This window comes from Cryobacterium sp. SO1, assembly GCF_004210215.2.
Lineage (GTDB): Bacteria > Actinomycetota > Actinomycetes > Actinomycetales > Microbacteriaceae > Cryobacterium.
The window spans coordinates 1,646,798-1,702,507 of record NZ_CP067394.1 but is presented as its reverse complement, the minus strand read 5'-3'; the positions used below and the strand labels follow the sequence as shown (position 1 = coordinate 1,702,507).

Here is a 55,710-nt window from a genome sequence, read left to right as displayed (position 1 = left end):
TGGCGTAGAGGATCAAACCGAGCACGAACGCGATCACGGAGCCGGCTACGATCAAGCCCACCTGCAGGATGCCGGCGTTCCGGGCGGACTCTTCGGCAGCGGCGGCCTCAGCCAACGCTGCGGCCGCGGCGTCGGCGCCGGCGGCATTGAAGCTGACGACCTCCACGGTGACTGCGTCGCCCCTGGCCACGTCGATGCCGGCAGCAGAGGACACCAGGCTCGTGACGTTGGCCACGTTGAGGTTCTCGGCAACGGCCGCGTTCACCGCCACCGAAACCGTCTGCCGGTTGATCTCCCCCGCGGGCACCGTGCGGGTTTCGGTCACCTTGTTGATGGCGTTGTTCCGGGTGGTGTCTTCGGAGGTGAAGGTACCGTCGCCGGTGGCCTCGGCCGGAACGGCGATGTTGTCGGGGCCGAGCACTCCGGCCGCGGCTCCCCCGCCGCCCGTGTAGGACTCCGTCGTGACGGCCTCGTTCAGTGCCGGGGCGTTCTCGGGAACCGTGAACGACTCCTCGACGACCTGGGCGCTCTGGTAGCTCATGTCGGCGGCCACCACGACGGTGGCGTTGCCCGGTCCGACAACCTTGTCGAGCATCGCCTGCACGGAGCCGCGCACCCGCTCCTCGTAGTCGCTGGCCTGCTGACCGGCCGACCCCGTGGCGCCGACGCCCACCGCGGAGAGCACCACACCGGCGGCGTCGATGACCGCGACATCCGTGGGCTTCATCCCGTCGATCGACGCACTGGTGAGGTGCACGATGGCCTGCACCTGGTCGGCGTTCAGCGTGATGCCGTTTCGGGTGCCGACGAAGACGGATGCCGTGGGGTCGTTGGTCTCCTCCGTGAACACCGTGGCCTCGGGGATCGCCAGGCGAACCGAGGCGGTCTGCACACCCTTCATGGCTTCGATGGTGGCGGCGAGTTCGCCCTCCAGGGCGCGCTTGTAGGTGACCGACTGCTGGAATTCGGAGGCGGTGACCCCCATGGTGTCCAGCAGCGAGTACCCGCCGGTGCTGGACGACGGCAGGCCGGCGGCGGCGGACTTGAGCCGTTGGTCGTAGACATCGGCCTCCGGAACCAGGATGGTCGCGCCGCCGTCGCTCAGCTCGTAGGAGACCCCGTCGGTGCGCAGCTGCTCCACGATGGTGTTGGCGTCTGAACCGCTCAGGCCCGAGTACAGCGGTGTGTACGCCGGCTGGGTGGCCCACATCGTGAGCGCGGCCGTGCCGAGGGCCAGCACGGCCACGCCGATGATGGCCATGGTGCGCTGGGCGACGGTGAATTCCCGGATGGCGTTTCCCAGGCGACGGAACACCGAGGTGATCTGGGCGGGCATCAGGCCTGCATCCTCATGATGTCGTTGAACGCTTCGACGCCCTTGTTACGCACGGCGGCAACGAGTTCGAGGGTGACCTGCGCCCGCGACGACGCGATGGTGGCGGTGTGGATGTCGTCAAGGTCGCCGGTGACGGCCTGGATGGCGTAGCTGTTCGAGGTGGACTGCAGTTGCTGCAGATTGTCCACCGCCCCGGTGAGGGCGCTCGCAAAGCCGGAACCTGAATCGGAGGCATCGGCGGCGGTACTGGCGGGCAAATAGGACGTGGCACTGACGGCCGGCGCCGATCCGATGGCGGGGATGGTCATCAGTTGCGTCCGATCTGCAGTGCGGCTTCGTAGGAGGTCTTGGCCCGGTCGATGACGGCGGCGTTGGCCTGGTAGCCACGCTGAGCCATGATCAGCTCACCCATCTGTTCGGCCATGTCGATGTCGGGGCGCCGCACGTAGCCGTCGGCATCCGCGATCGGGTTGTCGGGTTCGTAGACCAGCAGGCCCTCCGCGTCGCCCTGCGCGATGCCGGTGACGTAGGCGCCGGAGACGCCGGCACCCTCCTGCGCAACGACGTACCGGGCCTGGAAGGCGACCCCCGACGTGGGTGTGGCGGTGTTCGCGTTCGCGATGTTGTCGGCGACGGCGTCGAGCCATTTGCGGTGCAGGGTGAGGCCGGTACCGGCGATCCCGAGAGCGTCGAGGCCCATCAGCTGGTCCTCAGGGCGGCGCGCATGCTGGAGTCGGCGCCGGCGACGGCCTGCGACGCGAACTGGTAGCGCAGCACGGTGTCGATGTTGGCGACGGTTTCGGTGTCGAGGTTCACGTTGTTGCCGTCGAGCCGGGTCGGTTCAAGCGACCGGGCCATGCTGGCCGCTATGTGGCCGTCGCCGGCCTGCACCGACCTCGCCAGGGCATCCTCGAAAGACACCCGCTGGGCCGTGTAGCCGGGGGTGTTCACGTTCGCGATGTTGTTGGCGATGGTGCGCTGGCGCAGGGCCAGGCCATCCAGGGCGCTGGACAGCGCCGCGGTGGTCACGGATTCGATCACGGCAAGCCCGTTTCGTCGTCAAATAATCAGACGGCCGATCCGTGGCCTGGGGTGAGCAATCCGTGCTCATTCTCAGCTATCGGCCGTCGGAGACGATGCGTTAGCGCTCTCGGAGGGAATGTCGCAAAAAAGTATCGGCGGGGTCAGCCTGCGATGTCGAGGTAGACCGGCTGGTCGGACCGGTGGGTCGAAAGAATTGTGCGCACGGCCGCCAGGTGGGCGCCGGCCGACCGGCGCGCATCCTCGATCTCCCGGATCAGCTCGAGCTGGCCGGATATCAGCATCCTGGCCCGCTCCTCGAGCTCCTGCGGCAGCTGGCCCAGGTGTTCGGGGGCCCGCCACTGCACGCCGGTGACGAGCGCTCCGCCCTGAGCGGAGAGCACGGCGTCCCTGGCGCCACTGCCGAGGCTAGCCTCGAGGTCGTCGAGAACCAGCAGCCAATCGGCGTTGCTGGTGCGGTACCCCGCCAGCGCGGCGCTGTCCGGCCGGCTGCTGTGCGGCCGGGCGCTGCTGGAGTGAATGTCAGGCGACTCCACGGTAGCCCTCCGCACTCGGAGCAGTCTGCGGGGCGGGCAGGGCGCCGGCGGCTTCGTGCCAGGCCTGGCGCAGCGGCTCGAGCAGGGCGATGCTCTCGCGGGTGCGCGCCACGTCCCGGTGGATGTTCGCACCGATCAGTGCGTTCGACACGTAAGTGTAGATCGCCAGCAGGCCGTCGGCGCCGTCCCAGGCCGTGACGTTCAGGGAAGTGGTGAGTTCGTCGACGATCGCCTGGGCGTGCAGCAGGTTCTCGGATGCGACCGGCCAGTCCTCGCCGACCTGGGCGTCCTCGGCGCGGGTCAGGTCGAGCATCAGCCTGTCGTAGAGCATGGTGAGCAGGCGCACGGGTGTGGCCGAGAGCACAGCCTCACGGCCCAGCTGGGCACGCTTGGCTTGCGCGCCGGCGAGCTGGGCTGCCGATGGCTGCGCTGACTGCTGTGCCGGCAGCTGCTGTGCCGGCAACCGCTGCGCCGGCAACTGGTGGGACGGGAACTGGTGGGACGGGAACAGTGTGGTTGTCATCAGCTTGAGGTCCCTGTGTAGGTGTCGGGTAGTGAATTGATCTGCGAGGTGAGCCAGGAGGACTGCGCCTTGAGCTCCCCCAGCCTGGATTCCATGGCCGTGTACACCCGTTCGAGCGAGCTGCGTTTGGCGGTGAGCCTGAGGTCCCAGTCGCTGATCTCCAGGCCCATCGTGCGCACCTGGGACTGTTGGCTGGTGACGGTGGTGGTGAGGGTGCCGTCGTACTTGTCGGATGCCGTCGCCGCTGCCGTCGCGACCCGGCCGGAGATCTCCTGCACGGTCTTCATCACACCGGCCGGGTCCTTGGCCAGGGCGGCGGCGAATTTCTCGGCGTCGAATTCCAGGGTGCCGCTCTTGGTGATGCTGATGCCGATCTCCGACGGCGAGCGACCGTCGACGGGCATCGACGCGGCGGAGAGCAGGTTCTGCTTGACGGTGCGGATGGTGCTGTCGCCGGCGAAGAGCCCGGCCGTGGTGACGCTCTTGCCCGAGGCGTCGGTCGTGGTGGAGACGGCCGACCGGTTGGTGATGACGGCGAAGATATCATTCAACCCGCTGACCAAGCCACCGGCCATCTTGCTGATGGCGGCGTCGTCCCTGGTCACGGTGAGGGTTACCGGCGTGGTGGAGACCGCTTGGACGGTGACGTCCAGACCGGGCAGCAGGTTGGTGAAGGTGTTGCTGCCCGATGTGATGGTCTGTTCGGCGGAGCTGCCGGCCCAGAGCGTGACCTGGGCATCCTGGGCGCCCTTGACCTGAGTGGTCGGAACCGTGCCGCCGGTGACGGTGAAGGCCGCGGCGGAGCCGGTGGTGCTGCTGCTGAACTGCACCCGGAAGCCGTCGGCGCCCACGGCGACCTTGGTGGCGGTGATGGCGAGCCCGGCGGCGTTGACGGCGGTCACGACGTCGTCGAGCGATGTGGATGCCGGCGTGAGCACGGTGGCTTTTCCGGCGGCGTCGGTGAGCGTGAGGGTGGCATCCGGCCAGGCGGTGAGGGGTCCGGTGACGGTGACCTGGTTCTGGGCGAGCCTGCCGACCGTGACATCGAGCACACCGGCGGCGGCGCCGGGGCTGGTGGTCGCGGTGACTTGGCCGGAACTGCTGGTGGCTGTGTGGAGGTCGTAGCTGGCGGGCTTGCTCGCTTTGGTGGCGGCGTCGGAGAGGGCGGCCACCTGGGCGTTCAGCCCCTGCACGGCGGTGGTGTAGGCCTGGGCCGCTGTGACCTTGCCCTTGAGCAGCGTCTGCGGGATCGCCTCGACCGCGATCAGGTTGTTGATCAGGGTCGTGGTGTCCTGGCCACTGATCAGGCCATCGATGGAGAGTCCCATGGGCGCCGTGTCCGTTCCGTTGTCTGCGGGTGTGCGAGTGGCCGGCGGCCCGCGCGTTCTGAGGTCCAGGTCAGAGTGAGCGTGCCGCCGGCCGATTCTCGGTCAGTCGACGTTCCCGCCTTTCAGCCGGTCGGTCGGTCGGTCCGTGATTTAGCGCAGCAGCGTCAGGACGCCCTGGTTGGACTGGTTCGCCTGCGCGAGCATGGCGGTGCCGGCCTGCGACAGGATGCTGGAGCGGGTGTACTTGACCATTTCCTCGGCCATGTCGGTGTCGCGGATACGCGAACCGGCAGCGGTGAGGTTCTCCTTGGAGACGGCCAGGTTGCGGATGACGCTCTCGAACCGGTTCTGGTCGGCACCGAGCGAGGCACGCGAGGTGGACACATCCTTGATGTGGCCGTCGATCGTGTTGATCGTCGCAAGTGCCGCCGTGGAGTCGGCGAAGCCGGTGGCCGCGAGTCCGGAGACAGCGGTGCCGATGGCCGCGACGTCGGTCAGCGTGACCGAGATTTGGTCTTCGACTGCCACTCCGCCGGCGCCGACCTGGAAGGTCAGCGGCGTGGTGCCCGCTGCCGCGTCGAGAAGCTTGGTGCCATTGAAGTTGGTCGACGCACTGATACGAGTCAGTTCTTCGCCCAGCGCCGTGACCTCGGTGGCGATGGCGGCACGCGAATCGGCGTTGTTCGAGCCGTTACCGGCCTGAACGGCGAGGTCACGAACGCGCTGCAGGATGGTCTGGACCTCGCTCAAGGAACCTTCAGCGGTCTGGATGACCGAGACGGCGTCCTGGGCGTTGCGGCTGGCGACCGTGAGGCCACCGACCTGCGACTTCAGTCCCTCGGAGATGGCCAGGCCGGCTGCGTCATCCGCTGCGCGGTTGATGCGGAGGCCGCTGGAGAGGCGCTCGAGCGACTTGGCCATGTCGGTCTGGGTCGAAGCCAGGTTGCGGTAGGTGTTGTTTGCCGCGAGGTTGGTGTTGATCTGCATACCCATGATGTGTTCCTCCGTGATTGGGTGGTGATCGCCTGCCCATCCATGGGCTGACACTGAGACCTATCGGCTCCGCCGGGCGGCGCGTTAGCCGTTGCTGGAGAAAAGTTCGCGGGTGTCCCGAATGCTCGGCTGCACCGCGGTGATGTCACTGACGCCGGCCAACCTGTCGGTCGCACGAGCCGAGGAGCCGGCAGTTCCGGAGTCCGTCGTGGGGGCGATGGACAAGACCGGAACGGCATCCGGCACCCTGTCATGCGCCATGATCGCCATGCCGAGCATCGCCTGGTCGGCCATCCTGGACAGGTAGGCACTGCGCCGGGCCGGTGCCACGGTGGACTCCGGCAGGTACCCGATCTCGGCGTCGTCGGCGTAGTGGGTGCCCAAGCCGTCGCGGAGAAGACGGATGGCCTCCGAACGCTGCTGGGACACGGCGGAGTGGGTGATGCCCAGGTCTGCGGCGATCTCCTTGACCGAGCGGTCCTCGAAATACACCTGCTCCACGATCAGACGCATCCGCTCCGGGAGTGCGACGACGGCGGCCCTCAGGTAGGCGAGACGTTCGGCAGACAGCAGGGACTCCTCGGGAAGCACGGTGTCGGCGACGAGGAATTCCGCGGTGTTGTCGTCGAGGGCAGTGAGGGTGCGTTCGGAATCGGCCAGTCCGGCCAGCGCGGTCTCCCGGTCGACGCCGAGGGCCGCGGCGACCTCGTCGACGGTGGCGCTGCGGCCCAGGGCCACGGCGAGGGTCTCCTGCACCTGGCGGGTGTCCTTGATCCGGCGGCGGGCCATCCGCGTAGCCCAGTCGTTTGAGCGCATCTCGTCGGCGAAGGCGCCGATGATGCGGCGGCGGGCGAAGGCACCGAACGGCACGCCGAGGGCCGGGTCGAACGCATCGGCGGAGGTGATCAGGGCCAGCGAGCCGGCGGAGGCCAGGTCGTCGCGGGAGAGGTGGCGGGCCTTCGCCCAGACGTCGGACACAAGGTAGCCAACGAGGGGTAGGTTGTCTACGACAAGCCGGTTACGTTCCGAACGGTTCAACGGTTGCCCTCCTGGTTGGTGCCGGCGTTGTTCTCGCGGACGGTGATCGCATGAGTGATCGTGCGTTTCACTGCCGGGTAAGCGCGCGTGAGGGGTGACGTCGTATCAAGAGCGCAGTGCCCACCGGAACCGGGGTTCGGGTCCCGTTTCGGTGCGTGTGCGCCTAGGTATTACGGTAACAACTGCGCTGGTTCATTCTGGCGCCGAAATGCCCCCAGAACGGGGCATTCGCTGTCCTCTCTTTGAAGGACAGGGTTTATTGGAGGACGCAGCCTCCGGAAATCGGGTCCGGGGAGTGTCCCGGGACCAGAAGGCCGCTAACCAACCGGGAGAACCGACCGACAGTGCCCCCGAACGAGCATCGGCTCGTACGATGGAGAGACGTGTTTCAACAGCGGAAGGGCAGTGACGACGTGGGCGCCAACGAATTGTCTGCCGTGCTGTGGCGTGAGCGTGAGCTGCTCGAACTGCTCGTCTTCAAGCTCGACGAGGAACAGCTGCTCCTCAGCGCCGGCCGCACCCGGTGGGTGCAGCACGCCACTCGCGAGGTGGAGCAGGTTCTCGAACTGGTCCGCGAGGCTGGCCTGGGCCGTTCGGTCGAGGTCGCGGCGCTCGCCACCCAGTGGGGTACCTCCCAGGACGCCACGCTGAGCGAACTGGTCCAGCAGGCGCCCGCCGGCCCGTGGAGCGACATCTTCACCGCCCACCTGACGGCCATGACCGAGTTGATCGCGCAGATCCGCAGCCTGCGCGACGTGAACGAACAGTTCCTGCGTTCCGCCGCCCGCTACACCCAGGAATCCCTGGCCGGCGTCGACGCGCAAGCCACCACCTACGATGCCCGCGGAACCTCCGGCGCTCACGCGACCGGCGCCCGACTCTTCGACCAGAGCCTGTGAGAACCCGACCTGTGACCCACGCATGAGCACCTTCGGCGGACTCAATACCGCATACACCGGACTGATCGCGGCGCGCGCCGGTCTCGACGTCGTCGGGCAGAACATCGCCAACGTCAACACCGAGGGGTACACCCGCCAGCGGGTGACGACCTCCTCCACCAGCGCTGCGGCGCGGGCCGGTCTCGTCTCCTGGGGTGCCACCCCCGGCACCGGAGTATCCGTCGACGGCATCTCGCGCCTGGGCAGTGCCACCCTGGACGCCAAGGTGCGGGCGACCGCGGCCACCGCCGGCTACACCGCCGTGCGGGCGAATGCCCTCGGTTCGGTCGAGAACTCACTGAAGGAACCCGGCGTGAACGGCCTGTCCCACCAGCTGCAGGAGTTCTGGGCCGCCTGGGGGGAACTCAGTAACGGGACCGACGCCGGGGCGGGCGCCGGACTGCTGCTCGGCGAGGCCGGTCAGCTCACCGCCCAGATCGCCACCGGGTACCGCGCCGTCACCGACGAGTGGGCGGCCGTGCGGGGCAGCGCCGACTCGCTGGTCACCGAGGTCAACGGCGCTGCGCTCCAGGTTGCCGAGCTCAACGGCATCATCCGGCAGACCCTGGCCAGCGGCGGGTCGGCCAACGAAGCCATCGACAAGCGCGACGCGCTCACCGCCACCATCGCCGCCATCACCGGCGCGAGTGTGCGGCCCCAGGCCAACGGCACCGTGGATGTGCTGATCGGCGGCAACACCCTGGTGTCCGGCACCGATGTGCAGACCCTCAAGGTGAGCGGCCCGACAACGATGCCCACCGGCACCGACGCGGCCGACCCTGCGAACGCGGTGCGGGTGGTCTGGACCCACCGGCCCGAAACCGTCGGCATCGACGGCGGCGAACTCGCCGGCGCCCTGTCTCTGCTGGGCCCGGCGGATACTGCCGGCACCGGCGGCGCCCTCGCCCAGGCAGCGGCGTCGTACAACGACTTCGCCACCCGCCTGGCCGATTCCGTGAACAGCATCCACCTCGGTGGAGTCACCAGCGATGGCAACCCCGGCGGGAAGTTCTTCGACTACGTAGCGGGCAACGCCGCCGCAACGCTGAGCGTCGTACCAAGTGACGGCACCGAGATCGCGGCCGGCGCCGTCGGCGCCGGCGCGAGCAACGGTGCCAACGCGGACAAGATCGCGCAGCTCGGCGCCGGACGCGCCGTGGATGCCACCGGGCAACCGGTCACCTCCCCCAACGTCATCTGGTCGGCCTTCGTCACCAGGCTGGGCGTCGACACCGGCATCGAACTCACCCAGGCCTCCTCTGCGAACCTGTCGGCCAGCGCCGCGGTCACCATGCAGCTATCCAACTCCTCGGTTGACATCGACGAGGAGAACGTCAACCTGCTCACCTTCCAGCACGCCTACCAGGGTGCCGCCCGGGTGATGACGGCCGTGGACGAGATGCTCGACACCCTGATCAATCGCACCGGACTGGTGGGAAGGTAACCCATGATCCCCCGCGTAACCAGCCAGACCCAGATGCGCTCCGCGCAGGCCAATCTGCAGGCCAGCGCCCAGCGTCTCGCCCAGTTGCAGGAGCAGTCCTCGACGCTGAAGACCATCAGTCGGGCCTCCGACGACCCCGCCCGCGCCGCGAACGCCATCGCCGTGCGGGCCGAGCAGCGGGCCACCGCCCAGTACACCCGCAACGCCGACAACGGCGACGGCTGGCTGACCACGCTCGATACCGCGCTCGGTGCGAGCACCACCATCCTGAACAAGGTGCGCGACCTCACGGTGCAGGGCTCCAACGCCGGCACCATGACGCCGGCGGCCCGGGAAGCCATCGCCGTGCAGATCGACGGCCTCAAGAAGGACCTGCTCACCCAGGCCAACGCGACCTACCTCGGTCGTACTGTTTTCGCAGGCAACTCCGATGCCGGAGCGGCCTTTTCGCCAGAGGGCGTTCACAGCGGCGGCTCCGCGGCTGGTGTCGAGCGGCGCGTGGGCGCCGACAGCACGGTGCGGGTGGATGCCGACGGTGCCGCCATCTTCGGCAACGGCACCACCTCGGTCTTCGCCCTGCTCGACACGATCACGCTCGCCCTGCGCAGCACCAACCCGACCGTGAAGGTGTCCGACCACCTGGCCGCCGTCGAAGTCGCACTGAATACAGTGATCGCCGCCAGCTCCGACGTCGGCGCCCGGCAGGCCCGCATCGAGAGCGCCTCCGCCGGCCTGGTCACCCAGAAGGGCAGCCTCGAGGCGCAGCGCGTGCAGCTCGAGGACGCCGATCTGGCGACCGTGATCCTCGACCTCAAACTGCAGGAAGTCGCCTACCAATCCGCCCTCGCGGTGACCGCCCGCGTGATCCAACCGACCCTGATGGACTTCCTTTCATGACCGCCACCCTGAGTTTCCTCTCCCCGCCGCCCGGCCTCGCGCCGCTCACCGACTTCCAGTTGCGCGAAATCACCGGTGCCGCCGGACTGTTCGCCCTGCAGTCCGCCGTGGACCTGCACACCAGGCTGTTCGTGCTCGACGCGTCGGTGTACCTGCCGGACTACGCGCCCGTCATCTCCGACGAGCACGCCCGGGCGCTGGACCTCGCCGGCCCGGACCAGGCGATGGTCCTCGTGGTCACCAACCCGGGTAAGACCGGTACCACCGTCAACCTGATGGCTCCCATCGTGGTGAACGCCGACACCGGCCGGTGCGCCCAGATCATCCTGGACGGCCAGGATTGGCCGCTGCGCGCCGAGCTGACTCCGCGCGCCGAGGCGCCGCGGGACAGCGCCGCCCAACACACCGCCGAGCACGCCGCCGAGCACACGGCCCAGGAATAGTCCCGGCAGAGGTTCGCACGCTGGGGGGCGCGCGTGCAATCTGAGATCGGGGCACCACCGCCCGGCGCATCGCTGACCCCGCCGGCAGGTCAGACGCCCGCCCGTCCCGGCCAGTCCCGGCAGGGCGCCTCGCGTCCCAATGCCATCCGCACAGTCACGATCCGCACGACCACACCGCCGGATGCCGGCGCGCCGGCACGAGCCACGCCACCCGGCCCCACGACGCCCGGCTCCACGCCGCGCGGCTCCACACCGCCGGGCCCCAAACTGCCGGGTCTGGCGGCAGTTCGCCGACGCACTCTCGGCTCCGTCGGCGACCGGTGACCACTTCATCAGCTCCCTGCCGTTCAGCTGCGTCGACGGCATCTGCCCGACCTTCGCCGGAACGCTGCCGACCAAGTACGACACCGTACACATGACCCCGGCGTACGCCGAGCACGTGGCGCCAGCCATCCGCTACGCCCTCGGCGCGCTCGGACTCCTGTGAATCGGCGGCAATCCCCACGTGCGGCGGGGCTCCCCGCGCCGGTATAGTCGGAGCTGGCGCCAGCGTTGGCGCCGGCGACCTCGCCCCGCGGCAGCCGCGGGCTCCGACAGCCCCGGCTGAGGACGCACCCCAGCCCCCTCGACCCTGTCGAGGTTGCCGCTGCGCCCTGCGCGCCGCGCAAAGAAGCTCCAGAGGTGTTCCATGGGTGACAAATCCCTCCCCCGCCCGGCCGAGCGATCGGCCGAGCGGTCGATCGAACGGGCCTTCGTCGCGGCAGCCCCCGTCCGTTCGCTGCTGCGCCTGATGCGGCCCTACCGGGGCCGGTTCTCGCTGGCCACCCTGGCGTTCCTGATCAAGGACAGCCCGGCCTGGCTGCTGCCGCCCATGACGGCCGCCGTGATCGACATCGTGGTGGACCGCGGTCCGCTGCCGCAGCTGTGGTTCTGGGCGGCCTGCGCGCTCGCACTGCTCAGCCTGAACTATCCCTTCCACATGATCTTCGTGCGGCACTCCAGCCGGTCCATCCGGTCGATGGCCGTGGATGTGCGCAACGCCCTCGCCGAGCGGTTGCAGCGGCTGTCGATCGGTTTCCACAACCGGCAGAGCGCCTCCATCGTGCACACCAAGGTGGTGCGTGACGTCGAGAGCATCGAACTGATGATGCAGCAGGCGCTGCCCACCTTCCTTTCCGCCCTGTTCACCCTCACCGGCGCCGTTGTGCTCACTGCCATCACGGTGCCCGCCTTCGTCGGCGTTTTCGCCGTCACGGTTCCGCTGGCCGTGCTCCTGGTCGGCTACATCCGCTCGCGCGCGGCCGATCGCAACGAGAACTTCCGGCACGAGGTTGAACGGTTCTCCGCCGGTGTCGGCGAGATGGCCGCACTGATCTCGATCACCCGCGGGCACGGCCTCGAACGGGTCGCCACCCGCCGCGTCGCCGGAGCTGCCGATAACGTGCGCACGGCCGGTCAGGAGCTTGACACCCTGAACGGCCGGTTCGGCGCCCTGTCCTGGATCTCCTACCAGGCGCTCGGCGTGATCTGCCTGATCGGCGCATCCGCCGCCTCGATCACCCGGATCGTGCCGATCAGCCCGGGCGAGGTCGTGTTGCTGAGCACCTACTTCACGGTGCTCACCGGCGGTATCGTGGCCCTGCTCAACGTCACGCCGATCTTCGCACGCGGCATCGACTCGATCCGGTCGATCGCCGAGGTGATGGAAGACCCGGACCTCGAGGTCAACGAGGGGAAACAGCTGGTGACCGCGATCGACGGCCGGATCGACCTCGAGAATGTGGGCTTCAGCTACGAGGATGACCGGCCGGCGCTCCGGGACATCTCCCTCTCGATCCGGCCCGGCGAGACCATCGCCCTGGTCGGCCCGTCAGGGTCGGGCAAGTCCACCCTGCTCAACCTCGTGCTCGGCTTCGTGCGGCCCGGCACGGGACGGGTCCTGCTGGACGGGGTCGACGCCGCCACCCTCGACCTCCGCAGCGCCCGCTCCTTCGTCTCGGTGGTACCCCAGGAATCGGTGCTCTTCGAGGGCACCATCCGCGACAATGTCGCCTACGGCCTCACCGGAGTCAGCGACGAGAGTGTGCTCGCCGCCCTGGCCGGCGCCAACGCGCTGGACATCCTGGCGGGCCAGGACACCGGCCTTGACGCCGTGGTCGGCGACCGGGGTGCCCGGCTCTCCGGCGGGCAGCGCCAACGCCTGGCCATCGCCAGAGCCCTGGTGCGGGACCCTCGCATCCTGGTGCTCGACGAACCCACCAGCGCCCTCGACGCGGTCTCGGAGGCCAAGGTCAAGGATGCGCTCAGCACACTGTTCCGCGATCGCACCACGATCATCGCGGCGCATCGGCTTTCCACCATTCGCGAGGCCGACCGGATCGCCTACATCGAGGCCGGCCGTATCGTGGAGCTCGGCAGCCACGACGACCTGATGGCGCTCGGTGGCCGGTACTCGGCCATCGTTGCGCATCAGAACCCCTGACCACGCCCCCACCACTCGCATTCGCACTGAAGAAAGGCAACCTGTGCCCCGCTTAGACATGTCCCTGCCCGAGCTGCAGTCGTACCGCCCCGAGATCGCCGAACCGGCCGACTTCGACGACTTCTGGCAGCGCACCCTGGCTGAGGCCAGGCAGCATCCGGCCGAGCCACGGCTTACCAGGGTGGACTCGCCGTTGACCGAGGTGGAGGTCTACGACGTCACCTTCAACGGCTTCGCCGGCGACCCGGTCAAGGCCTGGTTCCTGGTGCCGGCGGAGAGAACCGGCCGGCTGCCCGACCGGCTGCCCACCGTGGTCGAATACAACGGCTACGGCGGCGGCCGCGGCTTTCCGCACGAGCGCCTCGGCTGGGTCGCCAGCGGCTACGCCTACCTGTTCATGGATACCCGTGGCCAGGGAAGCGGCTGGGGCTCCGGCGGCGACACCGCAGACCCGCACGGCAGCGGACCGTCCGCGCCCGGCTTCATGACCCGCGGCATCCAGTCGCCGGATGACTACTACTACCGCCGGGTGTTCACCGACGCGGTCCGGGCGATTGACGCGGTGCGCACCCTCGTCAGGGTCGACCCGGAACGGGTCGCGGTCTGCGGCGGCAGCCAGGGCGGCGGTATCGCCCTGGCGGCAGCCGGACTGGCCGAGGGACTGGTCGGCGCGATGCCGGAGGTGCCGTTCCTCTGCCACTTCGAACGTGCCGTGGGCATGACCGACAACGACCCGTACCACGAGATCGTGCGCTACCTCTCGGTGCACCGAGATCAGGTCGAGCAGACCTTCGCCACCCTCGCCTATTTCGACGGCGTCAACCTCGCCAAACGGGCCACAGCCCCGGCGATCTTCTCGGTGGGGCTACTCGATCCGGTCTGTCCGCCGTCCACGGTCTTCGCCGCCCGCAACCACTACGCCGGCGACGCCGAGATCGAGGTCTACCCGTTCAACGAACACGAGGGCGGCCAGGGCCACCACTTCGTGCGCCAGGCCGCCTGGCTCGCCCGCCAGCTGGCCCCGGAGCCCGCCCGCCGCTAACTGTGGCCGCTGCGGACAACTGGTCCCGGCGTACCGGGACCACTTGTCCGCACGGGGAACAGTTGCACGCCGGGCGGGCCGGGCGGGCGGGGCAGGCCGACCGGGTCAGCGCTCGGGCTGCGGGGGGATCTCGCCGGAGCCGCGGTGGATCAGCCGGGTCGGCAGCTCGACCTGCTTGGTGAACGAGTCCGGGTCGGCCAGGTGTTCGAGAGCGAGCCGGGCCGCGGTGCGCCCGAGTTCCATCGGGTCGTAGGACACGACCGAGATGTCCAGGGCATCCGCCAGCTCGAAGTCGTCGAAACCGATGAACGCCACCGGCGGCTCGAGGTTGCGCAGCACCCGCACGGCGCCGGCGCTGCCGCGGTTGTTGCCGGCCACGATGGCCGTCGGCGGGTCCGGCAGGTCCAACAGGCTCTGTACGGCCAGCTCCGGGGAGATGTCGGGGTCGTCGTCCAGGCGTTCCCACTGGGCGGTCTCGCTGACACCCACCTCGCGCAAGGCTTCCCGGTACCCGGCCAGGCGTTCGCGTTGGGTGTACATGGCCGAGGGGTTGCTGATGAAGCCGATCTTGCGGTGCCCGATGGCGGTCAGCGATCGCACCGCCTCCGCCATGCCGAGCCGGTTCTGCAGCACCACGGAGTCGGCCAGGAGGTTGCGGGCCGGCCGGTCGACGCTGACCACCGGGGTGCCCAGTTGCCGCTCGCCCTCCAGGTAGGACTGGTCGTCGGCGATCGGGATGAGCAGCAGCGCGCGCACCCGCTGAGAGATCAGGGCGTCCACCACCCGTTCCTCGCTGTCGGGCGAGTCATCCGTCGTGGCGAGCACCATGGTCAGGCCGCTGAGCGCGAGCTCCCGTTCGATGCCCGCGGCGACGTGGAAGTAGAACGGGTTCTTCAGGTCGCCGATCACGAAGGCCACGGTGTTCGTCACCCCGCCGCGGCGCAGGTTGCGGGCCAGATTGTTGGGCCGGAAACGCAACCTCTTGGCCGCGCCGAGCACCAGTTCCCTCGTCTCGGCGGAGACGTTGCCGGCCGAAGCGAAGACCCTCGAGACCGTCTTCGAGCTCACTCCGGCCAGCCTGGCCACATCGGCCAGCGTCGCGCGTGATTGTGTCGTCATGGGATCCCCTCGTGAATCGTGCCGCCGGATGCCGCACGGCCGCATGCCCGTACCGCGGTCGAATCGCAGCAATGTCAACGTAAGACATTTCGCAGACATTTGCAATGAGAATCTGTGCACTGTGCGGCCCAGTTCGCCGCTATTACAGGGATGTCGAGCAACAAAGCAGACAGAGGACAACATCGGACAACGTTGACATTTGCGTTTGACGCGCCGTCGAATCCGGGCCTAGCATGAGGCCCAACAGCAACACCAGGGGTCCACGGGCGGGAAGTCGCGGTCGTGTCTCAACGGGTCAATGGTGATACCGATTAGGAGAAAACAGATGGCAAAGAAGCTCATCATAGGAGTGGCCGCCTTGGCAGCCACCGCACTACTGGCGGGATGTTCCGGATCAGCCCCCGCAGACGATGGCAAGGTTGCCGGCGAAATCACGGTCCTGACCAACCGCACCGACATCGTCGACACGGTCTTCAAGGACTACGCCGCCAAGTTCGAAAAGGCCTACCCGGGCACCACCGTCAAGTTCGAGGCCATCGCAGACTATGAGACCGACGTCTCGACCCGGCTCTCGTCCGGCAGCTACGGGGACGTCCTGCTCATTCCGAACACCGTCACCAAGGCTCAGCTCCCCCAGTTCTTCGAGCCCCTGGGCACCATCGACGAACTCGGCAAAACCTACCGATTCGTCACCGAAATGGCCTATGAAGACAACGCCTACGGTGTGGCCGTCACGGGCAACGCCCAGGGCATCGTCTACAACAAGAATGTCTGGGAGGCCGCCGGGATCACCGAACTGCCCACAACACCCGATGACTTCCTGGCCGACCTGCAGCTGGTCAAGGACAAAACGGATGCCACCCCCTATTACACCAACTACAACGACGGCTGGCCGCTGAGTCAGTGGGAAGGCAACCGCGCAGCCACCGGCGACGCGGACGCCTCGATCAGCCTGGTCGAGTCCGATGCCCCCTGGGCGAAAGGCGAGTACCACGAGATCACCGATGGGCTGCTCTATGACATCGTCGCAAACGGCCTGAGCGAGGATGACCCATCGACCACCGACTGGGAGTCCTCCAAGGCCGGCATCGGCAGCGGCGCGATCTCCTCGATGGTGCTCGGCTCCTGGGCGCTCACCCAGATGCAGGATGCAGCGGTGACCGCCGGCGGCAGCGCCGACGACATCGGGTACATGGCTTTCCCGAGGGCGGTCGATGGTCAGACCTACGCCACCATCGGCGGCGACTACAAGAACGCCGTCAGCCTCAACTCGAAGAACAAGGCAACGGCCCGCGCGTGGATCGACTGGTTCGCCCAGGAGTCCGGCTTCGCTGGTGACCAGGGCGGTCTGTCCCCGGTCGTCGACGGACCGGACCCCGACACCCTGACGGAGTTCACCGCCAGCGGCGTGGAGTACCTCGAACTCACCCCGGTGCCCACCGACAAGGCCACCTGGGAGAACGACATCATCAGCGAGTCCGAGATCGACCTCTGGGGCCAGATCTATCGCCAGAAGATCGTGGACGTCGCCCGCGGCGCCGCAGACGGCGACAAGGCCTCGACCTTCGAGGCCCTGAACACTGCCTGGGCCGAAGCCAAAGCCTCCGTCGAGGGCTAAGCCTCACCACCAGCAGTACGCAGGACGGCCGGCCGTGTGCACCTCAACGGCCGGCCGTCCCCGTATCCAGGTCAACCGTGCAGCCCGCGCTGCGCACCCGCATGTTTGTCGGGAGTTCACGAGAGAAAGGACGCTAGGTGTCTCAACAACTAGCCCCCACGAAGACGGGAGAACTGTTCAGCAGATTCTCCCAGCGCTTCATCCGCACCACGGTCACCGCTGGGGGCAAGCGGAAGGACTCCATCGTCATGCCCTGGCTATTCCTCGCCATCCCGCTGGCCCTGCTGATCACCTTTACCTACATCCCCGTGGGCAACATGATCTGGTACAGCTTCACGTCGTGGGACGGCCTCGACCAGAACAAAGAGGTCGTCGGCTTCGACAACTTCGTGAAGATCTTCACCAAGCCCGAATACTGGCAGGTCTTCGCCGTCAGCCTCTACTACTTCGCCGCGTCGTTCCTGCAAATGGCCCTGGCACTGTACTTCGCCACCATCCTCAGCTTCAGAACCAGGTTCCGCAGCCTGTTCAAGGGCATCCTGTTCTTCCCCTACCTCATCAACGCGGTCGCGATCGCTTTCATCTTCCTGTTCTTCTTCCGCCCCGGCGGAACTCTGGATGCCGTCCTCAGCTTCGTCGGGCTCGGCGATGTCTCCACCCAGTGGCTGGGCAATCCGGATGTCGTGAACTATTCCCTGGCCGGCGTCGCCATCTGGCGCTACATCGGCCTCAACTTCGTGCTCTTCCTCGGCGCGATCCAGTCCATTCCCGGTGAGCTGTACGAAGCAGCCGACCTCGACGGTGCCAACAAGTGGCACCAGTTCCGCTACATCATCGCCCCCGGGATCCAGCGCATCATCAGCCTGTCCTTTATTCTGGCGATCGCGGGCAGCCTGTCGGCATTCGAGCTGCCCTACATCATCACCGGCGGCGCCAACGGCAGTGAGACGTTCGTCATCCAGACCATTCAGACGGCGTTCGTCTACCGCAAGGTCGGCCTCGCCTCCGCGATGGCCGTCATCCTGCTCCTCATCGTGCTGATCGTCACCTGGATCCAGCGCAAGGTCGTTCCCGACGAGAAAGTATCCCTGGCATCATGATCCGACACCTCGCCGTCACTGGGAAGTACACCTCCTTGGTCATCGGCTCCCTCGTAGCCCTCGTGCCCATTGTGGTCATCCTGTTCGCCTCGCTGAAGTCCAACACCGAGTACGCCACCACCGGACCACTCGTGCCGCCGGAGAACTGGCTGAATTTCGCCAACTTCGTCACGGCATTCGTCAACGGCCGGATGCTGCTCGGCTTCGCGAACACCACCGTCATCGCGGTCATCTCGGTCACCGGCACGATCCTCATCGGAACGATGGCCGCCTACGTGCTGGACCGCTTCGAATTCAGGTTCAAGAAACTGGTCTTCGCCCTGTTCCTCGTCGCCACCCTCGTTCCCGCCGTGACCACCCAGGTGGCGACCTATCAGGTCGTCAACTTCTTCCACCTGGTCAACACGCACGGCGCTGCGATCATCCTGTTCATGGGGACCGACATCCTGTCGATCTACATCTTCATCCAGTTCATGCAGTCGATCCCCAAGAGCCTCGACGAAGCCGCCATGCTCGACGGCGCCAGCCGGCTGGGCATCTACTGGCGGATCATCCTGCCCCTGCTCGGCCCGGCCATCGCCACCGTCGTGATCATCAAGGGCATCGCAATCTACAACGAGTTCTATATTCCCTATCTGTACATGCCCGCCCAGGATCTCGCCGTGATCAGCACCTCGCTGTTCCGGTTCCAGGGCCCGTACGGTGCACAGTGGGAAGTCATCGCGGCCGGCATCATGATCGTGATCGTGCCGACGCTGGTCATCTTCCTCTTCCTTCAACGATTCATCTACAACGGCGTCACGGCTGGAGCTACCAAGTAATGTCTGTCAACACCACTTCTACCCCCGTCACAGCCCTTCCCAGCGCTGCGGCCCCGTCGCCGACTCGGCGGATGCTCGACGCGGACTGGAACGTCACCGCACTTGACGGGCCGGCACCACAGCGCATTCGGCGCCTGGTCGTGCCGGCCACCGTGCCCGGCTCCGTGCACACCGACCTGCTCGCCGCCGAGCTCATTCCCGATCCCTACCTGGACGGCAACGAGCACCTGCTCTCCTGGATCGGACTGACCGACTGGCGTTACAGCACCACCTTCTCCTGGAACCCGGCCGGCGCCGACCGGACCGACCTGCACTTCGCCGGGCTGGACACCATCGCCGAGATCGAGCTGAACGGGGTCTCGCTGGGCAGCACCCGCAATATGCACCGCAGCTACAGCTTCGACGTGGGCTCCAGGCTGAAGGCCGGCCTCAACGAACTCGTGGTGGTGTTCCGCTCTCCGATCAAGGCCGCGGATGCCGCGAGCCTCGACCTCGGTTACCGCCCGCACGTGAACCACCACCCGTACAACGCGATCCGCAAGATGGCCTGCAGTTTCGGCTGGGACTGGGGCATCGACACGTCCACCTCCGGGCTCTGGAAGCCGGTGACCCTGATCAGCTGGTCCACAGCCCGGTTGGCGACCGTGCGGCCGATCGCCACGGTACAGGGATCCACCGGGCTCGTCGAGGTACACGTGGATGTGGCCCGGGCGACGGCTGCGCCGGTCAGCGTCACGGCATCCGTCGCCGGCATCAGCCGTACCGTCGAGGTGCCGGCCGGAGCGACCGGCACGACCGTGAGCCTGAGCGTGCCCGATGTGGACCTGTGGTGGCCGCTGGGCTACGGCGAGCAGCCGCTCTACGACCTGGAGGTCTCCCTGCGAGCGGCAGACACCACCGTGGAGCTGGACAGCTCCAGCACCCGCATCGGCTTCCGCACCGTCGAATTCGACACCACGCCCGACGAGCACGGCACCCCGTTCACCCTGGTCGTCAACGGCCGGCCGGTGTTCGTCCGCGGCGTCAACTGGATCCCCGACGACGCCTTCCCGCACCGGGTCACCAGGGCCCGGTACCTCGACCGTCTCGAACAGGCCGAGTTCGCGAATATCAACCTGATCCGGGTGTGGGGCGGCGGTATCTTCGAGAGCGACGACTTCTACGACCTCTGCGACGAGCGGGGCCTGCTCACCTGGCAGGACTTCCTGCTCGCCTGCGCCGCCTACGCCGAAGAGGCCCCGCTCGGCGACGAGATCGAGGCCGAGGCCAGGGAGAACGTCATCCGGCTGGCCGCGCACCCGTCGCTGGTGGTGCTGAACGGCAACAACGAGAACCTCTGGGGTTACGAAGAATGGAACTGGAAGCTGCGCCTGGACGGCAAGACCTGGGGCGGCGGTTTCTATTACGACGTGTTCCCGGCCCTGGTCGCCGAGCTGGCGCCGCACATCGGCTACACCCCGGGCAGCCCGTTCTCCCCCGTTGCCGGCAGCATTCGGAACGACCTGCACCCCAACGACCCCGAGCACGGCACCATGCACATCTGGGACCTGTGGAACCAGCGCGACTACCCCGCCTACCGGGAGTACCAGCCCCGGTTCGTCGCGGAGTTCGGCTGGCAGGGTCCGCCCACCTGGTCGACCCTCACCGAGTCGATCCACGACGTGCCCTTGACCCCGGAATCGCCCGGCATGCTGGTGCACCAGAAGGCCATGGAGGGCAACGTCAAGCTCACCGACGGGCTACTGCCGCACCTGCCGCTGCCGAACGAGATCGGTGACTGGCACTGGGCGATGTCACTGAACCAGGCCAACGCGATCAGCACGGCCATCGAGCATTTCCGCTCGCTGGCCCCGCACTGCATGGGCAGCATCGTCTGGCAGCTCAACGACTGCTGGCCGGTCACCTCGTGGGCCGCGGTGGACGGGTACGGCCGGCCGAAGCCACTGCTCTACGCGATCAAGCACGCCTACGCCGACCGGCTGATCACCGTGCAGCCCCGCGGCGACGGCCTGGCCGTCATCGCGGTCAACGACTCCGCCGACCCCTGGAGCGGCGAGCTCCGGGTGCGGCGGTACACAGACGCGGGAGTCGTTCTGGCCGAGCACGTCGAGCAGGTCACCCTGCCGGCGCGGTCGAACGTGACCGTGCCGCTGCCCGCATCCGTGTCCGCGACAACGGATGCGGCGGCGGAGCTCCTCCGCGCCGAGCTGGCCGGGGTGCGCGGGCACTGGTTCTTCGCCGAGGCCCGCGACACCACCCTGACCGCTGCCGAAGCCGACGTGAGAGCTGAGCGGACCGCCGCCGGCTACACGGTGCGGGTCACCGTACCGGTGCTCACCCGTGACCTGGCCCTATTGGTCGACAAGGTCGATCCGGACGCCAGGGTCGATGACATGCTGGTGACCCTGCTGCCCGGCGAGAGTGTGGTCTTCACGGTCACCTCGGCCCGGGACGTGGACCCGGCCGCCTTCGCCGCGCCGACCGTGCTGCGCAGCACCAACCAGCTGGCGCAGCCGTGACCACCGGGATCCGGCCGGATGCCGCATCCGCACTCACCGCACCGGTCTGCGGCATGACCTGGGGCTGGACCGGGGTGCGCGGCACCTGGGCCACCCCGGCGGCGACCGAGTCGATGCGGCTGATGGCCGGCCTCGGTGTCAACTGGACCGCCCTGGCCTACGCGGCGCTGCAGGCCACCGCCCAGTCGGAGGAGATCCCCTTCGGTGACGCACCGACCGTCACCGACGACGAGGTGCGCTGGGCCATCCGCGAGGCCAGGAGCCACGGGCTCAAGGTGTGCCTGAAGCCGGTCGTCAACTGCGCGGACGGCACTTGGCGCGCCTACATCGGCTTCTTCGACTGGGAGGTGCCCGGCGAACCTGGGTGGACCGCCTGGTTCCGCTCGTATACCGCCTTCATCCTGCACGCGGCCCGGCTCGCCGAGGAGGAGGGCGCCGAGATGCTCTGCATCGGCTGCGAGATGGTGCGCGCCGACGGCCAGGACGCCCGCTGGCGCACCCTGATCGCGGCGGTGCGCCAGGTGTACGGCGGCCTGGTGACCTACAACTGCGACAAGTTCCAGGAGGATCACGTCACCTGGTGGGACGCCGTCGATGTGATCACCTCCAGCGGCTACTACCCGATCGGAAGCTGGGACGCGCAGCTGGATCGGATCGAGACAGTGGTGTCCGCCGCCGGCAAGCCGTTCTTCTTCATGGAGGCGGGCTGCCCGAGCCGGACCGGGTCGCCGGACACGCCCAATGACTGGGCGTTACCAGGCGAGCCCTCCGGGGCTGAGCAACTGCGCTACTACGAGGACATGTTCGCGGCCACCGGTCGGCGAGAATGGATGCGCGGCTTCATGCTCTGGGACTGGCCGACGACGCTGTACCCGGCAGCCGATGCGGCCGAGAATGACGACTACTGTGTCCTCGGCAAGCCGGCCGCCGAGTTCCTGAGCCGGGAATTCGGCTCCAGACTCACCAGAGATCCCACCACCGCACATCCCCCCACCGCCCATCCCACCACCGCAGTTCCCACGAACGCTTCGCCCGCAAGAACGGACCACCCATGACTGTCGAATCCAACTCCCTCACCATCGATGCCGGACAGACCGGGATCCGTGCGCGTCTGCACACCGGTGTCGGGCAGTCGGAACCGTTCGAATTCGGTGGGATTCGCACCGACAGCGCGTTGGTTCCCCAGCTCGGCGAGATTGTCGCCACCATCGCGTCGCGAACCGGGCAGCCCATCGTCAGCGTCAGCGCCGGCATCTCCGGCTTCTCCAAGGCCGAAACAGACCCGCGCGAGCTGCTCGTGTCCGGCACCGCCCACGGGGTACGCGAGGTGTTCCTCGCGCACGATTCCGTCACCAGCTACCTCGGCGCGCTGGGCGACGAGCTCGGTGTGGTCGTCGCCGCCGGCACCGGCGTGGTCACCCTCGCGGTGGGCGCACACGACGTGGCCCGCGTCGACGGGTGGGGCAACCTGCTCGGCGACGCCGGCAGCGGCTACTGGCTCGGCCGGGCGGCACTGGACGCCGTGATGCGCGCCTACGACGGCAGGGGGCCGGCGACCGCGCTCAGCGCCGCGGTGCGCCTGGACTTCCCCGACATTGAGATGGCCTATCTCGACCTGCAGGCCGACCCGATGCGGGTCAGCCGCATCGCCGCGTACGCGCGTCAGGTCACCGAACTGGCCGCTACGGATGCCGTCGCCGGCAGGATTTGTGACGGCGCCGCCGCCGAACTGGTGCTCTCGGCCGCCACCGGGCTTCGCCGGGTGGGCGAAGACACCAGCGCCTCCCCCGTGGTCTGTGGGATCGGCGGGGTGCTCCGCGCGCCGGAGATCGCGGCCAGGTTCGAGCGGCGCCTGCGCGAGCAGTGGCCGGCCGTGGACATCCGCCCCGCCATCGCCAACGCCCTCGACGGTGCCGAGTACCTGGCCCGGCTGTCCCCCGCCAGCGCCCTACGCGACCGCATCGCCAGTTCGGTCGTCTAGCCGCACGTCCGGCGCCGCGCGCCGGGGACGAGGCGGTGCCTGCGGCTAGCGCAGCTGAAGCAGGGCGGCCTCGAAGGCGACCCAGGGCAGCATGGCGCACTTGACGCGCGCGGGGTACTTGGAGACGCCGGCGAAGGCCGCGGCGTCGCCGAGCACCTCTTCGTCAGGTTCGATGGTGCCGCGGGAGCGCAGCATCTCCCTGAACAGGTCGAGCATGACGTCGGACTCGGCCACGCTGGTGCCCCGCACGGTGTCGCTCAGCACCGAGGCCGAGGCCATCGAGATCGAGCAGCCGGCGCCCCGCCAGCCGAAGCCGTCGATTCGGGCCTCCGCTCCGGTGCCGGTCAGGCCCACCCGCACGGTGATCTCGTCGCCGCAGGTGGTGTTCACCTGGTGGGACTGGGCCTGGCGCAGCCCGTCGGCGGCGACGGATGCGGCGTCGGCGTCCAGTGCCGACAGCTCGGCGACCGCGCCGTGCGCCGACTTCGCGTGGTCGAGGATGATCTGCTGGTACAGCTGCTGCATGGCGGACGAGGTCATCGGGACACTCCGAAGAACGGGCCGACCTCGGCGAGCACCGCCAGGAACCGGTCGACCTCGTCATCGGTCGTGTACAGGTAGGTGCTCGCGCGGGTGGACGCCGTGACGCCGAGCTTCTTGTGCAGCGGCTGGGCGCAGTGATGGCCGACCCGCACGGCGATACCGGCCTCGTCGAGGAACTGGCCGACGTCATGCGCGTGCACGCCGGCGACATCCACCGCGGCCAGGCCGATGCGTTCGACCCCGAGCCCGGGGCCGAGCAGCCGCACGCCGGGGATCGCGGCGGTGCCCTCGACCAGCCGGCGGCCGAGTTCGGCTTCGCGGGTGCGGATGCGGCCCATGCCGGTGTGGCTGAGGTAGTCGACCGCGCTGGCCAACGCGATGGCCTGGGAGATCCGCTGGGTGCCGGCTTCGAACCGCTGCGGCGGGGCGAGGAATTCGGCACTCTGCATGTCGACGGTGGTGATCATCGACCCGCCGGTGAGGAACGGCGGCATCGCGGCCAGCAGCTCCGCCTTGCCGTAAAGCACGCCGATGCCGGTCGGACCGAGCATCTTGTGTCCGGAGAACACCGCGAAGTCAACGTCGAGCGCCGCGAGATCCAGGGCGAGGTGCGGCGCCGACTGGCAGGCATCCAGGAACACCAGGGCGTCAACGGCGTGCGCCATCGCCACGAGGTCGTCGATGGGGTTGATGGTGCCGACCACGTTGGAGGCGTGCGTGACGGCCAACAGCCGGGTGCGCGGGTTCAGGATCTCGGCGGCGGCGGCGAGGTCGAGGGTTCCGTCCGCCAGCACCGGAATGAAGCGCAGCGTCGCGCCGGTGCGGACGGCCAGCTGCTGCCACGGGATGAGGTTGGAGTGGTGCTCCATCTCAGTGACGACGATCTCGTCGCCGGCGCCCAGCGTGAACCGGGCGGCGGCCGGGCCGCCGAGGCCGAGGGACGCGTTCGAGAACGAGTACGACACCAGGTTCACACCCTCGGTGGCGTTGGAGGTCCAGACGATCTCGTCCTCGTCTGCGCCGACGAACGCGGCCACGGTGGCGCGGGCGGCCTCGAACACCTCGGTGGCGGCGAACGCCAGGGTATGCGCGCCGCGGTGCACGGCGGCGTTCCGCTGCTCGTAGTACTCCTGCTCGGCTTCCATCACACTGATCGGGTTCTGCGAGGTGGCGCCCGAGTCGAGGTAGGCCAGCGGATGCCCGTTCACCAGTTGGTGCAGCACCGGGAAGTCGTTGCGGATGCGCAGCACCTCATCGGTGCTGAGTGTCTGGTCCGGCGAGGTCTGATCACGCGCGGGGGCAGGAGGAGGTGCAACGAACGTCATACTTCAGGGTACCGCCACGGGCCCGCCAGAGATCAGGCCTAGGCTGGAAGTCAGCAAGAAAGGGCCGCCATGCCGCACGTTCCCCTCGTCTCCCCTGGCCCGCCGCTCACCCCGGCCCAGCGCCAGCGGTATTCCCGTCAGGTGGCCCTCGAGCAGGTCGGCGACGTCGGCCAGCGCCGTCTCGCGGCCGCCCGGGTGCTGATGATCGGCGCCGGTGGCCTCGGGTCCCCGGTGCTCACTGCCCTGGCCGCCGCGGGCGTCGGCACGATCGGCATCGTGGACTCGGACAGCGTGGAGGTCTCGAACCTGCACCGCCAGACCATCTACACGATGGCCGACCTGGCCCAGCCCAAGGCCGCCGCGGCCGCGGCCGCGCTGCGCGCCCGCAATCCGCTGATCGAGGTCGTGGCGCACCAGACCCGCCTCACCGCCGCCAACGTGCTCGCCCTGATCGCCGACTACGACATCGTGGTCGACGGCACCGACAATTTCGCCACCCGCCACCTCGCCCACGACGCCGCGGCCCTGCTGCACAAGCCCTACATCTGGGGCTCCGTGCTGCGCTTCGACGGCCTGGTCACGACCTTCTGGGTGGACGGGCCGGCCGGTGGAACCCGGCTGGAGGACCTGTTCCCGACCACGCCCGGCGCCGACGAGGCCGAGACCTGCGCCATGGCCGGTGTGCTCGGCTCGGTGTGCGCGGGTGTCGGCGCCATGATGGCCACCGAGACTCTGAAGCTCATCGTGGGATTCGGCGAACCGCTGTTCGGCCGGCTGCTGGTGCTCGACGGTCTCGACGCCTCCTGGCGCGACGTCCACTACGGCAAGGCCGCTCCTGCCGCTTCGAAGACTGCCGCTGCCGCACCGACCGCCGCGGCCGCCGGGCACCGCGAGCCGGGCGCCACGGCCGTGCCGCCGCGCGACACCAGCCACAGCCAGGTGCACGCCCACCCCACCCCGGTGCCGCCGGGCCCCGACGCGCCGGCGCCGGATGAGGTCAGCTCGGCCGAGCTCGCCGCCCTGCTGGCCGACCGCCGGGCGGGCGCCGCCGACTTCGTGCTCGTCGACATCCGGGAGCCCTGGGAGCGGGACATCGTCGCCATCGACGGATCGGCCCCGGTGCCGATGGCGCAGCTGCTCACCGACGAGGCCCGCACCGTGATGGAGCCGGACGACAGAGTCATCCTGTACTGCCACCACGGCACCCGGTCCGAATACGCCCGCGGGGTGCTCCGCGACAACGGCTGGTCCAATGTGACTCACCTCGCGGGCGGCGTCGACGACTGGGTGCACCGGATCGAACCGGACAAGCCCCGGTACTGACCAGCGACTGCCGAAGGCTGGTGCCCCGGGCTGGTGCGGGGTGGCTGCCGGGCGGCGGCCCGGTTATGGTGTGCCCAACGGGGGGCGCGGGATCCACGTCCGCTGGCGACAGAGAGGCGGTCATCATGGGCGATGGCATACGTGTGAGCGACAGAGCGGCGACGGACGTGGAGGCAGCCGACCGGGGCTTCCTCGGCACCCTCGACCCCCTGATCATCAAGGCCACGGACGGCCGTGTGGTCTGGGAGATGGAATCACTCGCCTTCCTGGCCGGTGCGGGATCGGAGAACGTCGACGACGGGCTCTGGCGCCAGAGCGCATTGACCGCCAAACACGGCCTCTACCGGGTGGCCGAGGGCATCTATCAGGTGCGCGGTTTCGACCTCTCGAACATGACCATCATCGAGGGCACCCGAGGGGTCATCGTGATCGACCCGCTCATCTCGGCGGAGACCGCGGCGGCCGCACTCGAGCTGTATCGCAGCCACCGTGGCGACCGCCCGGTGACCGCGATCGTCTACACCCACGCTCACGTCGACCACTTCGGCGGTGTGCTCGGCGTGGTCGATCCCGACACCGGCATCCCGGTCGTCGCCCCTGAGCACTTCCTCGACAACGCCGTCTCGGAAAACGTCTATGCCGGAACGGCCATGTTCCGCCGCGGCTACTACTACGACGGCCATCCGCTGGCCCGCAACGCGGCAGGCCGGGTCGGTATCGGCCTGGGTGCCGGCGCATCGACCGGAAGCATCGGCCTGATCGTGCCCACCCTCGACATCACGGCGACGGGCCAGGAGGAGGTGCTCGACGGCGTGCGGATCGTGTTCCAGCTCACCCCCGGCACGGAGTGCCCGTCGGAGATGAACCTGTACTTTCCGGAGCAGCGGGCGCTGTGCATGGCCGAGAACGCCACCCACACCATGCACAACCTGCTCACCCTGCGCGGCGCCCAGGTGCGGGATGCGCGCATGTGGTCGCGCTACCTGGGTGAGGCGATCGAGATGTTCGGGTATCGGTCCGACGTTGAATTCGCCTCACACCACTGGCCGACCTGGGGCACCGCGGCCATCGTCACCTTCCTCACCGAGCAGCGCGACACTTATGCCTACCTGCACGACCAGACCGTGCGCCTGATGAACCAGGGCCAGACCGGCAGCGAGATCGCCGAGGACTTCGAGATGCCGCCGTCGCTGTCCGACCGCTGGCACACGCAGGGCTACTACGGTTCGGTCAGTCACAACGTCAAGGCGATCTACCAGCGGTACCTCGGCTGGTACGACGGCAATCCCGCGCACCTGTGGCAACATCCGCCGACCGCGGCGGCCACCCGCTATGTCGACGTGATGGGCGGGGTCGCGGCGACCCTCCAACACGCCCGGCGGTACCTGGATGCCGGTGACCTGCGGTTCGCCGTGGAGCTGGCCAGCCACGCGGTCTTCGCCGACCCCGGCGACGGCGCGGCGCGGGACCTGTTGGCCACGGGCCTCGAGCGGCTCGGGTTCGGCGCCGAGAACGCCACCTGGCGGAACGTCTTCCTCACCGGGGCGACCGAGCTCCGTTACGGTGTGGGCCGCAACGACATCAGCGCCGGCGGCTTGCTCGACGCGCTCACCGTCACCCAGCTCTTCGACACCCTGGCGATCCGGCTGGTGGGTCCCAGGTCCTGGAACGAGAGCTTCGCGATCAACTGGGTGATCACCGACACGCGGGAGTTGTACAGGCTGGAACTCAGCCACGGAGCGCTGGTGCATTTCCCGATCGCGAAGCCGCGCCAGGCGGACCTCAGTGTGCGCATCACCCACGCCCGGCTGGCCCAGGCCGTGGCCGGCGGTTCGTTCAGCGGGGTGGACATGACCGGTGACTCCGGTGTGCTGCCGAGGCTGTTCGCGCTGCTGGACAGCCCGGATCCGGCCTTCGCTGTCGTGACCCCGTAGCGCACGGGTCCGTTCAGCCGCCGGCGAACGGCGGCAGCACGTCGAGCCGGTCACCCTCGTCGAGCACCCGGGCCCTGTCGGTGGTGGCCGTGCCGTTCAGGATGAAGGAGCAGCGGGCGAAGACCGCGGCCGACGTGCTGCCGAGCTCGTCGAGGAACACGCCGATGGTGGCCCCCGCGGGCAGTTCGCGGGTCTCTTCCGCCACCCCCGTGGCCGCCTTGGCTGCGGCGTAGTAGCGCACCTGCACCTGCATGGTCGAGAACCCTTTCGTCGGTGGCCGGGCTATGCATCGACCCGGTCCGTCCAGACTACGACGCTCACCAGTCCGGGGCGGCCCGCAGGGCGTAGTGCAGTTCGACCAGGCCGTCATCAAAGGTCTGCGCGCCACGCAGGTCGAGCACGGCCGGGTCGGTGTCGGCAGGGAACACCCCGCGGCCGGCGCCGATCACGACGGGCATCACCACCAGGCGCACCTCGTCCACCTCGCCGGCGGCGAAGAAGGCCCGGCTGAGACTCAGGCTGCCCCACAGCACCACGATGCCCTGGTTCTCGGCCTTGATCCGGCGGATGGCCTCGACGGCGTCGCCGGACTCCAACGTCGCCGCGGGCAGGTCGCCCCACGGCGCCTGGCTGAGGGTGCGGGAGAAAACGTGCCGGCGCAGGGCATTGAGCGGGCCGGTGAGCACTTCGTCCACCGCCTCCGGGGTGGGCCAGTAGCCCACGAACAGTCGATAGGTGTTGGCACCGAGCACCATCGCGTCGACGCCGTCGAGCCAGGCCACCTGGTTGCGGTCGAACTCGTCGGTGCGGCCGTCGAGCAGGTCGTAGGCCGTGAACTCGTTGTCGAGGTTGGCCGCGAAACCGTCGAGAGTCACGAACTGCTGCACCACGAGGTGTCCCATGATTCGCCCTTCCGCGCTCGGCACCGTGTCTTCGAGGCACGATACGCCCCGCCGTTGCCCCCTTCAAGCAGCCGGCCGGGCCCGGTGTTCTTCCCCGGCCGCCCGCGCTCGGTTTCCCCGGCGCGAACTGCGGCAAGATGGTGGCATGAACGCGCGCACGATCGACCAGCACCGAGAGGCCGTTCTGAGCCTTCTCGCGCCGCTGTTCCGGAACCGCGCCACCGAGGAGCTCCCCCTCTCGAGCCTGACGACCGAGACCGACAGCTATCGGGGCCGGATCCTCGCGCAGGCCGTCGACTCCCCCGTGGCGCTGCCTCCCTTCGACAACTCGCAGATGGACGGCTACGCCGTGCGCGCCGAGGACCTCGCGGCCGCCGCGGCGCTCTCGCCGACGACTCTCGCGGTGGCGGGCCGGATCGCCGCGGGCGACGCAGGCGGGCGTCTGCGGCCCGGCACCGCCGCGCCGATCATGACGGGCGCCCCGATCCCGGCCGGCGCGGATGCCGTCGTGCCGATCGAGCAGGCCGATCCGCCGCGCTTCCAGCCGCCGGAATCCGACGGCACGGCCGCGAGCGTCTCGTTTCACGCCCCCGTTCCGGTCGGCTCGTTCGTGCGGATCACCGGCAGCGATGTGCATCAAGGCGACAGGCTCCTCGACGCGGGAACCCGGCTCGGCGCGGCCCAGTACGGCGTGCTCGCGGGTACCGGCCTGACGTCGGCCACCGTGCTCCGGCGCATCCGGGTGCTGCTGATGGCCACCGGCCACGAGATCCGTGAGCCCGGTGAGAGCCTCGCCGCGGGTCAGATCTACGACTCCAACACCGTCATCCTCGGCCAGGCCCTGCGGGACGCCGGCTGCACGGTGACCGTCGCACCCTGCCGCTCCGACGACGCCGCCGACCTCCTCGCCCTCCTCGCCGAGGCGCCGGAGGTGGATCTCATCGTCACCGTCGGCGGGGTCAGCGCCGGAGCCCGCGAGGTGGTGCGCGACGCCCTCGGCCCACTCGGGGTGACCTTCCAGCACGTCGCCATGCAACCCGGCGGCCCGCAGGGGCTCGGCGAGATCCGTCGCCCGCACGGCGGCGGCACAGTCCCGGCCAGCACAGTCCCGGTCGGCACAGTCCCCGTCAGCACAGTCCCGGTCATCACCTTCCCCGGCAACCCGGTCAGCGCGCTGGTCTCGTTCGAGGTATTCCTGCGCCCGGTGTTACGGCGTCTGGCCGGGATTCCCCGCCCCGACCGGGAACTGCGGCGCGCGCCTCTTGCCGAGCCCGTGGACTCCCCGGCCGGTAAGCACCAGCTGCGCCGCGGCATCCTGCGCCCCGACGGCGCACTCGACCTGGTGGGCGGTGCGAGCTCGCACCTCCTGCACGCCTATGCCACCGCGACGGCGCTCGTGCACCTGCCCGTCGGGGTCGGCAGCGTCGCCGCGGGCGAACCCGTGGACTATTGGAGTATCGATGACTGAGATCCCGTCCGAGAACACGCAGGAGTCGCCCCGGCTCAGCCATGTGCGCGCCGACGGCGCCGCACTCATGGTGGACGTGACCGACAAGCCCGTCACGAAACGGCGAGCAACGGCAACGGCCACGTTGATCACCCGGCCGGACGTGATCGCCCTGCTCGTCGCCGGCGAACTGCCCAAGGGTGAGGCCCTCGCCGTGGCCAGGGTGGCCGGCATCATGGGCGCCAAGCAGACCTCCGCGTTGATCCCGCTCTGCCACCCCCTGCCGCTCAGCGGCGCCACGATCGATTTCACACCGGGCGAAGACCGGGTCGTCCTCACCGCGACGGTGAAGACCACCGGGGTGACCGGTGTCGAAATGGAGGCGCTGACCGCCGTGTCGGTGGCCGCCCTCACGCTGTACGACATGATCAAGGCTGTGGACAAGCATGCGGTGATCACCGACACCCGGGTCCTGGCGAAGTCCGGCGGCAAGAGCGGCGACTGGAGCTCCGAATGACTGCCGCGAAGCCGACCGCCGGGCCCGCCGCCGGGTCGCACGCGGGTTCCCACGCCGGCCGCACCGGTCAGGTCATCGTGGCGTCGACCCGGGCTGCCGCCGGTGTCTACACCGATCGCACGGGCCCCGTCATCGACGCCTGGCTCCGCGCCCACGGCTGGCTGGTCCTGGACCGCGCCGTGGTCGCCGACGGCGAACCCGTGGGCGACGCCCTGGCCGCGGCCATCGAGGCCGGGCTCGACCTGGTCATCACGACCGGCGGCACCGGGGTGAGTCCCACCGACCAGACCCCGGAGCAGACCCTGCCGCTGCTGGGGAAACAGCTGCCCGGCATCATGGAGGAGCTGCGCCGCCGCGGCACGGCCACCACCCCGCTGGCCGTGCTCTCCCGCGGTTACTCCGGCATCGCCGGGAACCGCACCGTGGTGATCAACCTGCCCGGCTCCACCGGCGGGGTGCAGGACGGCCTGGCCGTGCTCGGCGAGATCCTCGACCACCTCATCGACCAGGTGCGCGGCGCGGACCACACCACGGCACCGACCGGCACCGGCCACCCGCCCGCGCCGCCCACGGACTCCGCTGATCCCAAGGACCCCCGACATGGCCGCTGAGCCCACCCCACCCGCCGACAGCCCAGCGCCAACCGATGACACAGCGCCAGCCGGCAACACAGCGCAAGCCGGCAACACAGCGCCCGGTTCGCCGGTGCTGTTCGCCCGCGTCGACGACACCCCGATCACCGTCGACGAGTGCACGGATGCCGTGGGCGACGCCACGGCCGGCGCCGTCGTGTCGTTCGCCGGCGTGGTGCGCAACCACGACGAGGACCGCGGCGTCACCTGGCTGCGCTACAGCGCCCATCCGAGCGCTCAGGCGGTGCTGGAGGAGGTCGCCCGCGAGGTGGCCCTGAGGCACCCCGGCTGCCGGATCGCGGTCGCCCACCGTGTGGGCGACCTGGCCATCGGCGACGTGGCGCTGGCCTGCGCCGTGGCATCCGCGCACCGGGCCGAAGCCTTCGCGGCCTGCGCGGCGCTGGTCGACGAGATCAAGGCCCGGGTGCCCATCTGGAAGGAACAGGGCTTCACCGACGGCAGCTCGGAGTGGGTCGCCGCCCTGGGCTGACCGCCCGCCACCGAACTGTTCCCCGTGCGGACAACTGGTCCCAGTGCGCCGGGTGCACCTGTCCGGACGGGGAACAGTTGGGGCCAGATCACGGCGGAAGACTGGGGATCGGCTGAGCGGCGCCGGGGCGGTTACATCGCCGACACAAAGCTGCGCTTGACTAGGGATGTCGGTGCCCGCCTGGGCGCCCCTCGGCGGTGCCCACAGGCCCGGCGACACCCTGGTTGCAACGCACCTACGATACCGGCAACCACGACTTTTTGGGAGACCGGATGGACCTGACCACCGTGGCAACCATCACCCCGGCCCGCACCCGCGCCGACCTCGCCGCGCTCAGCGCGACCGTCGTGCCGCTGGCCGGCGGCTCCGAGCTCTTCGCCTACCCGCGCATCCACCTCACCGGCCTCGTGGACCTTCAGGCCCTGGGCTGGCCCGCGCTCACCGTCACCCCCGACGGCCTCGAGATCGCCGCCACCTGCACCCTCGCCGAGCTTTCCGCCATGCCCGCGGCGCCCGGCTGGGTCGCCCACCCGGTCTTCCACCAGGCCTGCTCGGCCCTGTTCGGCTCGTTCAAGGTCTGGAACGTGGCCACCGTCGGCGGCAACCTCTGCACCTCGCTGCCTGCCGGTCCGATGATCTGCCTCTCCGCCGCCCTCGACGCCGAGGCACTGATCTGGCGCGCCGACGGCACCGACGAGTTGATGCCGGCCGTCGATTTCGTCACCGGCAACACCACCAACGTTCTCGAACCCGGCGACGTGTTGCGCTCCATCCGGGTGCCGGCCGCCGCCCTGGCCGCCCGCACCGCGTACCGCAAGATCGCCCTGTCCCCGCTCGGCCGCTCCGGCGCCGTGCTGATCGGCCGGCTGGACACCGACGGCGCCTTCGTCCTCACCGTGACCGGCGGCACCGTGCGCCCGGTGCAGCTGCGCTACCCGGCCCTGCCCGACCCGGCCGCGCTGGCCGCGGATATCGCGCGCATCGACGCCTGGTTCACGGATGCGCACGGCGCCGCGGACTGGCGCCGTGCCGTGAGCGGCCTGCTCGGCGAGGAGATCCGCCAGGAGCTGGCCACGCCGACCCGCTCTGCCGCCCCCGGCGCCGATGAGGAGAGCCGCGCATGAAACTGACCGTGAACGGCAAGCCGGTCGACGCACCGGCCCAGGCCGGCCAGGCACTCCGCACCTACCTGCGCGCCCAGGAACACTTCGAGGTGAAGAAGGGCTGCGACACCGGCGACTGCGGCGCCTGCTCGGTCCTCGTCGACGGTACCCCCGTGCACTCCTGCATCTACCCGGCGTTCCGGGCCGAGGGTCACGACGTCACCACCGCCACCGGCATCGGCGCACCGGAAAATCTGGCCCCCCTCCAGCAGCGCTTCATCGACGCCGCCGGCTTCCAGTGCGGCTTTTGCACACCCGGCATGGTCGTGACGGCGTCCACCTTCCAGGAGCACCAGCTGGAGGACCTGCCCCGCCTGCTCACGGGCAACCTGTGCCGGTGCACGGGCTACCGGGCCATCGACGACGCGATCCGCGACCGGCACACGCCGGCCGACGGCCGCGGGCACGACCACGAGCAGACACCGGATGCGGCCGACGCGGCAGCGGCGCCGGTATCCGGTCTAGGCCCCGTGCGGCCCACCCGGCCACGCGCCCAGCCGCGCACCACCGCCACCGACGGCCGGGTCGGCGGATCGCTCCGCGCCCCCGCCGCCGCGCGAGTGGTCAGCGGCCAGGAACCGTACACCCTCGACGTCACCGTGCCTGGCCTGCTGCACCTCGCGGTGCTCCGCAGCCCGCACGCCCACGCCCGCATCAACTCTATCGACGACACGGCCGCCCGCGCCCTGCCCGGGGTGCACGCCGTGCTCAGCCACGCCGATTCCCCCCGCACCCTGTACTCCTCGGCCCGGCACGAGAGCCGGCTCGACGACCCCGACGACAGCCTGGTCTTCGACTCCGTGCTGCGACACCGCGGCCAGCGGGTCGCCGCAGTGGTCGCCGACTCGGTGGCCGTCGCCGAGCATGCCTGCCGGCTGCTCGTGGTGGAGTACGAGGTGCTGCCCGCGGTCTTCGACCCTGAAGCGGCCCTGAAGCCCGGCGCCCCGCTCGTCCACGGCGACAAGGATGCCCAGGTCAGCCGCGTGGCCGACCCCTCCCGGAACCTGGTCGCCGAGCTGCACGGCGAGTACGGCGACGTGACGGCGGGTCTCGCTGCCGCCGACACCGTGGTCACTGGCACCTGGCAGACCCAGCGGGTCGCGCACACCCAGCTGGAGACCCACGCCACCATCGGCGCTCTGGAGGACGAGCGGCTCGTGCTGCGCACCAGCTCCCAGGTACCGTTCCTGGTGCAGAAGGAGATCAGCCGGATCTTCGACCTCGACCTCGAGGCGGTGCGCGTCTTCACCGCGCGCGTCGGCGGCGGCTTCGGCGGCAAACAGGAGATCCTCACCGAGGACGTCGTCACCCTGGCGGTGCTGAAGACCGGGCGAGCGGTGCAGTACGAGTTCACCCGCACCGACGAACTCGCCGCCTCCCCGGCCCGGCACCCGATGCGGGTCGGTGTCACCCTGGGCGCCACCAGCGACGGCCGGCTCACCGCCCTGGCCATCGACGTGCTCTCCGACACCGGCTCGTACGGCAACCACGCCCCCGGCGTCATGTTCCACGGCACCAGCGAGTCCGTCGCCCTGTACAACGTGCCCAACAAGCGGGTGGATGCCCGCGCCGTGTACACGAACAACCCGCCGTCGGGCGCCTTCCGCGGCTACGGCCTGGGCCAGGTCATCTACGGCATCGAGTGCGCCCTCGACGAACTCGCCGCCGAGCTGGGCATCAACCCATTCGACCTCCGCCGGATCAACTCGGTGCGCCCCGGTGACCCCCTCGTGGTGACCCACGAGGAGGGCGACGATATCGGCTTCGCCAGTTACGGCCTTGACCAGTGCCTCGACCTGGCCCAAGCGGCCCTGGCCCGCGGCAACGGGGTGGCCGCTCCGGCGGGTGACTCGTGGCGGGTCGGCGAGGGCATGGCATCGTCGATGATCGCGACGACCCCGCCGCGCGGCCATTTCTCCCAGGCCACCATCACGGTGGACCGGGGCGGAGAGTACCTGGTGCGGGTGGGTACCGCCGAGTTCGGCAACGGCACCACCACCGTGCACACGCAGATCGCGGCGACAGCGCTGAACACCAGCCCGAGCCAGATCCGGATCCTCCAATCCGACACCGATGCCGCCGGCTACGACACCGGCGCCTTCGGGTCGGCCGGCGTGGTGGTGGCGGGCAAGGCCGTGCACGGCGCTGCCCTGCAGCTAGCCGGCCTGCTGCGGGAGAAGGCGGCCGGGCTCACCGGCCGGAGCGCCGAGGACTTCGTACTGACCGCCGACGGACTCCGCGCCGGCGAGGTCTTCGTGCCGCTGGCCGACCTGGCCGGTCCGGACGGCCTCACCGGCGAGGGTTTGACTGGCATCGGTCGCGAGGACGGCGCCCGTCGCTCGCTGGCGTTCAACGTGCACGCGTTCAGGGTGGCGGTGAACACCGCCACCGGTGAGGTGCGGATGCTGCAGTCGATCCAGACCGCGGACGCCGGGTTCGTGATGAACCCCGAACAGTGCCGCGGCCAGATCGAGGGCGGGGTGGCGCAGGCCATCGGCACCGCGCTGTACGAGGAACTCATCCTCGACGGCGCCGGAACCGTTCTGACCTCGGTGCTGCGGAACTATCACATCCCTCAGTTGGCGGACCTGCCGGTCACCGAGGTGTACTTCGCGGACACCGCCGACGACCTGGGACCGTACGGCGCCAAGTCGATGAGCGAGTCACCGTACAACCCGGTGGCGCCGGCGCTGGCCAACGCGGTGCGGGACGCCCTGGGCGTGCGGTCGTATGAACTGCCGATGTCCCGCGACCGGCTGTGGCGGCTGATGAACATCGGCACCTGATGACCAGCGGCGAACAGCGCGCCTTCTGCCCCCCTCTGGTAGCGGGGCCAGCAGGTTAGTCACTCCTCGTCGCTGGTCGCTCGACTCCGGCTCTCCGTGATCGGCTTCATCTCGCTGCCGTGCATGGTCACCGCGTAGATCACCAGAACGTCGATGGCGATCATGGTCAACGACCAGAGCGGGTACGCGCCGAGGAACGCGATGTTCACCATGGCGCTGCCGAAGGCCAGGATGATCGCGATGACGCGTGCCCACATCTGCCCGGCGAGCAGGGCTACGCCGGCCAGGATGACCACGGCGCCCAAGATCGTGTGGACCCAGCCCCAGGTCGTGTAGTCGACCTGCACCACCAGTCCTTCCTGGCCGACGAGGTAGTAGGTGTCCTGGAACAGGGCGACCAGACCCTGGATGACGTGGAACGCGCCCATCATCAACATCATGACGCCGGCGAAGACGATCCAGCCGGTCCAGCCCGAGGTGCCGCCGTAGTTGTCCGTAGTGTCGGCACCGGTCATGGTGCTCTGTGCCTGCCGTGTGTTGGTCATAATGCTTCCTCCATTCAGTGGACTCGACAAGCACGCTAATCCGCCGGCGTGCCCGTTTCGTCCCCCGAAGGGGGTGAGGGCTGGATCAAAATCCCTGGTCAGCCTAGGGAGGAACTCTGAGTTGTCAATCCGAGGGGTGGATCGGCCCCTGCCGGTCGCGGAGCGGCACGCCGGATGCTCCGGAGCGGTCCGCGAGCACCTCGGCGAGGATCGACACGGCGGTCTCTTCCGGGCTGCTGGCGCCGAGGTCCAGGCCGATCGGCGAGTGCAGCCTGGCCAGGTCAGCGGCGGCGACACCGGCCTCCTGCAGCCGCTGCATCCGACGTTCGTGGGTGCGCCTTGAGCCCATGGCACCCACGTACCCGACGTCGAGGCTCAGGGCCGTGATGAGCAGCGGCAGGTCGAACTTTTCGTCGTGGGTGAGCACGCAGACCACGGTGCGGGCGTCGGTCGGGGTGCGGGCGAGGTAGTCGCTGGGCCATTCGACCACGACCTCGGCCGCGGTCGGGAAGCGTTCGGGGGTGGCGAACACGGCGCGCGCGTCACAGATGGTGACCCGATAGCCGAGCAGGGATGCCGCGGCCGACAGAGCGCTCGCGAAGTCCACGGCGCCGAAGATCAGGCAGCGCGGCGGGGCCTGGGCCACGAGGTAGAGCACCCGGCTGGTCACGCCGTCGCAGTCGAGGGTGCCGACGGTGCTCTGGCCGCTGGCGACGACCGCACGTAGTTTGGCCCGGATGCGCCGCACGTCGTCGGCGCCCAGCCCGAGGGAAGTCTCGGGGGCGGCGGACTCGTCCAGTCCGGCGAAATCCCCATCGCCGGCGAAATCTTCAGATCCGGCGGCGTCCGGCCCCAGCATCAGGCCGGCGCCCGTCCCGGCGACCACCAGCGCCAGCCCGGCGGCCTGGCCGGCAGCGGCCCGCTCCAGCTGGGCCCGTACCGCATCGGGCAGGGCGTTGCGCTGCCCCGCCGGGGCGAACTCGGCCAGGAACACCTCGACGGTGCCACCGCAGGACAGCCCCACGGCGAAGGCGTCGTCGTCACTGACCCCGAATTCGGTGAGTTGGCCCCGGCCGGTTTCGAGCACCTCCTGGGCACTCTCGTAGATCGCTCCCTCAACACAACCGCCCGAGATACTGCCGATCACGGTGCCGGTCTCGGTGACGGCCATGGCCGTGCCGAGTGTGCGGGGTGCGCTGCCGAGCACCCGGGTGAGAGTCGCAACGGCCACTCGGCGCCCTGCGGCGAGGGTGTCGAGGAGATCTCCGGCGATTTCGAGCACGACTAGCTACCCGCGCTCTGGTCCATGCCCATCCGGCGCAGCACCAGGTTCTCAGCGAACTGCGCCACACCGTAGAGCACCATCGAGACGATGGTGATGACCACGACGGACGACCAGACCTCGAAGTTCTTGACCTGCGAGACCGCCACGACGATACCGTAGCCGAGGCCCTGCCCGGTGGCGAGCCACTCGGCCAGCAGGGCACCGGTGATGGCGCCGGGGATGGAGATCTTGATGGCGGCGAAGAACGACGGCAGTGAGCTGGGCAGCGCCACCTTGCGAAGGGCGGTGAACGGGGTGCCACCGTAGACGGCGATGACATCGCTCACCTGTGGTGACCCGGACCGCAACCCGAACGCGATGTTCACCAGAGCCGGGAAGAGCACCACGATGGCACCGGTGACCACGGCGATGCTGGGACCGCGCCCGGTGATCAGGATCAGCACCGGCACGAAGGCCACCAGCGGCACACTGCGCAGCAGCAGCGCGATGGGCATCAGGGCGTGCTCGATGCCCTTCGACAGGGTGAACAGGGTGGCCAGAACGAGGGCGATCAAGATGCCGGCGACAAACCCGAGGAACGCGTCGGTGAGAGTGACCCCGAGATTGGTCAGGATCAAGGCCCGGTTCTCGGCGGCCGCCGGAATCGTGAAGAGCCAATTGAAGACATCCAGGGGACCCTTGGCGATGAACGGCGAGATGCCGAGCAGCAGGATCAGGCCCTGCCAGGCCGCGAGGATGATGACCAGGGTCAGCAGTCCCGTGGCCAGCGACCGGCCGATGTAGGCACCGACGCCGCGGGCCTGCGCACCGGTGCTCTTGGTCAGGGCGGCCGGCTGGCCGGTGACGAGGGTCTGGGCGCTCATGAGCTGCTCCGTCCGGTGGTCCAGGGGGTGGCGAAGCGGGAGATCAGGGCGAACAGAAGGTAGCCGAGGCCGGCGAGCAGGCCCGCGACGAGGGCAAGGCTCCAGACACGTTCAACGTTCGCGGCGTTGCCGGCCGCGAGCATGGCCAGGCCAAGGCCGCGTTCGGCTCCACCGAGGTACTCACCAAGGATTGCGCCGAGCAGGGCCGCCGGTGCCGCGATCTGCAGGGCGTTCAACACGCTCGGCATCCCGGCGATGAGGCGCACCTTGCGCAGCTGGGTGAACTTGGACCCGCCGTACACGCTAACCAGGTCGAGGCTGGCCGAGTCGGCGGCCTTGAGGCCCACCAATGAGCCGACCACCGTGGTGAAGAACACTGAGAGGGCGGCCAGGAACACGGCGGTCCCGGACGGGTCACCGCGCGGCGGACCGATCACGATGTAGGCGATCGGGCCGATCGCCACGATCGGCACGCAGTAGGTGATCACGGCGATCTGCAGGGCGATCTTCTCGATGCGCGGCACCACCAGCACCAGGCCGGCCAGCAGCAGGGCCACGCCGTTGCCCCAGAGGAAGCCGATGGCGGCTTCGCTGAGGGTCATGGTGATGTGCGGCCAGTAAAAGCCGATGCCGTCGCCGGCGAACTGGCGGAGCACGTCGGCCGGGGTGGGGATGGCGCCGCCGGGCACCGAGCCGGCGTTCTGGAAGATCGTGAGCGCGCTGATCCACCACAGGGCCACCACGACGACAACACCGAGCAGCCCGGTCGCCCAGCCGGGCAGACCGCGGGTGACCGGCATCAGTGCGCCCCGGCGGAGGCCGGGGTGTCGGCGCCGAAGAGCAGCTCTGACGCCCGGTCGTGCAGGGCGTGGAACTCGGGGGTGCGCATCATTTCGGGTAGGCGCGGGCGGGGCAGGTCGATTTCGATGACCTCCTTGACCCGACCGGGCCTGGGGCTCATCACGGCGACCTGGTCGCTGAGGAAGATGGCCTCCGAGATGCCGTGCGTGACCATCAGGGTCGTCGCGGGCTTCTCGGTCCAGATGCGCAGCAGCTCGATGTTGAGGCGTTGGCGGGTCATGTCGTCGAGTGCGCCGAAGGGTTCGTCGAGCAGCAACACCGAGGGCTTCAACACCAACGAACGGGCGATCGACACGCGCTGGCGCATCCCCCCGGAAAGCTGGGCCGGTTTGGCCTTCTCGAAGCCGGTGAGTCCGACGAGCTGGATCAGTTCGGTGACATAGTCCTCGTCGACTCTCGTCCGGGCGACCTCGAAGGGGAGTGTGATGTTGCTGCGCACGTTCCGCCAGGGCAGCAGGGCGGAGTCCTGGAAGGCGATGCCGAGTTCGTGGCCGCTGCGGAGCTCCGCGGGACTCTTGCCATCGACCCGGGTGGTGCCGCTGGTGGGGTTCTCGAGCCCGGCCAGGATCCGCAGGATCGTGGACTTGCCGCAGCCGGACGGGCCGAGGAGCGACAGGAAGCTGCCCTTGTCGGTGTGCAGGTTCGCATTGTCGAGGGCGACAACCTCCTTGCGACCGACCGAGAAGGTCTTGTGCAGCCCTGAGATGTGCAGGCCGGTCCCCGACGTGGTGGCGGGAAGAGCGGTGTCGATCGTGCTCACGTCGTGCATTCCTTACTGGGCGTCGTCACATACCGATAGTTCAGTATCGCCGACGGCACCCGCCTCCAGGAGACGGGTGCCGCGGCGAGCCGAACGGTGGAGCAACAGTGTGGTGGGACCGGTTACTTGCTGTAGGCGATGAGGTCGGGGTTCTCCTCGTAGACCTCGGCCAGCAGGCTCATGTCGAACAGGGTGTCGGCGTCGATATCAATGCCGGCGGCCTTCAGCGTCTTGATGGATTCCTTCTGCAGGGCGTCGCTGATGGTGAACAGGCCGTTGGCCTTGGTGTCGTCGCTGACGACGAGGTCGGTGGCTTGGATCTCCGCCTGGCGGGTCTCCTTGTCCATCGTCAGCCCGAGGTCCTTTCCATAGGTGTCCACGGTGAGGGTGGCGGCAGCGGTCGGATCGTTGATCGCGTCGGCCCAGCCCTTGATCTCGGCGACCAGCAGGGCCTTGAGCATCTCGCGGTCGTTCGCGATCGCGTCGTCGGAGGCCGTGAAGGTCTCGGCGACGAACGGCAGGCCGTTGTCGGCCAGCGGCAGGTTGACCGGGTCGAGACCGGCCAGCTCGGCGTCGATCGACTCGTTGGTGAGGTACGCGAACCAGCCGTCGACCTCGCCATTGAACAGCGGGGTCGGGTCGTACTCGACCGGAACGACGGTGATCGTGGACGGGTCGATCTCGTTGACCGCGAGGAACGCGTCCCACAGGCTCTGGTTGCTGGCCTGCACACCGATGGTCTTGCCCGCCAGGTCGTCGAGGGTGGCGATGTTGCCGACGCCCTTGAGCGAGAGGATGGTAAACGGGTTCTTCTGGTAGGTCGCGCCGATGATCTTCAGCGGTGCGCCCTCCTCGGCGATGACGGTGCCTGTGGAGATGGCGTTGCCGATGCCGATGTCGACGTTGCCGGAGATGACGCCGGCTTCGGCCGAGGCCGGGCCGGGGATCAGGTCCACGGAGTCGAAGCCCGCTTCGGTGAAATAACCGGCGTCATCGGCCACGAACTCGCCCATGAACTCGGTGTTCTTGATCCAGGAGAGCTGGATGCTCGCGTCGCCGAACGACCCGGCGTCGCCGGAGCCGTCCGCGGAGGAACCGGCATCGCTCGCGCAGGAGCTCAGGAGCAGGGTGAGCGCAGCCGCGACGGCCACTCCCTTACCCATGCTCGTGACTGATCGACGGGTGATCATGGAAATGGGGGCGTGCGTCATGACGCTGGTCCTCTCGATGGTGCTCGGGGGGGTTGCCGTGGAACTCAACGGCGTGCTGGGGCGGATTGCCTGCTGGATGAATGTGATGTCGTGAAGTGGCTGCTGTGCTGCTGTCTTGCTGTGCTGCTGTGCTGCTGTGCTGCTGGGTGGGGCTGGTGTGATTGTGGTGTTTCACGGCACCGCATCCGCTGCAACAAACGTTCGGATGACTGGAACACTAAGTGCTGAGTGTGACGCCATGAAGACCACTACATTTCCGGCTCATTACGTCCGAAAAGCCGTGCTGGAACGCGGGATTCCTCCCCGAGCGGCCCCGGAACCCTGGCGTGATAGCGTCACGGGGTCCGCCCAGAAAGGAACCCCGATGTCCACAGCCATCGTACCGACCCCGGCCTTCGTCGCCGGCCTGCCCAAGGCCGAGCTGCACCTGCACCTCGAAGGCACCCTCGAGCCCGAACTCAAGCTCGAGCTGGCCCGTCGAAACGGTGTGGACATCGGCCAGAGCACTGTGGAGCAGGTGCGCGCCACCTACGAGTTCGACTCGCTCGCGAGCTTCCTCGACGTCTACTACCCGGCGATGAACGTTCTCGTCACCGAGGCCGACTTCTACGACCTCGCCACCGCCTACTTCCGCCGCGCCGCAGCCGACGGCGTGCGCCGAGTAGAGGCGTTCTTCGACCCACAGGCGCACACCTCCCGCGGCGTGAGCATCGAGACCGTGATCCTCGGCTACCACCGGGCCGCCGTGGATGCCGCCAACCTCGGTGTCTCGGCCGAGTTGATCCTCTGCTTCCTGCGAGACTTCTCCGCCGAGAGCGCGCTGGAGACCCTGACATCCGCGCTGCCGTACACCGACCGGTTCATCGGCGTCGGTCTCGACTCCGACGAGCGCGAGAACCCGCCGGCCAAGTTCGCCGCGGTCTTCGCCCTGGCCAGGGAGAACGGGCTCAAGCTCACGATGCACTGCGATATCGACCAGGCAGGCAGCATCGAGAACATCCGCCAGGTCCTCGAGGACATCCAGGTGGACCGCATCGACCACGGCACCAACATCGTGGAGAACCCCGAGCTGGTCACCCTGGTGCGGGAGCGCGGGCTGGGGCTCACCTGCTGCCCGGTGTCGAACAGCTTCGTGACGGCCGATATGAAGGCCGTCGAGATGGTGGCCCTGCTGAACTTCGGCGTGCTGGTCACCGTCAACTCCGACGACCCCGCCTACTTCGGCGCGTACGTGGCCGACAACTACCTGGCGCTGGCCGAGAAGGCCGGGCTGGACAGCTCCGAACTGGTGCTGCTGGCCAAGAACTCGTTCCGGGCGTCGTGGCTGCCCGAGGCCGAGAAGGCGGCCTATCTGGCGTCCATCGACGATTACGTCGAAGGGTACCCGACGGCCTAGGGCCACGGGTCACGTCGGTGTTTCACCGACCGCGCACGTCGTGTGTCCGACAGGTTTCAGAACCCCGGAACGAGGCCTGAACGACTTCACTAGGGTGACAGAAGAGGCCTCGACGAGGCCCACGCGACGCTCTCGAACCGAGAAGGAGAACCCGATGTACGACCTGGTCATCCGCTCGGATCGAGTGCTCGCCCCAGACGCGTGGGCCCCGGGTTTCGCGCCGGCCGCCGTGGCGATCACCGCCGGCGTCATCCGCGCCATCGAGCCCAGGGATGCCGCGCTCGAGTCGAGGCTGGACATCACCCTCCCGGCCGGTCAGGTGCTGCAGCCGGGCGTCGTCGACACTCATGTGCACGTCAACGAACCCGGCCGCACCGACTGGGAGGGCTTTGCCAGCGCCACCCGCGCCGCGGCTGCCGGAGGGGTCACCACGATCGTCGACATGCCGCTGAACAGCATCCCGCCGACCACGACGGTGGCCGCGCTCGAGCTGAAGCGCCAGGCTGCCGCGCCACAGGCCACGGTGAACGTGGGCTTCTGGGGCGGGGCGATCCCGGCCAACCTCGGCTCGCTCGAGCCGCTGCACGACGCCGGCGTCTTCGGGTTCAAGGCCTTCCTCTCCCCCTCCGGCGTCGACGAGTTCCCGCACCTCTCCCCCGCCGAGCTCGAGGCCGCCGCCACCGAGATCGCCGGTTTCGGCGGACTGCTCGTGGTGCACGCGGAGGACCCGGACGTGCTGGAGAGCAGCCAGAACGCCGGCGGCAGCCACTACCGCGACTTCGTGGCCACCAGGCCCGACGCCGCAGAGGACGCCGCCATCTCGCGTGTGATCGACGTCGTGCGGCGCACCGGCGTGCGCGCCCACATCCTGCACCTCTCGTCGGCGCAGGTGCTGCCCAGGCTGGCCGCCGCCCGCGCCGAGGGCCTGCCCGTCACCGTGGAGACCTGCCCGCATTACCTCAGCTTCGCCGCCGAGGGCATCGCCGACGGCGCCACGGCGTTCAAGTGCTGCCCGCCCATTCGCGATGCCGCTAACCGGGACCTGCTCTGGCAGGGCCTGGAAGACGGCGTGATCGACCTCATCGCCTCCGACCACTCGCCCGCCACCCGCGAACTCAAACTGGGCCACGGCGGCGACTTCGGCCTGGCCTGGGGCGGCATCTCCGGCCTGCAGCTGAGCCTTCCCGCCGTCTGGACCGCAGCCAGAGCCCGGGGCGTGGAGCTGGAGCAGGTGCTGCACTGGATGGCCGGGGCAACCGCCGGTTTCGTGGGGTTGCCGGCCGGCCGAATCGCCGTCGGCGCCGCGGCCGACCTGGTCGCGTTCGCACCCGACGAAGCCTTCACCGTGAACGTCGACACCCTGCGACACAAGAACCGGGTGAGCGCCTTCGACGGGGCCACCCTGTTCGGCCGGGTACACACCACCTGGCTGGCCGGCGACGTGGTCTACGCGGTCGATGGCGACACGTCGGGCCCGCCAGTCGCATCCGCCCGGCCCCCCGCCGGTCGCCTGCTCAGCGCCCGTCAACCACCCAGCGCCCGTCAACCGCCCAGCGCCCGTTGACCTCCCGCTTCTCCGCCCGATGCCTCACGCCGACCCCCCGAAGGAGCACCACATGTCGATAGTCCTCGGACCCAACCGCTACGGCAAGGCGGAGAACCGCATCGTGCGCATCTACCGCGACACGCCCCGTCACGAGATCCACGACATCAGCGTCTCCACCGCGCTGCACGGCGACTTTGCCGACGCGCACCTCGCGGGCGACCAGCTGCAGGTGCTGCCCACCGACACCCAGAAGCAGACCGCGTACTCCTTCGCCAAGGAGAAGGGCCTGCTCTCGATCGAGAGCTACGGGCTCGACCTGGCCACCCACTTCGTCGACCACATCACTTCCGTGGCCGGCTCCCGGGTGGAGATCGAGGAGTTCGCCTGGGAACGCGTCGTCGTGGACGGCACCGAGCACGACCACACCTGGGTGCGGCGCGGCCGGGAGGTGCGCACCGCGGCGATCTCGGTGGAGGGCACCGGCGACGACCAGCAGATCTGGGTGGTCGGCGGTCTGAAAGACCTGATCCTGCTCAAGTCCACCGGGTCCGAGTTCTCCGGCTTCATGCAGGACCCGTGCACGCTGCTGCAGCCCACCAACGACAGGGTGATGGCCACCTCCCTCACCGCCGGCTGGCGCTTCGCCGACCACACCGACGTGGACTGGGAGGCCACCTACGCTTGCATCGCCGCGATCCTGAAGACCCAGTTCGCCGTGGTGCACTCCCTGGCCCTCCAGCAGACCCTGTACAAGATGGGCCAGGCCGTGCTCGAGGCCTACCCGAACATCGCCGAGATCCGGTTGTCCGCGCCCAACAAGCACCATTTCCTCTACGACCTCTCGCCGTTCGGTGTGGAGAACAACAACGAGGTCTACCACGCGGCCGACCGGCCGTACGGGCTCATCCAGGCCTGCGTCATGCACGACGACGCCACGGATGCCGGCCCGGCCTGGGATTCGTACACCGGGCTGGTCTGATGAGGGTCGCCGCCACGTCCCTGGGGCACGTCTACCTCGGCCACGTCTTCCACGTCACCGGCTCCCCCACCCTCGCCGAGGCTCCTGCCCACCTGGTCTCCCTGCCCCAGGGCGCCCTGGTCACTGCATCCGACGGCACCATCGCCTGGGTCGGCCGGGCCGCCGACCTGCCCGCGGGCTTCTCGTCCCTGCCGGTGACCGACACCGGGGGCGGCTTCATCCTGCCCGGCTTCGTCGACACCCACATTCACTTTCCGCAGACCTACTCCACGGATGCCTACGGCGGCGGCCAGCTGCTCGAGTGGCTGGACAACTGCGTGTTCCCGGCCGAGACCCGGCTGCAGGACGACGAGTTCGCCGCCGCGATCGCCCGCGACTTCACCCGGCGGCGCACCGCGGCAGGCACCACGAGCGCCCTGGTGTTCGGCTCGGCGTTCCCGCACGCCCAGGACGCGCTGTTCGCCGAGTCCGAACGGGTCGGGCTTCGCCTGGTCAGCGGGCGCGGCATCCAGACCGTCGGGCCGGAGTCGGCCCGTGCCCTGGTCACCTCGGAGGCCCGCGCCCTCGACCTGGTGAGCGAGGAGATCTCCCGCTGGCACGCCCGCGACACCGGGGACCCGCGCACGGCCCTCCTGCAGGTGGCCGTGGTGCCACGGTTCAGCCTGTCGGTCACACCGCACAGCCTGGCCGCGCTCGGTGAGCTCTACGACGGGGTGCGCGGCGACGGCGTCTACTTCCACAGCCACCTCAACGAGAACAACCGCCCGGAGACCGGCGAGATCGACGTGGTCAAGGCCATCTACCAGGTCGAGAACTACCTCGACACCTACGACGGGAAGTTCCTGCCCGGCTCCGTGGTGGGCGGGTCGAGCCTGCTCGGGCGCCGCAGCATCCTGGCGCACGCCGTGCACTGCGAGGACGATGAGCTGTCCCGCCTGGCCGAGACCGGCTCGTCGATCGCGCACTGCCCCACCTCGCAGCAGTTCCTGGGCTCAGGCACCATGCCGTGGACCCGCACCACGGGCTTCGGCGTGAATGTGGCGCTGGGCTCGGACATCGGCGCGGGCGACGAGTGGCTGATGAGCCGGGTGCTCAACGACTGCTTCAAGGTGCACCTGTCCGAGCCGGGCGACGCAGGCCTGTCGATCAGCCCGGCCGAGCTGCTGTTCACCGCCACCCTGGCCGGCGCCCGGGCGCTCGACATGGAGGACCGCTACGGCAACCTCGATGTGGGGAAGGATGCCGACTTCCTGCTCATCGAGCCCGACCAGTGGGAGCCTCTCGCGGCGGTGCTGGCCAACGGCATCCGCGCCGACGACGAGGCCATGGCCAGCGACCAGACCCTGTTCGCCCTGCTGATGGCCCTCCGCCAGCCGGCCATCACCGGCGTCTTCGTGCGGGGCCGCCGCGTCACCGCCCCCTGACCCCGCGCGCTGCGTGGCCCCGGTCCTCCCGGCCGTGTGTCCCTCGCCCACCGTTCCCCGCCTGCTGTTCCCCGCCTGGCTGTTCCCCGCCTGGCTGCTCCCCGCCTGACTGCTCCCCGTGCGGACTGCTCCCCGCCTGACTGCTCCCCGTGCGGACTGCTCCCCGTGCGGACTGCTCCCCGCCTGACTGCTCCCCGTACGGACAATTGCGCCCGGCGTACCGCGCCCAATTGTCCGTTGGAGTAACAGTTGGCGCGGATAGGCGGTGGAGCGGCGACGCATCCGCACCGCCCAGGCGCCCAAGCGCCCAAGAACTCAGGCGCTCAGGCGCTCAGGCGCTCAGGCGCTCAGGCGCTCAGGCGCTCAGGCGCTCAGGCTAGGAGCATGAGCGAGCCGAGCAGCCCCACGATCGGGGCGATCAGCAGCACGCCGATGCCGCCGAGCAAGCCCGTGAGCGCCGTGCCACGACGGTAGCCGCCGAGCTTGGCCGCGCGGCCGGCGCCGATGCTGCCCAGGACGATCGCCCAGATCGCCAAGCCCGTCGCGGTCACGGAGCCTAACCAGGACACGAAGACGCCAAGGCTCTGCGACGAGGCCAGCCCGATAGCGAAAACCCAGGAGCCGACGAGCACGCCGAGCGCCCACAAGAACACCGTGCGCGCCCCCACCGCGATCTGGTTGTTGTTCCACCCGTCGGCGGGAACGGATGGCGGTACCCACTGGGTCGATGCGCTCATGCGCACACCGTAACCGGCGTGCGCGCCGCGGGGAACCGCCGGCCCAGCCCGGCCCGCCCGGCCCCAGCCCGGCCAGCTGTTCCCCGTGCGGACGAATGTGCCCGGCGTACCGGCACCAATTGTCCGCAGCGGCACCAGTTACTCGCCCACAGTCCCGTCGACAGCCTCGCGGATCAGGTCGGCGTGGCCGCAGTGCCGGGCCGTCTCCTCGATCAGGTGCAGCAGGATCCACCGGAGACTCCACACCTCGCCGTCCCGGCCCGGCGTGACCACCAGGTCGTCGAGGCTCCGGCCGGCCGTGGCTCGGCGACTGCGTTCGCAGGCCGCCCGGTACAGCGCGCGTAGCTCATCGGGGTCGTCGTCGGCGGCGCTGGTGAACTCCCAATCGCGGTCCTCGTGCCACGGAGCATTACCCCAGGGTTCGAGTTCGTCGTCGGAGCGGCCGAGGAACCGGGACTGGATCCAGCGGTCCTCCACGTAGGCCAGGTGCTTGAGCAGGCCCGCCAGGGTGAGGGTGGATGGCGCCACCGCGACGTTGAGGCCCGCCCGGTCCAGCCCCTCGGCCTTGAGCACCAGGGTCTCCCGTTGGAAGTCGAGGAACTCGTTCAGCGAACGGTGCTCGTCGCTGGCTGGATGCGGGTCGGTGCGCGTCATACCCTCAGCCTTCCACAGCACGAGGCTTCCAGTGCCCGACTGTTGCCCGTGCGGACTTCTGCGTCCGGCGCACCGGCACCAAAGTCCGGAGCGGCAACAGATGTCGGGTCACGGCGTGCGAGTGGCCTGCAGCAGGCGTGCGGATGCGGCGAACCCGACCCGCTCGTACGCGGTGACGGCACCGGCCGTCGAGTGCACGGTGACCCGCTCGAGGCCGGCGTCGAAGGCTCGCTCCAGGACGGCAGCGAGCATCCGCCCGCCGATGCCGGAGTTTCGTTCGGCAGGGACGACGTACACACTCTGCACATCGCCGGAGGCCCGCATCGGCGCCCGCGAACTCGGCACCCGAGGAATCGTGGCCAGCCAGGCCATGCCCACGACAGTCTCGCCGCGGCGGGCGATCGTGCAGTGGTGCGACGCGCTGTGCGCCAGCGCCCATTCGGCGAAGATCCTCACAAACTCGTCGAGGCTGACGACGGGATCGCCCTCGTTCTCCAGGACCCACCGCCAGCGCAACTCGGCCAACGCCGGCAGGTCCACTGGGGTGGCACCCTCGATCAAGACTTCGCCGGGTGGACTCGATTCGTGGCTCATGAGTCGATTGTGGCGGAGCGGACACTCCCAGGGGGCGGATACGGCAAGGCTCGCCGCCATACTGGAACGCATGAGCGCAGCAGACACCGACACCTCCTCGTCACCGGAGCCGGTGTTCTTCCCGGATTTGGTGCCCGAGCTCCTGATCGAGGACCTTGCTGCCAGTCTGGATTTCTGGGTTGGCCTCTGCGGCTTCGAGGTGCTCTACGACCGGCCTGACGACGGCTTCGCCTACCTGCGCACCGGCACCGCCCACCTGATGCTCGAGCAGGTCGGCGTGGGGCGCAACTGGGTCCCCGGCGCCCTCGAGCGGCCGCTCGGGCGGGGCATCAACTTCCAGATCATGCTGTCGCAGATCGCGCCGTTGCTCGAGCGCCTCGCCGCGGCCGAGTGGCCGCTGTTCATGGCCGCCGAGACAAAATGGTACGAGACCGGCCAGACCCGGGCCGGGGTCGCGCAGTTCCTGGTGCAGGACCCGGATGGCTACCTCGTGCGGTTCTCGTCGCGCGTCAGCGATCCCGGGAATCCCGCATCCGCGTGACTCGCCCGCACGCACGGGGTACTCTCGCCCTCATGTGCGGCAGATTTGCTATGAACGAAGACGTTGACGACCTCATTCGCGATTTCGTCGCGGCCGGCGGCCGTGCCGGCGACTGGCGGCCCAGCTACAGCATCGCCCCCACCGACCCGGCCCCCATCGTGCGCGAATGGCAGCCAGAGGGCGCCGAGCATCCCACCAGGGAGGTGACGCTGGCCACCTGGGACTGGCCGCAGCCGGCCGGGGCGCCACGGCGCGGGCCCATCATCAACGCCCGGCTGGAAAAGCTCGACCAACGCTTCTGGGTCGGCGCGTTCTCGAATGCCCGCTGCATAGTGCCCATGCTCGGCTACTACGAGTGGACCGGCGAGAAGGGGGCCAAACAACCGCACTTCATCCACGGCGACGGTCTCCTCGCAGCTGCCGGGGTCAGTTGGGCATCAAAGGACGCCGACGGCGAGTGGTCCCGCGTCTTCGCCGTGATCACCCGGGAGGCCAGGGACGCCTCCGGCGAGGTGCACGACCGGATGCCGGCCTTCCTCGAAACCGACACCTGGGCGACCTGGCTGAACCCGCAGTCGATCACCGCGGCGAACCCCACCGAGTCGGCGGCGAACCGCACGGCCATGATCGAGCTGCTGGACAAGACGTCCACCGCGGTGGCGGCCACCATGCGCACCCACCCGGTGGACCGCAGGGTGAACAGCGTGCGGGCCATCGACCCGCAGGATGCGAGCCTGGTAGCGGCGATCGACGTCTAGCGGCCGGGCCGAGGCCGACGCTCTCCCCGCAACCCGCACGGGCGAGACCGGCTCAGCTGCCCCGGTAGGTGGAGTACGCGAACGGGCTGAGCAGCAGCGGCACGTGAAAGTGCGCCGACTCGTCGGCCAGTTCGAAGACGATGGTGACGTACGGGTAAAAGGTCGCCTGCCCGCGGGCGGCGAAGTAGCTGCCGGTATCGAAGGTGATGCGGTACCGGCCCGCGGACACGGCCTCCGGTCCGAGGTCGGCGACCCGGCCGTCGGCATCCGTCGAAGCGGTGTCCAGTTCGCGCCAGCTGCCGTGCAGGTGCTGCTCGAGAACCACGCCGACGGATGTGGCGGGCCGGCCGGACACCGAATCGAGCACGTGGGTGGTGATGTGGCTACGCGGGCTCATCGGGAGTCGCCTGACGGGGTTCTGGCGTCGGGGGCGTCGGTTTCGGGCACCGAGTCATCCTGCCACTGCAGGGCCAGAACTCCCAAACGGAGCAGGGCGATGTCGCGTAGCTCGGAGCCGACGATGGCGGCCTCGGTATCGTCATCCAGCGCCAGCCGGCGGCGCAGTTCGGCCAGGATCTCGCGCCGGCTCCGTCCGGCGGCGCGGATGAGGAACACCCGGTCGAAGCGCTCCTCGTAGACCCGGTTGCCGTCGGCGATGGCCGCCGCGAGGTCGGTGTCGTCGGCGTCGACCGAGGCCTGCTCGGTGCGGGAGAACCCAGCGGCCGGCGAGGTGCCCGTTGGCTTCTCCCCGATGCGCGGATGCTCCGCCATGGCCTGGTCGATTTCATTCCTGGGCAGCGGGGTGGCGGCCACCCTGGCGGCCTCGAGGAGCTCGGCGGCCGAGGCGTACGGCGCGTGACCGGCGACCTCGTCGGCCCAGCGGGGCACGGCCAGGCAGGCCAGGAGCGCGGTGCGCAGGTCGTCGCCGACGGGAATCGTGGTCATGGGGTCCTCCGGGCGGCGATCGTCGGTCGAGAAGGGTGGCGAGGTCGAGGAGCGGGTTGGGCCGCGACCCGTACCATGACAGGCATGCATTCCCACGATCTCACCCGGCCGGCACACGCGCCGCGGGTGGCCGGGCTGGTCCTGGCCGCCGGCGCCGGCAGCCGGTACGGAGGCCCCAAGGCGCTGGTCGTCGAGGCGACCGGGGAACCCTGGCTGGTGCGTGCCGCCCTGGCCCTGGACGCCGCCGGCTGCGATCCGATCCTGGTGGTGCTGGGGGCGAGCGGCGCCGAAGCGGAGAGCTTGCTTCGCGCAGCTGCCGACCGGTTCGAGCGGCCGGACAGGCTACAGGTTGTGCACGCCCAGGACTGGGCAGCGGGGCTGTCGGCGTCCCTCGATGCCGGGCTCGACAGGCTGCTACGCGACAAGCCGGAGGACGACGGCGACTCCGTGACCGCCGTGGCCCTGGTGCCGGTGGATGTGCCCGACCTCACCGCCGACACCGTGCGACGCCTGATCGACGGAGCGAGCCCGCTCACCCTCCGACAGGCGAACTTCGCGGGCCGGCCCGGGCATCCGGTGGTTATCGGCCGCGAGCACTGGGCGCCGCTGCGAGCGGGCCTGACCGGCGACACCGGTGCGCGACCGTACCTGGTGGCACACCGAGTGACCGCGGTGTCCTGCGACGACCTGGGCACGGGCCTGGACGTCGACGAGCCGTCAACCGAATGAGTCGTGGTCACCAGGGGGCTTCGAGTTCCTCGAGGTCTTCATAGACACTGGTGATGGCCGCGATGCGGGTGCGGCTTTCGCGCACCTGCACGCCCATCGCGCCGGTGGCGAGCAGGTTCACCAGGCTCATCGCCGTGGCATAGCTGTCGAACGCCGACACCGAGTCCACCGGGCATTCCAGCCAGTGCGTGGCCTGGTCGGAGTACTTGCGGGCCGAGGAGTCGGCGATGAGCACCAGCGGCACGTCGCGCCGACGGATGGCCGCGACGATATCGCCGAAGCCGGACACCCGGCGGCGGAAGCCCATCAGCACAACCACGTCACGCGGGCCCAGGCCGGCCAGCTCCTCGCCGAGCGACTGGCCGGGCAGCGGCGCGAGCCGCACGTGGGCGCGCGCCTGCACCAGCTGCTGCCGCAGGTGCAACGCGAGCGGGTAGCTGTTGCGCAGCCCCACGATCACCACGTTCTGGGCCGACTGCACCAGCCGGGCGGCGTCATCCAGCCGGCCGTCCTCCAGGGTCACCAGCAGGCGGCGCAGGTTGTCGTGTTCGGCTTCGGCGTGAGCGGCGAGTCTCGACGGGGTGCCGGCGGATGCGCCGGGGCCGCCGAGCGGTGCGCCCAGGCTGCGGAGGGCCCTGGCGTGCTCGCGCACCTCGGCGGAGTCCTGGAAGCCGAGCCGGCGGAACAGCCTGGACACGGTGGCCTTGGACACCCCGCTGAGCCTGGCCAGCTCCGACGCGTTGTACACCGCGAGGTCGCTCATGTGGTCGAGGATGAAGTCCGCGGCGCGCTGCTCCTGCGGCGACAGTTCGCCGTACCGGCCGTCGATGCGCTGGCCGATGTTCATGGTCATGCCGGGCCCTCCGGCTGCGGTGCCTGGGCCGGGAGAGCGTCGGCCAGGGCGAGCACGGTGGCCTCGAAGGCATCCAGCGCCCGGGCCACATCGGCTTCGGTGACGGATTCGTCGGGGTGGTGGCTCACTCCCCCGGCGCAGCGCACGAACAGCATGCCGATCTCGGTGAGGTGGGCAATCGCCATAGCGTCATGGCCTGCCATCGAGAGCAGCTCCAGCGGTTCGGCTTCTTCAGCGGCGCCGGCGCGGATGCCCGCAGCACTGATGCCCGCCGCGATCACCGCGCGCAACCTGTCGCTGCAGTGCGCCGCGGGCGCCGAGTGGGTCTGGTGCACCGCGACGTGCAGGCCGCGGGCGGCGCAGATCTCCTCGAGCAGGGCCTCGATCTGCTGCCAGACGTCGTCGCGGTCCGCGTCGAACCGGCCGCGCAGGTCGAGACTGAACTCGGCCAGGCCGGCGATCACGTTCACGGCGTCGGGGAATACCTCGAGGTGCCCCACGGTGGCGATGAGGTCGGCGTCGCGGGCGAGCCTTTCGATGGCCACGATGGCCTCGCTGGCGCCGGCCAGGGCGTCCCGGCGGTGGGTCCACGGGGTGCCGGAGTGGCCGGCCCTGCCGGTGATGGTGATCTGGAAGCGCCGGGCCCCGGCGATCGACGACACGATGCCCAGCGGCAGGGCGCGCTCCTCGAGCAGCGGTCCCTGCTCGATGTGGGTCTCGAGGTAGCCGACGAAGTCGTTGGAAGTGCGGGCGGCGGCGGTGATCGCGGCCGGGTCGAGGCCGAAGGCCAGAAACGCGTCGTGCAGGGTGGCGCCGGCCTCGTCGGTCAGCTCCCACCAGGCATCCAGCCAGGTGCCGGCCAGCGCCCGGCTGCCCAGCAGAGCGGTGCCGAACCGGGTGCCCTCTTCGTCGCCGAAGGCCACCACCTCCAGGGCGAACGGCAGGGCGCGGCCGCTGGCGGCAATGCGCTCGACCACGGCGATGCCGGTGAGCACGCCGAGGATGCCGTCGTACCGGCCCGCCGACGGCACGGTGTCCAGGTGCGAGCCGAGCAGCAGCGCGGGAAGGCCGGGGGTGGCGCCCTCGAGGCGGCCGCACTGGTTGCCCGCGGCGTCCTGCCAAGTGGCCATGCCGGCGTCCCGCATCCAGCCGGCGGCGAGGGCATTCACGGCAGTGTGCTCCGGCGAGAGGTAGACTCGCTCGATCAGGCCGTCGGGCGCGCTGGTGTGTCCGGCGAGTTCGTCGCAGCGCTCAAGGACTGCGGCGGCGCTCGTGCGCGCTCCCGATCCGTCCCGGGGCTCCGGCGTCGTCACGAGCCCGCGGCATCCTGGTAGATCTCGTACGCGGCGCCCACTCCGCCGCCGCCGGTCACGGTTGCGCCGGAGCGACGCAGCACCTGCTCGAGGGCGGCCAGGGTGGTGAGCACGGTGTCTTTGCGGGCGTTGTAACCCATGGTGCCGATGCGCCAGACCAAGCCGCGCAGCGGGCCGAACGAGGTGCCGATCTCGATGCCGAAGTCGCCCAGCAGCTCGCCGCGCACGGCGTCGCCGGTGACGCCCTCGGGGATGCGCACGGCCACAACGTTGTTCATCCGGTGCGAGGCGTCGCCGAAGACGGCCAGGCCCAGGCCCTGCACGCCCGCGAGCATCGCGGCACCGTGCAGCCGGTGCCGCTCAACGGCCGCGTCGATGCCCTCGTCCACCAGAAGCCGAGCACACTCCCGCGCGCCGTAGAGCATGGTGGTGGCCTCGGTGTGGTGGTTCAGCCGTTTCGGACCCCAGTAGTCGAAGATCATCGACAGGTCGAAGTAGTTGGAGCGGATCGGGTGCAAGCTCACGGCGTCGCCGGCCTCGCGGATGCCCGCTTCGATGCTCTTGCGGGCGTTGATCACCTCCACGGCGCGCGGCGAGAAGGTGGCCGGCGCCGATCCGGAAGGGCCGCCCAGGCATTTCTGCAAGCCGGCGGTCACGGCGTCCAGGCCCCAGGCATCCGCCTCGAAGGTGTTGCCGGCCAGCGACGCGGTGACGTCGGTGTAGAACAGCACACCGTGCCTGGCGCAGATGTCGCCGAGTTCGTCGAGCGGCTGGGCCACGGTGGTGGAGGTGTCGCCGTGCACGATCGCCAGCAGGGCCGGTTTGGTCTCGCGGATGGCCTGCTCGATCTGGGCGGGGGTGAACACGGTGCCCCACTCGACCTCCCGCACGTGCACCTCGGCGCCGGCGCGTTCGGCGATCTCGCGCAGCAGATGGCCGAACCGGCCGAAGATGGGCACAAGCACCCGGTCGCCGGGGCTGATCAGCGACACCAGGGCCGCTTCGATGCCGGCCCGGGAGGTGCCGTCGATGAGCAGGGTCTGCTCGTTCGTGGTCTGGAAGACGCCCCGGTAGAGCTCCATGGTCTCGTTCATGTACGCCGTCATCGACGGGTCGTACTGGCCCACCAGCTGGGCGGACATGGCGCGCAACACCCGCGGGTCGGCGTTGACGGGGCCTGGGCCCATCAGCAGACGGGACGGCGGATTGATCGGCAGACTGGAAATGGCTGTGTCACCCTTCGGCTGTTCTGAATCATCTGTTTCAGGTGCCCAGTTTACGCAACAGGTGTTTCAGTCGTGTTTCGCGCGGTTCACGTCCTCGGTGCGGATCCGGACCCGAGTCCTTGGGCGAACCCCGCCCCGATCTCTATGAGGGCGAGGTCCGTGTGCCGCGGCCCAACCAGGCAGAGCCCCACCGGCTTGCCCTGAGCCTCGAACAGCGGCACCGACAGGG

Annotated in this window: 57 protein-coding genes (2 of these 57 only partly in view); 28 read left to right on the top strand and 29 right to left on the bottom strand. The window is 69.3% G+C overall.

Annotated elements, in window-relative coordinates; translation table 11 throughout:
- The 9 genes from fliF to BJQ95_RS07965 all read right to left on the bottom strand — a co-directional run.
- Positions 1–1,336: the 5' portion of a flagellar basal-body MS-ring/collar protein FliF gene (gene fliF / locus BJQ95_RS08005; RefSeq protein WP_130176790.1), read on the bottom strand. 281 nt of this gene lie to the left of the window's left edge; 1,336 of the gene's 1,617 nt are visible here — the first part of the coding sequence; the start codon lies at positions 1,334–1,336; the stop codon falls past the left edge of the window.
- Positions 1,336–1,644: a flagellar hook-basal body complex protein FliE gene (gene fliE / locus BJQ95_RS08000; protein ID WP_130176789.1), complete on the bottom strand. Its 309-nt coding sequence runs from the start codon at positions 1,642–1,644 to the stop codon at positions 1,336–1,338. Before fliE ends, fliF begins: the two co-directional genes overlap by 1 nt.
- Entirely contained in the window at positions 1,644–2,036 is a 393-nt protein-coding gene (locus tag BJQ95_RS07995; protein ID WP_130176788.1) for a flagellar basal body rod protein FlgC, read from the bottom strand. The genes fliE and BJQ95_RS07995 overlap by 1 nt, the downstream gene beginning before the upstream one ends.
- The gene (locus BJQ95_RS07990; RefSeq protein WP_130176787.1) at positions 2,036–2,377 is read right to left on the bottom strand and encodes a flagellar basal body protein; all 342 of its coding nucleotides are present in this window, start codon (positions 2,375–2,377) and stop codon (positions 2,036–2,038) included. Before BJQ95_RS07990 ends, BJQ95_RS07995 begins: the two co-directional genes overlap by 1 nt.
- Positions 2,378–2,520: 143 nt before the next feature.
- Entirely contained in the window at positions 2,521–2,913 is a 393-nt protein-coding gene (locus BJQ95_RS07985) for a hypothetical protein (RefSeq protein ID WP_130176786.1), read from the bottom strand.
- Positions 2,900–3,436: a flagellar export chaperone FliS gene (fliS, locus tag BJQ95_RS07980; RefSeq protein WP_130176785.1), complete on the bottom strand. Its 537-nt coding sequence runs from the start codon at positions 3,434–3,436 to the stop codon at positions 2,900–2,902. Before fliS ends, BJQ95_RS07985 begins: the two co-directional genes overlap by 14 nt.
- On the bottom strand, positions 3,436–4,764 hold the full coding sequence (gene fliD, locus BJQ95_RS07975) for a flagellar filament capping protein FliD (protein ID WP_130176784.1): 1,329 nt from the start codon (positions 4,762–4,764) through the stop codon (positions 3,436–3,438). The genes fliS and fliD overlap by 1 nt, the downstream gene beginning before the upstream one ends.
- A gap of 150 nt (positions 4,765–4,914) precedes the next feature.
- Positions 4,915–5,757 (bottom strand): flagellin, encoded by an 843-nt coding sequence (locus BJQ95_RS07970; protein WP_305088570.1) that lies wholly within the window; start codon positions 5,755–5,757, stop codon positions 4,915–4,917.
- 84 nt (positions 5,758–5,841) lie between these two features.
- Positions 5,842–6,735 carry a sigma-70 family RNA polymerase sigma factor gene (locus tag BJQ95_RS07965; RefSeq protein WP_370688380.1) on the bottom strand — a complete coding sequence of 298 codons (894 nt, stop codon included), beginning with the start codon at positions 6,733–6,735 and terminating at the stop codon, positions 5,842–5,844.
- A gap of 443 nt (positions 6,736–7,178) precedes the next feature.
- Between BJQ95_RS07965 and BJQ95_RS07960 the strand changes: the two genes are divergently transcribed.
- From BJQ95_RS07960 to BJQ95_RS07930, 7 genes are all read left to right on the top strand, one after another.
- Entirely contained in the window at positions 7,179–7,694 is a 516-nt protein-coding gene (locus BJQ95_RS07960) for a flagellar protein FlgN (protein WP_370688379.1), read from the top strand.
- A 22-nt stretch (positions 7,695–7,716) separates the two neighbouring features.
- Complete coding sequence (gene flgK, locus BJQ95_RS07955; protein WP_130176782.1) at positions 7,717–9,177, top strand: flagellar hook-associated protein FlgK; 1,461 nt, start codon at positions 7,717–7,719, stop codon at positions 9,175–9,177.
- 3 nt (positions 9,178–9,180) lie between these two features.
- On the top strand, positions 9,181–10,074 hold the full coding sequence (gene flgL / locus BJQ95_RS07950) for a flagellar hook-associated protein FlgL (protein ID WP_130176781.1): 894 nt from the start codon (positions 9,181–9,183) through the stop codon (positions 10,072–10,074).
- Positions 10,071–10,517: a flagellar assembly protein FliW gene (locus BJQ95_RS07945; RefSeq protein ID WP_130176780.1), complete on the top strand. Its 447-nt coding sequence runs from the start codon at positions 10,071–10,073 to the stop codon at positions 10,515–10,517. Before flgL ends, BJQ95_RS07945 begins: the two co-directional genes overlap by 4 nt.
- A 181-nt stretch (positions 10,518–10,698) precedes the next feature.
- Entirely contained in the window at positions 10,699–11,004 is a 306-nt protein-coding gene (locus tag BJQ95_RS07940; RefSeq protein WP_130178681.1) for a hypothetical protein, read from the top strand.
- Positions 11,005–11,205: 201 nt separating this feature from the next.
- On the top strand, positions 11,206–12,999 hold the full coding sequence (locus tag BJQ95_RS07935; RefSeq protein WP_130178680.1) for an ABC transporter ATP-binding protein: 1,794 nt from the start codon (positions 11,206–11,208) through the stop codon (positions 12,997–12,999).
- A 43-nt stretch (positions 13,000–13,042) separates the two neighbouring features.
- Complete coding sequence (locus BJQ95_RS07930) at positions 13,043–14,041, top strand: acetylxylan esterase (protein WP_130178679.1); 999 nt, start codon at positions 13,043–13,045, stop codon at positions 14,039–14,041.
- A 105-nt stretch (positions 14,042–14,146) separates the two neighbouring features.
- Here the strand turns inward: BJQ95_RS07930 and BJQ95_RS07925 are convergent, their stop codons facing one another.
- Positions 14,147–15,160: a LacI family DNA-binding transcriptional regulator gene (locus tag BJQ95_RS07925; protein WP_130179361.1), complete on the bottom strand. Its 1,014-nt coding sequence runs from the start codon at positions 15,158–15,160 to the stop codon at positions 14,147–14,149.
- A 325-nt stretch (positions 15,161–15,485) separates the two neighbouring features.
- Here BJQ95_RS07925 and BJQ95_RS07920 point away from each other — a divergent pair, with 325 nt between their 5' ends.
- The 6 genes from BJQ95_RS07920 (at position 15,486) to BJQ95_RS07895 (ending at position 23,199) form a co-directional block, all read left to right on the top strand.
- Positions 15,486–16,778 (top strand): ABC transporter substrate-binding protein, encoded by a 1,293-nt coding sequence (locus BJQ95_RS07920; RefSeq protein WP_130179360.1) that lies wholly within the window; start codon positions 15,486–15,488, stop codon positions 16,776–16,778.
- A 200-nt stretch (positions 16,779–16,978) separates the two neighbouring features.
- Positions 16,979–17,878 (top strand): carbohydrate ABC transporter permease, encoded by a 900-nt coding sequence (locus BJQ95_RS07915; RefSeq protein WP_240694966.1) that lies wholly within the window; start codon positions 16,979–16,981, stop codon positions 17,876–17,878.
- Positions 17,875–18,699, top strand: coding sequence for a carbohydrate ABC transporter permease (locus tag BJQ95_RS07910; protein WP_130179359.1), 825 nt, complete (start codon positions 17,875–17,877; stop codon positions 18,697–18,699). Before BJQ95_RS07915 ends, BJQ95_RS07910 begins: the two co-directional genes overlap by 4 nt.
- A 71-nt stretch (positions 18,700–18,770) precedes the next feature.
- Positions 18,771–21,218, top strand: a complete 2,448-nt coding sequence (locus BJQ95_RS07905; protein ID WP_205750267.1) for a glycoside hydrolase family 2 protein — start codon at positions 18,771–18,773, stop codon at positions 21,216–21,218.
- Positions 21,219–21,271: 53 nt separating this feature from the next.
- Complete coding sequence (locus BJQ95_RS07900; protein WP_256041610.1) at positions 21,272–22,273, top strand: 1,4-beta-xylanase; 1,002 nt, start codon at positions 21,272–21,274, stop codon at positions 22,271–22,273.
- Positions 22,270–23,199: an N-acetylglucosamine kinase gene (locus BJQ95_RS07895; RefSeq protein ID WP_130178239.1), complete on the top strand. Its 930-nt coding sequence runs from the start codon at positions 22,270–22,272 to the stop codon at positions 23,197–23,199. Before BJQ95_RS07900 ends, BJQ95_RS07895 begins: the two co-directional genes overlap by 4 nt.
- Before the next feature lie 45 nt (positions 23,200–23,244).
- On the opposite strand, the gene sufU is transcribed toward BJQ95_RS07895, so the two are convergent.
- Both sufU and BJQ95_RS07885 read right to left on the bottom strand, forming a co-directional pair.
- Positions 23,245–23,739 carry a Fe-S cluster assembly sulfur transfer protein SufU gene (sufU, locus tag BJQ95_RS07890; RefSeq protein WP_130178240.1) on the bottom strand — a complete coding sequence of 165 codons (495 nt, stop codon included), beginning with the start codon at positions 23,737–23,739 and terminating at the stop codon, positions 23,245–23,247.
- A complete protein-coding gene (locus tag BJQ95_RS07885; RefSeq protein ID WP_256041578.1) occupies positions 23,736–25,067 on the bottom strand; it encodes an aminotransferase class V-fold PLP-dependent enzyme in 1,332 nt (443 codons plus the stop codon). Before BJQ95_RS07885 ends, sufU begins: the two co-directional genes overlap by 4 nt.
- 69 nt (positions 25,068–25,136) lie before the next feature.
- On the opposite strand from BJQ95_RS07885, the gene BJQ95_RS07880 reads away from it, so the two are divergent.
- Together BJQ95_RS07880 and BJQ95_RS07875 are read left to right on the top strand one after the other, a co-directional pair.
- Entirely contained in the window at positions 25,137–26,390 is a 1,254-nt protein-coding gene (locus BJQ95_RS07880; RefSeq protein WP_130178241.1) for a ThiF family adenylyltransferase, read from the top strand.
- Positions 26,391–26,515: 125 nt separating this feature from the next.
- Entirely contained in the window at positions 26,516–28,324 is a 1,809-nt protein-coding gene (locus BJQ95_RS07875; protein ID WP_130178242.1) for an alkyl/aryl-sulfatase, read from the top strand.
- A 13-nt stretch (positions 28,325–28,337) separates the two neighbouring features.
- On the opposite strand, the gene BJQ95_RS07870 is transcribed toward BJQ95_RS07875, so the two are convergent.
- Both BJQ95_RS07870 and BJQ95_RS07865 read right to left on the bottom strand, forming a co-directional pair.
- Complete coding sequence (locus BJQ95_RS07870) at positions 28,338–28,577, bottom strand: MoaD/ThiS family protein (protein ID WP_130178243.1); 240 nt, start codon at positions 28,575–28,577, stop codon at positions 28,338–28,340.
- 64 nt (positions 28,578–28,641) lie between these two features.
- A complete protein-coding gene (locus tag BJQ95_RS07865; protein WP_130178244.1) occupies positions 28,642–29,226 on the bottom strand; it encodes a dihydrofolate reductase family protein in 585 nt (194 codons plus the stop codon).
- Between the two features lie 145 nt (positions 29,227–29,371).
- Between BJQ95_RS07865 and glp the strand changes: the two genes are divergently transcribed.
- From glp to BJQ95_RS07835, 6 genes are all read left to right on the top strand, one after another.
- The gene (gene glp, locus BJQ95_RS07860) at positions 29,372–30,694 is read left to right on the top strand and encodes a gephyrin-like molybdotransferase Glp (protein ID WP_256041577.1); all 1,323 of its coding nucleotides are present in this window, start codon (positions 29,372–29,374) and stop codon (positions 30,692–30,694) included.
- A complete protein-coding gene (gene moaC, locus BJQ95_RS07855) occupies positions 30,687–31,190 on the top strand; it encodes a cyclic pyranopterin monophosphate synthase MoaC (protein ID WP_130178245.1) in 504 nt (167 codons plus the stop codon). Before glp ends, moaC begins: the two co-directional genes overlap by 8 nt.
- A complete protein-coding gene (locus BJQ95_RS07850) occupies positions 31,187–31,801 on the top strand; it encodes a molybdenum cofactor biosynthesis protein B (RefSeq protein ID WP_130178246.1) in 615 nt (204 codons plus the stop codon). Before moaC ends, BJQ95_RS07850 begins: the two co-directional genes overlap by 4 nt.
- On the top strand, positions 31,791–32,312 hold the full coding sequence (locus BJQ95_RS07845) for a molybdenum cofactor biosynthesis protein MoaE (protein ID WP_205750153.1): 522 nt from the start codon (positions 31,791–31,793) through the stop codon (positions 32,310–32,312). The genes BJQ95_RS07850 and BJQ95_RS07845 overlap by 11 nt, the downstream gene beginning before the upstream one ends.
- A 272-nt stretch (positions 32,313–32,584) precedes the next feature.
- On the top strand, positions 32,585–33,436 hold the full coding sequence (locus BJQ95_RS07840) for an FAD binding domain-containing protein (protein WP_130178247.1): 852 nt from the start codon (positions 32,585–32,587) through the stop codon (positions 33,434–33,436).
- Entirely contained in the window at positions 33,433–36,261 is a 2,829-nt protein-coding gene (locus BJQ95_RS07835; protein WP_130178248.1) for a molybdopterin-dependent oxidoreductase, read from the top strand. The genes BJQ95_RS07840 and BJQ95_RS07835 overlap by 4 nt, the downstream gene beginning before the upstream one ends.
- A 59-nt stretch (positions 36,262–36,320) precedes the next feature.
- Here BJQ95_RS07835 and BJQ95_RS07830 read toward each other — a convergent pair whose 3' ends face one another.
- From BJQ95_RS07830 to BJQ95_RS07805, 6 genes are all read right to left on the bottom strand, one after another.
- Positions 36,321–36,806: a hypothetical protein gene (locus tag BJQ95_RS07830; protein WP_130178249.1), complete on the bottom strand. Its 486-nt coding sequence runs from the start codon at positions 36,804–36,806 to the stop codon at positions 36,321–36,323.
- 124 nt (positions 36,807–36,930) lie between these two features.
- Entirely contained in the window at positions 36,931–38,088 is a 1,158-nt protein-coding gene (locus tag BJQ95_RS07825) for an XdhC family protein (protein WP_130178250.1), read from the bottom strand.
- A gap of 2 nt (positions 38,089–38,090) precedes the next feature.
- Positions 38,091–38,954 (bottom strand): ABC transporter permease, encoded by an 864-nt coding sequence (locus tag BJQ95_RS07820; protein ID WP_130178251.1) that lies wholly within the window; start codon positions 38,952–38,954, stop codon positions 38,091–38,093.
- On the bottom strand, positions 38,951–39,754 hold the full coding sequence (locus BJQ95_RS07815) for an ABC transporter permease (RefSeq protein WP_130178252.1): 804 nt from the start codon (positions 39,752–39,754) through the stop codon (positions 38,951–38,953). The genes BJQ95_RS07820 and BJQ95_RS07815 overlap by 4 nt, the downstream gene beginning before the upstream one ends.
- Entirely contained in the window at positions 39,754–40,575 is an 822-nt protein-coding gene (locus tag BJQ95_RS07810; protein WP_240694808.1) for an ABC transporter ATP-binding protein, read from the bottom strand. The genes BJQ95_RS07815 and BJQ95_RS07810 overlap by 1 nt, the downstream gene beginning before the upstream one ends.
- Positions 40,576–40,697: 122 nt before the next feature.
- Entirely contained in the window at positions 40,698–41,786 is a 1,089-nt protein-coding gene (locus tag BJQ95_RS07805) for an ABC transporter substrate-binding protein (RefSeq protein ID WP_240694809.1), read from the bottom strand.
- Positions 41,787–42,150: 364 nt separating this feature from the next.
- Between BJQ95_RS07805 and add the strand changes: the two genes are divergently transcribed.
- The 4 genes from add to BJQ95_RS07785 all read left to right on the top strand — a co-directional run bounded on the left by add (position 42,151) and on the right by BJQ95_RS07785 (position 47,131).
- Positions 42,151–43,182 carry an adenosine deaminase gene (gene add, locus BJQ95_RS07800; protein WP_130178254.1) on the top strand — a complete coding sequence of 344 codons (1,032 nt, stop codon included), beginning with the start codon at positions 42,151–42,153 and terminating at the stop codon, positions 43,180–43,182.
- A gap of 154 nt (positions 43,183–43,336) precedes the next feature.
- On the top strand, positions 43,337–44,746 hold the full coding sequence (gene allB / locus BJQ95_RS07795; RefSeq protein ID WP_130178255.1) for an allantoinase AllB: 1,410 nt from the start codon (positions 43,337–43,339) through the stop codon (positions 44,744–44,746).
- 52 nt (positions 44,747–44,798) lie between these two features.
- The gene (gene pucL / locus BJQ95_RS07790) at positions 44,799–45,707 is read left to right on the top strand and encodes a factor-independent urate hydroxylase (protein ID WP_130178256.1); all 909 of its coding nucleotides are present in this window, start codon (positions 44,799–44,801) and stop codon (positions 45,705–45,707) included.
- Positions 45,707–47,131: an amidohydrolase family protein gene (locus tag BJQ95_RS07785; protein WP_130178257.1), complete on the top strand. Its 1,425-nt coding sequence runs from the start codon at positions 45,707–45,709 to the stop codon at positions 47,129–47,131. The genes pucL and BJQ95_RS07785 overlap by 1 nt, the downstream gene beginning before the upstream one ends.
- A gap of 371 nt (positions 47,132–47,502) precedes the next feature.
- Here BJQ95_RS07785 and BJQ95_RS07780 read toward each other — a convergent pair whose 3' ends face one another.
- From BJQ95_RS07780 to BJQ95_RS07770, 3 genes are all read right to left on the bottom strand, one after another.
- On the bottom strand, positions 47,503–47,868 hold the full coding sequence (locus tag BJQ95_RS07780) for a hypothetical protein (RefSeq protein ID WP_130179278.1): 366 nt from the start codon (positions 47,866–47,868) through the stop codon (positions 47,503–47,505).
- 138 nt (positions 47,869–48,006) lie between these two features.
- Complete coding sequence (locus tag BJQ95_RS07775; RefSeq protein WP_256041576.1) at positions 48,007–48,522, bottom strand: DinB family protein; 516 nt, start codon at positions 48,520–48,522, stop codon at positions 48,007–48,009.
- Positions 48,523–48,630: 108 nt separating this feature from the next.
- Entirely contained in the window at positions 48,631–49,116 is a 486-nt protein-coding gene (locus BJQ95_RS07770) for a GNAT family N-acetyltransferase (protein ID WP_130177386.1), read from the bottom strand.
- A gap of 70 nt (positions 49,117–49,186) precedes the next feature.
- Here BJQ95_RS07770 and BJQ95_RS07765 point away from each other — a divergent pair, with 70 nt between their 5' ends.
- Positions 49,187–49,657 carry a VOC family protein gene (locus tag BJQ95_RS07765; protein WP_165384907.1) on the top strand — a complete coding sequence of 157 codons (471 nt, stop codon included), beginning with the start codon at positions 49,187–49,189 and terminating at the stop codon, positions 49,655–49,657.
- A 50-nt stretch (positions 49,658–49,707) separates the two neighbouring features.
- Positions 49,708–50,415 (top strand): SOS response-associated peptidase, encoded by a 708-nt coding sequence (locus BJQ95_RS07760; protein WP_240694702.1) that lies wholly within the window; start codon positions 49,708–49,710, stop codon positions 50,413–50,415.
- 52 nt (positions 50,416–50,467) lie between these two features.
- Here BJQ95_RS07760 and uraH read toward each other — a convergent pair whose 3' ends face one another.
- Both uraH and uraD read right to left on the bottom strand, forming a co-directional pair.
- Entirely contained in the window at positions 50,468–50,812 is a 345-nt protein-coding gene (gene uraH / locus BJQ95_RS07755; protein ID WP_130177388.1) for a hydroxyisourate hydrolase, read from the bottom strand.
- Positions 50,809–51,360: a 2-oxo-4-hydroxy-4-carboxy-5-ureidoimidazoline decarboxylase gene (gene uraD, locus BJQ95_RS07750; protein WP_130177389.1), complete on the bottom strand. Its 552-nt coding sequence runs from the start codon at positions 51,358–51,360 to the stop codon at positions 50,809–50,811. Before uraD ends, uraH begins: the two co-directional genes overlap by 4 nt.
- A gap of 84 nt (positions 51,361–51,444) precedes the next feature.
- Between uraD and BJQ95_RS07745 the strand changes: the two genes are divergently transcribed.
- On the top strand, positions 51,445–52,089 hold the full coding sequence (locus BJQ95_RS07745) for an NTP transferase domain-containing protein (RefSeq protein ID WP_130177390.1): 645 nt from the start codon (positions 51,445–51,447) through the stop codon (positions 52,087–52,089).
- 7 nt (positions 52,090–52,096) lie between these two features.
- Here the strand turns inward: BJQ95_RS07745 and BJQ95_RS07740 are convergent, their stop codons facing one another.
- The 4 genes from BJQ95_RS07740 to BJQ95_RS07725 form a co-directional block, all read right to left on the bottom strand.
- Complete coding sequence (locus BJQ95_RS07740) at positions 52,097–52,942, bottom strand: MurR/RpiR family transcriptional regulator (protein WP_240694703.1); 846 nt, start codon at positions 52,940–52,942, stop codon at positions 52,097–52,099.
- Complete coding sequence (locus BJQ95_RS07735) at positions 52,939–54,255, bottom strand: allantoate amidohydrolase (RefSeq protein WP_130177391.1); 1,317 nt, start codon at positions 54,253–54,255, stop codon at positions 52,939–52,941. Before BJQ95_RS07735 ends, BJQ95_RS07740 begins: the two co-directional genes overlap by 4 nt.
- The gene (locus tag BJQ95_RS07730; RefSeq protein ID WP_130177392.1) at positions 54,252–55,442 is read right to left on the bottom strand and encodes an alanine--glyoxylate aminotransferase family protein; all 1,191 of its coding nucleotides are present in this window, start codon (positions 55,440–55,442) and stop codon (positions 54,252–54,254) included. The genes BJQ95_RS07735 and BJQ95_RS07730 overlap by 4 nt, the downstream gene beginning before the upstream one ends.
- A 125-nt stretch (positions 55,443–55,567) precedes the next feature.
- Positions 55,568–55,710: the final stretch of an AtzH-like domain-containing protein gene (locus BJQ95_RS07725; RefSeq protein ID WP_130177393.1), read on the bottom strand. 1,507 nt of this gene lie beyond the right edge of the window; the window shows 143 of its 1,650 coding nt (coding positions 1,508–1,650); the start codon falls outside the window, past its right edge — the gene reads right to left on this strand; it ends in the stop codon at positions 55,568–55,570.

Bases quoted from the DNA above. Each gene is read 5' to 3' on its own strand.
- fliE (WP_130176789.1), bottom strand. From the start codon at position 1,644: ATGACCATCCCCGCCATCGGATCGGCGCCGGCCGTCAGTGCCACGTCC.
- BJQ95_RS07995 (WP_130176788.1), bottom strand. From the start codon at position 2,036: ATGGGCCTCGACGCTCTCGGGATCGCCGGTACCGGCCTCACCCTGCAC.
- fliS (WP_130176785.1), bottom strand. From the start codon at position 3,436: ATGACAACCACACTGTTCCCGTCCCACCAGTTCCCGTCCCACCAGTTG.
- fliD (WP_130176784.1), bottom strand. From the start codon at position 4,764: ATGGGACTCTCCATCGATGGCCTGATCAGTGGCCAGGACACCACGACC.
- BJQ95_RS07970 (WP_305088570.1), bottom strand. From the start codon at position 5,757: ATGGGTATGCAGATCAACACCAACCTCGCGGCAAACAACACCTACCGC.
- flgK (WP_130176782.1), top strand. From the start codon at position 7,717: ATGAGCACCTTCGGCGGACTCAATACCGCATACACCGGACTGATCGCG.
- flgL (WP_130176781.1), top strand. From the start codon at position 9,181: ATGATCCCCCGCGTAACCAGCCAGACCCAGATGCGCTCCGCGCAGGCC.
- BJQ95_RS07945 (WP_130176780.1), top strand. From the start codon at position 10,071: ATGACCGCCACCCTGAGTTTCCTCTCCCCGCCGCCCGGCCTCGCGCCG.
- BJQ95_RS07940 (WP_130178681.1), top strand. From the start codon at position 10,699: ATGCCGGCGCGCCGGCACGAGCCACGCCACCCGGCCCCACGACGCCCG.
- BJQ95_RS07935 (WP_130178680.1), top strand. From the start codon at position 11,206: ATGGGTGACAAATCCCTCCCCCGCCCGGCCGAGCGATCGGCCGAGCGG.
- BJQ95_RS07925 (WP_130179361.1), bottom strand. From the start codon at position 15,160: ATGACGACACAATCACGCGCGACGCTGGCCGATGTGGCCAGGCTGGCC.
- BJQ95_RS07920 (WP_130179360.1), top strand. From the start codon at position 15,486: ATGGCAAAGAAGCTCATCATAGGAGTGGCCGCCTTGGCAGCCACCGCA.
- BJQ95_RS07910 (WP_130179359.1), top strand. From the start codon at position 17,875: ATGATCCGACACCTCGCCGTCACTGGGAAGTACACCTCCTTGGTCATC.
- BJQ95_RS07905 (WP_205750267.1), top strand. From the start codon at position 18,771: ATGCTCGACGCGGACTGGAACGTCACCGCACTTGACGGGCCGGCACCA.
- BJQ95_RS07900 (WP_256041610.1), top strand. From the start codon at position 21,272: ATGACCTGGGGCTGGACCGGGGTGCGCGGCACCTGGGCCACCCCGGCG.
- BJQ95_RS07895 (WP_130178239.1), top strand. From the start codon at position 22,270: ATGACTGTCGAATCCAACTCCCTCACCATCGATGCCGGACAGACCGGG.
- sufU (WP_130178240.1), bottom strand. From the start codon at position 23,739: ATGACCTCGTCCGCCATGCAGCAGCTGTACCAGCAGATCATCCTCGAC.
- BJQ95_RS07885 (WP_256041578.1), bottom strand. From the start codon at position 25,067: ATGACGTTCGTTGCACCTCCTCCTGCCCCCGCGCGTGATCAGACCTCG.
- BJQ95_RS07880 (WP_130178241.1), top strand. From the start codon at position 25,137: ATGCCGCACGTTCCCCTCGTCTCCCCTGGCCCGCCGCTCACCCCGGCC.
- BJQ95_RS07875 (WP_130178242.1), top strand. From the start codon at position 26,516: ATGGGCGATGGCATACGTGTGAGCGACAGAGCGGCGACGGACGTGGAG.
- BJQ95_RS07870 (WP_130178243.1), bottom strand. From the start codon at position 28,577: ATGCAGGTGCAGGTGCGCTACTACGCCGCAGCCAAGGCGGCCACGGGG.
- BJQ95_RS07865 (WP_130178244.1), bottom strand. From the start codon at position 29,226: ATGGGACACCTCGTGGTGCAGCAGTTCGTGACTCTCGACGGTTTCGCG.
- glp (WP_256041577.1), top strand. From the start codon at position 29,372: ATGAACGCGCGCACGATCGACCAGCACCGAGAGGCCGTTCTGAGCCTT.
- moaC (WP_130178245.1), top strand. From the start codon at position 30,687: ATGACTGAGATCCCGTCCGAGAACACGCAGGAGTCGCCCCGGCTCAGC.
- BJQ95_RS07850 (WP_130178246.1), top strand. From the start codon at position 31,187: ATGACTGCCGCGAAGCCGACCGCCGGGCCCGCCGCCGGGTCGCACGCG.
- BJQ95_RS07845 (WP_205750153.1), top strand. From the start codon at position 31,791: ATGGCCGCTGAGCCCACCCCACCCGCCGACAGCCCAGCGCCAACCGAT.
- BJQ95_RS07840 (WP_130178247.1), top strand. From the start codon at position 32,585: ATGGACCTGACCACCGTGGCAACCATCACCCCGGCCCGCACCCGCGCC.
- BJQ95_RS07835 (WP_130178248.1), top strand. From the start codon at position 33,433: ATGAAACTGACCGTGAACGGCAAGCCGGTCGACGCACCGGCCCAGGCC.
- BJQ95_RS07830 (WP_130178249.1), bottom strand. From the start codon at position 36,806: ATGACCAACACACGGCAGGCACAGAGCACCATGACCGGTGCCGACACT.
- BJQ95_RS07820 (WP_130178251.1), bottom strand. From the start codon at position 38,954: ATGAGCGCCCAGACCCTCGTCACCGGCCAGCCGGCCGCCCTGACCAAG.
- BJQ95_RS07815 (WP_130178252.1), bottom strand. From the start codon at position 39,754: ATGCCGGTCACCCGCGGTCTGCCCGGCTGGGCGACCGGGCTGCTCGGT.
- BJQ95_RS07805 (WP_240694809.1), bottom strand. From the start codon at position 41,786: ATGACGCACGCCCCCATTTCCATGATCACCCGTCGATCAGTCACGAGC.
- add (WP_130178254.1), top strand. From the start codon at position 42,151: ATGTCCACAGCCATCGTACCGACCCCGGCCTTCGTCGCCGGCCTGCCC.
- allB (WP_130178255.1), top strand. From the start codon at position 43,337: ATGTACGACCTGGTCATCCGCTCGGATCGAGTGCTCGCCCCAGACGCG.
- pucL (WP_130178256.1), top strand. From the start codon at position 44,799: ATGTCGATAGTCCTCGGACCCAACCGCTACGGCAAGGCGGAGAACCGC.
- BJQ95_RS07785 (WP_130178257.1), top strand. From the start codon at position 45,707: ATGAGGGTCGCCGCCACGTCCCTGGGGCACGTCTACCTCGGCCACGTC.
- BJQ95_RS07780 (WP_130179278.1), bottom strand. From the start codon at position 47,868: ATGAGCGCATCGACCCAGTGGGTACCGCCATCCGTTCCCGCCGACGGG.
- BJQ95_RS07775 (WP_256041576.1), bottom strand. From the start codon at position 48,522: ATGACGCGCACCGACCCGCATCCAGCCAGCGACGAGCACCGTTCGCTG.
- BJQ95_RS07770 (WP_130177386.1), bottom strand. From the start codon at position 49,116: ATGAGCCACGAATCGAGTCCACCCGGCGAAGTCTTGATCGAGGGTGCC.
- BJQ95_RS07765 (WP_165384907.1), top strand. From the start codon at position 49,187: ATGAGCGCAGCAGACACCGACACCTCCTCGTCACCGGAGCCGGTGTTC.
- BJQ95_RS07760 (WP_240694702.1), top strand. From the start codon at position 49,708: ATGAACGAAGACGTTGACGACCTCATTCGCGATTTCGTCGCGGCCGGC.
- uraH (WP_130177388.1), bottom strand. From the start codon at position 50,812: ATGAGCCCGCGTAGCCACATCACCACCCACGTGCTCGATTCGGTGTCC.
- uraD (WP_130177389.1), bottom strand. From the start codon at position 51,360: ATGACCACGATTCCCGTCGGCGACGACCTGCGCACCGCGCTCCTGGCC.
- BJQ95_RS07745 (WP_130177390.1), top strand. From the start codon at position 51,445: ATGCATTCCCACGATCTCACCCGGCCGGCACACGCGCCGCGGGTGGCC.
- BJQ95_RS07740 (WP_240694703.1), bottom strand. From the start codon at position 52,942: ATGACCATGAACATCGGCCAGCGCATCGACGGCCGGTACGGCGAACTG.
- BJQ95_RS07730 (WP_130177392.1), bottom strand. From the start codon at position 55,442: ATGGGCCCAGGCCCCGTCAACGCCGACCCGCGGGTGTTGCGCGCCATG.